Source organism: Secundilactobacillus muriivasis, assembly GCF_054785195.1.
This window is the reverse complement of sequence record NZ_BAABMI010000026.1, coordinates 1-57671: the sequence shown is the minus strand read 5'-3', so window position 1 is coordinate 57671 and position 57671 is coordinate 1. Positions and strand designations below refer to the sequence as shown.

Genomic DNA, 57671 nt, shown 5'->3' with positions numbered 1-57671 from the left:
TGTTGGTCCCATGACTATCACCACGCTGATGCAGCAAACCATCGAACTCGCTAAGGTCGCCAATCGTCGCGCCCTCACTTCCGTTCATTAACTTTAGTTAAGTTTTCAATATCGCTATTCTCATTTAAGTATAGTAAAATGTTTATTGTAGCTTAATTTTAAGTTAATTAACGGAAGGATGACGAGATGAAACGACAACTTAACGCCGGGCAGATTCAAATGATTGCCATCGGCGGGACCATTGGGGTGGGACTCTTCATGGGTTCCGCGTCAACGATCAAGTGGACCGGCCCCTCAGTCCTATTGGCGTACGCCGTCTCCGGATTGGCCCTGTACTTCATTATGCGGGCCTTCGGTGAAATGCTGTACGTTGATCCCGACACCGGTTCGTTTGCGAAATTTGCGTCCGAATATATGCATCCGTTCTTTGGTTACCTCACTGCTTGGAGTAACATCTTTCAGTGGGTCGCCATTGGCATGAGCGAAATGATTGCGATTGGGAACTACGTCAAGTTCTGGTGGCCGGATCTGCCGGGATGGATTCCGGGATTGATTGCCATTGTCACGCTGTGTTTGGCTAACCTCGTTTCTGTGAAGACCTTTGGAAATCTAGAATTTTGGTTCTCACTGATCAAAGTGGTGACCATCGTCTTGATGATCATCGTTGGTCTTGGCTTGATCCTGTTTGGCTTTGGGAATGGCGGTCACGCGATTGGGTTCAGTAACCTCTGGCGTCATGGGGTATTTACCGGTGGTGTGAAGGGCTTTGTGTTTGCGTTATCCATCGTGCTGGCATCCTATCAAGGGATTGAATTTATCGGCATCGCAGTGGGGGAAGCGCATAATCCACAAACCGCACTGGTCCGGGCAATTCGCTCAACGGTTTCTCGAATCCTGATTTTCTACATCGGCGCGATCTTTGTGATTTTGTGTATCTACCCATGGGACAAATTAGGCCAAATTGGCTCACCGTTCGTTGAAACCTTTGCGAAGGTCGGCATCACTGCCGCAGCTACGATCATCAACTTCGTGGTCATCACGGCGGCCTTATCTGGCGCCAACTCCGGTATCTACAGTACTAGCCGAATGATGTACACGTTGGCTAACAATCACCAATTGCCACGCAAGTTTGCGTTGTTGAACCGTCACGGGGTGCCATTGTACGCCATCATGACGATTGCCTTTGGCATCTTCCTTGGGGTCATTTTAAACATGACGCTGCCGCACTTCATTAAGGATGCCAGCGACATCTTCGTTCTGGTTTACAGTTCCAGTGTGCTACCCGGAATGGTGCCGTGGTTCGTGATTTTGATCAGTCAACTCAAGTTCCGCAAGCAACATCCCGATATTATCGCTAGTCATCCGTTTAAGATGCCGCTAGCCCCATTTTCAAACTACATCACCATTGCGTTCCTCTGTGTCACCTTAGTGTTCATGGTCTTAAATCCTGAAACGCGAATTCCAGTCTTCATCGGAATTGCCTTTCTGGCCTTCATTTCCCTAACCTACTGGTTGAACCGGAAACGTTGGGCAGCTGAAAATGATTAATTAAATTGCATTCAAATAGCGTTCAAGCAGCTTATCGTCAGTTGACGGGAGGTGCTTGAGCGCTATTTTTGTGTACTTCAGAAAAAATGGGTGTTAAATAAAGCAAATGGTCATGATGTTGCGTAACTAAAAAACAGCTAACCCCGTTGGAAGGTTAGCTGTTAGTCATCCGTCGAAGGACTCGTAATGATCATTACGCCTTAAGTTTATCATTTAAAAAGTTAGTTGTGCTAAAAAACTATTGTTCACAACTGAAGTTCAATGGTTCAACTAATGACAATTGGAGGAATGATGATATTTCCATAATTTTTATAATTTTCCTTTAATGCGTTGTCGTGGCTTTAAATCAACAGTTTACGCCCTTGATGAATCAAGTTTTTATATATTCTATTTTATTAATCTGTTAGAGTTAATTTATCAATGAAAGGGGTATCATCATGAAAAGTAGATATTTAGTATTAACTGCCGCCACCGCATTAACGATTTGCGGCGCTCCAACGGTCAATGCCAAGACCAAGACCGTCAACTTGAAGGTCACTACGCTAAAATCCGGGACGAAGACGATTTCCGGAAAGGCCACACCCGGCGCGAAAGTTCGAGTGACGCGATATGCTAAAACGTATGCGACGGGGAAGGCAACCAAGCAGGGGACGTTTAAGCTTAAAACCAAGGTTAAGCTCAAAGGTGGCTGGCATTATAAGGTGACAGCTACTAAGAAGGGGTATCAGGCTAAGGTGTTGAAGCGTTATGTTGTTAAGCCTAAGACAGGCGCTAAAACTAACCAGCAAATTACAGTACTACAAAGCCAGATCAATGCATTACAGCAACAATTAACTCAATTGGGTAACGCAAACAATACGAATGTATCGGCACAATCGAGTGATTTAAAGAATCAGATTGCTAGTCTGAAGAATGAATTGGCTGTTGTTCAGGCGAAAGTGGCGCAGAATAAGGCTGGAAATAAATCAAAAAATGAGTCTACTAACGAAAGCGATTCAAATAAAGAAAATAAACCTGTAATACCATTTGACGATAAACCAACTGAGTATTATTTCGATAGTACTGGTAAAGTCTATATCTACCCAGACATGGAGGCAAAGGGACAGGCAGACATCCTCACTATCGGAACAGATTCTGAAGCGGATGCCATAACTACTGTTCAAGTATTCGGACACTTACCAAAACCTGAAAATAACAAGAGTTTACCATCATGGTATGACACTAATTATCCATCATCACGGTTCGGTACAATGCTTATCGAAGCTAACGGTAAAAAGGGTTATGTTCAAATGGATGAGTTAAATAGTCTTGCGGTAGGCGACTCATATTATCGTTTGACTAATCTCCCAGATTATTTAGGAACTGGAACAATGGCACCTACTGAAGTCAAATTCACTCATCCAATTGCTGACAACGCCTCTTGGACTCAAATTACAAAAAACGCTAACCATAATAATCAACTGAACTGGTATTACCATGCTGACACTAAGAGTTGGGATAACGAATGGCATTCTGTAAGTTCTAGTATCGATAAAGGTAATGAAACTGATACTACTGATCCATTTTCAGGTACACCAACCGAATACTATATTGAAAGATCCGGTGATTTTTATTTATTTCCTGATAGACAAGCGCAGGGATACGCTTCAATAATCATGAATTCACCTCGCAACGATGCAGACAGAATTAAGAGTATTAAGGTATTCGAACCGTTACCAACAGTTAAAAATAACGAAGCCTTACCGTACTGGAATGCACATAGCCAATTCAATACAATTCCAGTTGAAATTAATGGCCAACAAGGGTACGTTCCAGATTATGTTGTAAGTCGAATTGCTGTAAATACCAGTTATTATTGCCTTTCAAATCTACCTGATGATGTTGGTTGGGGAACCATCGAACCAAAAGATGTAAGTTTTAAATTTCCACTGGCAAATGATGCTTATTATAAACAATACAGTTTGGACGCTAAGTATGGTGTTACAATTCAATGGCGCTATAATGCCACAACCAAAACTTGGCAAAACATGGATCTTAGCAAATAACGCTTTAAGCAACGCATCAAACAATCAACTGCCTAAAATTTATAGATAGATAATGCTATAATAAGATATCTTGATAAGATTAGGGGATGGATCAAAGATGGGATTGAATAAGCACGTTAAAGCCTTGTTATTGGCAGTCACTGCTTCAACTGGTCTATTGATTGGCGTTAGCACTGCCGGAACTACAACTGCCCATGCGACAACTTGGCACAAGGGTACGCCCGCTGCGTTACGAGGAACTTGGGAAACTAAACCGGTTTCTCAATATAAATTCCGTTATAACTTTATCTTAGGTAAATCAACGTTATCAAGTGGCGGTGGTCCTGGTGATGGGACGCATCTAAAGCAAACTGCTTATCACCACAAGGCCGGTAGCCGTTACTATTACGTTCGCGGACATGAATGGCTGTATACTGCTGGTCATGACTTATACTATTACCGGTTCTACAAAGTTGGTAATAAGTTCAAGGCGACAAACTATTTACACTACTACAATGGCAAATTTATAAAGGGTTACGGTCCTGAAGGCCATCTATACTACAAACAATAACTTGAACAACAAACGACTCAGCTCTCCCCCTCGAGACTGGGTCGTTTTTGCGTGTTCGTACCCACTTTTCAAGAACATTTGACTATCAGAACATACGTTCGTATAATGTATTCAAGAGGTGGTTGGGATGATAAAGGAATCTAGGCAACTAAAGGCCCAATATGATTACTACTTTCTACGTGAATATCGCTTCCGTTATTGGTTATTAGTAGTTGATAATCACTTCTTCGACCAGTACTACTTCTTCCTTGAAAAGCAGAAGCAGGGAACGGCGCTCTTACATTCGCACGAGTTACTAGCGATTCCCAGAGATAAGGCCTTATACGAGCACGTACTAGCCGACTTACAATCATTTTCGGCGTTAACGATCTATTACCGCAACACGCATCAGCTCATTCATCCGACCAGAGACATCACTAACGATCTCATTCACGGCCATGGATAGATTGACATATTAAGTTTAAAGAGGTGATCAGCATGATTCACGAAGTACCTAAAGAAAAATGGTTATACCGTGACCGCGGAATGGTGAAATGGCTGGGCTTTTTCATGTCTGATCACACCAACTTTATGGATCAGGAGCGCGCCAATGAACAAGCGTTAACGCGGTTATCTCAACAACCAGCCGAAACGATTGATTCATTGCTGCAGCAAAGCTGGGAACACACTAAGACCGTCAATTTACAAATTGAGGTTAGCAATCGTCTAACCAACCATCAGGGCATCATCATTGGGTTTGAACGGCCCTTTGTTTTTTTACAGACGGATACCGGCATGCTGACGATTTTATTTAACGCGATTCGCCACGCAGAACTGATCAAGCGAGAAAAGTGGTGGGTGCAAGATGTTTGAAACGCCCTTATCAGATCCTGATTACTTACCCGTTCACGATGTCATGTGCATCGACTGCAAATCGTTCTATGCGTCAACCGAAGCCATCAAACGCGGCGAATTCCCAACCTCCGCCAAAATTGCAGTCCTGTCACGTGAAGAGTCTAGTGGTGGCTTAATCCTAGCAGCGAGTCCCTACAGCAAACAGACCTATGGGGTCAAACTGGGAACGCGTCGCTTCGAACTCAACGACACCATGAACCTTGAACTGGTCGAGCCACATATGCAAGACTACATCAAACTTAACTACCGGATTAACACCATTTACCGCCAGTTCACTGATGACGCGCACTGGTTTCCGTATTCAATCGACGAATCCTTTATCGACGTCAGTGCCAGTCACCGCCTGTTTGGTGATAACCAGGCAATTGCGCGTCAAATTCAGCAACGGGTCTTCAATCAGACGGGGATCATTACCACGATTGGCATTGGTCCTAATCCATTGATGGCGAAACTCGCTTTAGATAACGATGCTAAGCGACAGGCACCTTGGATTGCTGAATGGGGGTATAAGCGCGTACCAGAAACCATTTGGACGATCCCGAAACTTACCGATATGTGGGGTATCGGGGATAAAATTGCGAAGCGGCTGAACGCCATCGGTATTTTTAATGTGAACGAATTGGCGCACGCTGATATCAAGCGCTTAAAGCGTCAATTCGGCGTTCTAGGTGAACAGCTTTACTACCATGCTTGGGGAATCGATTATTCGGATTTGAGTAAAAAATACGTCCCCCGTAGCGATAACAAGGGATACGGCAACTCTCAAATTCTGATGCGTGATTATACGAATCCGCGGGAACTAGAAACGGTGCTCGCCGAAGTTGCCGATCAAGTGGCCACTCGGTTACGCGACCATCACGTCGTCAGTGAACTGGTCAGTTTATCGATTGGCTTTGCAGATACCGATAAAGCCGGTAATTCACGATTCTCGGCCCAAATGCACGTGGAGGCAACCAATGATACTCGCCAGCTCACTGAAGCCATCTGGTACCTCCTATATTCCAAGTGGGATGGCAGTCCAGTGCGCTCGGTTGGGGTACGGTGCGCTAAGGTTTCTCAGCAACGACTGATTCAGTTCTCGTTGTTTGAGGATCCGGCATTGACGTTACATAAGCAGCAACTAGCGATTACCATTGACCGCATTCGTAAAAAGTATGGGTATAAAGCGCTGGTTCGCGCGTCATCGTTGACTGCGGGTGGCACGGCGATTGAACGAAGTGGGTTGGTTGGAGGACATCATGCATAGTTGATGGTATTAGGTCTCGTTTCAAATACACTCACTGGAAATTTCACCCATTATGATAAACTGGATAGGTATGGATCCGGTTAATATTCCAGAAGATTAGAGGCCAACCACCATGAATTTTGAACAATTACTCTACACCGAAGTCCTGTCTCAGCATAACTCGATGCAAAAAGCTGCGGATGCCCTGCATATCAGTAAATCCGGTTTAAGTGGCGCTATCAGTCAGCTAGAAACTGAACTGGGCGTGCGGCTCTTCGACAAATCGACCAGTGGGACCAAACCAACCCCTGAAGGTCGCCAATTGCTATCATCGGTTTCTGATATTTTGCGAGATAAAAATCAACTTGAAAATATCGCTTCGGTCGTTGCTAGCCCTCAAGAGCATCAAAGCTTAGCCATTCAATACATGAACATTATGCTTAGGCCGTTCATGACCACCTTTATTGACGGTTATTCGACCAAGTATCACAATCTGCAATTGAATATCAGCTGTCACGAATTCAACTCGATTGTCCATCGTGTAGCGAACCAAGAGATTGATGCCGGGTTCGTCGCCATTAGTAGTGCTTTAGACGATTCAATTGCTGATTTAGAATTTACACCGGTCAGCACCAGCAAGTTGGTCCTGATGTGTGCGCCAGATAATGAGCTAACGCAGTTAAATCGACCAATCACAATGGCGGACCTGAAAACGCAGAGGTACAGCATGTTCAACGATGAATTTCACGATAGGCTATTTGAACGTCTACAATTTCAGTGCGGGCCACTGCCACTGATTGCCAGAATCGATGACTCTTGGGCGATGGAACAGGTCGTGACAAAATTAAATACGGTTTGCTTTGGTCGCGTCTTTCAAGGTAACCTTTCTAGCACGAACGAACTTTCCAATTTAAGCTGGATCGACGTCAGCAACATTATCGATGATACCTTTGTGCTTGGCTGGTTGACCAATCCCAACCACAAATTATCAGAACAAGCCCGTAGCTTGATCGATGAAATAAGTGCGCAACTAAAAAAGAATGCCTGACTGGCATTCTTTTTCTAGCGCTTCTTTATTTAGTGCCATCATGGGTCACAGCATCAGAAAGCTTAACATCCGTTAACGTCTGTAAGTAATCCGTGCCCGGCATTGCAAAGTAAGGGGTGTTCGCTAGTAACTGAATCAATCCCGGTGTGAGCTTTGATGCATCAACCGATTCTTTGTTGAATTCGAGTAAAATCTCATCAGCATGACCCGTTTTAATTTTTTCAGCAATTTGTGGGTCAATTAAGGTTGCTCGACCAAGGGCTGCAATGTCAACGTAGTTTAAAACATCTTCCATTTTAGCAACCGTATTGAGGCCACCAGCAATCATCAATAGGGCAGGTGCTTTAACACCAGTCCCTAGTAATTGGGCAAAATTCTGGTCCGAATCAGTTGGCGTTTTGGCATAATCATTCGTTGATAGGTGAATGTAGTCAAATTCAAATAATTCAGTCAATTTTTGAACTAGTTGCTGTGATTCGTGCCAAGTGTAGCCAACGTTTTCACCATGAATTTCTTCCGGACTGATCCGGTAACCAACGATAAAGTCATCAGGTGCGTAGGCCTTAACGGTCTTAAAGACCTCGCGAGACACTTCAATCGCAAAATTCATCCGTTTCTCTAAACTACCACCCCAAAAGTCGGTCCGCTGGTTAGAGTAAGCAGAGAAGAATTCCTGAAGCAAGTAGTGGTTAGCCCCGTGAATCTCAATGCCATCAAAGCCACAGTCAATCGCACGCTTTGTAGCGGCCCCAAAATCATGGACGATATCCCAAACTTCGTCTTCAGTTAACTCATGCAGCGGGTAGTCGATCCATGGAAAGTCCATGTCAGTTGGTACCTCAACTCGGCCACCTAACTCGTAACGGTACTGTGCTTCACGTCCAGAATGAACGATTTGCAGAATTGCTTTGTTACCATCTTTCTTTAGGCCATCGGCAATTCGCTTAAAACCGGGTTTGAAATCGTCGTTGTAGATTGCTAACTGCTCACGATCTGGGACCCAAGAACGAGATGGACCACCGTTAGGGCTAACACTGGTGTATTCGACGATGACCATCCCAGCAGACTTGGAACGCGCACTATAGTAATCAATCGTATCCTGAGTGACTTTTTCGTCTGAACCACTATTCGTTAACATTGGTGATTGGGCGATTCGAGTATTGATCGTTGCACCATGGCGAAAAGTAACAGTATCGGTGAGTTTTTTCATGATTGTTGCCTCCTGTATTTAATACATTAAGTGTATCTTTTCACAAGCGGCTTGGGAATATCGAGAAAGCGGTCGGGGTGTTCGGGTTTGGTGAACACCTAAAAAATCAACTAACACCGTAAGCGACAGCCAGTGTCGCTACCAAGTGCTAATCTTAAACCATTAAACTTGATGGAGGTACTTGCCATGCAACCCGTAGACTACATCGTATTAGGTTACTTGTTAGAAGACTTTTCAACTGGAAATAATTATGATCCACACACCCTAGACCCAGAATTAGATTCAAACGTCTTTTTTGACGATGACATTCAAGAACCTAATCTGGTCCGTATCGGTCTGAATCTGACTTTTAGCGATAAAGACGACCCGGATAACTTCTTCAAAATCGTTGTGCTCGTAAGATTAGACATTCCATCTAATAAAGCCATCAAAGTCGACTGGCATTGGTGGAACTTCAAGGACAACGAAACCCTATTTAATAACTTTTATGATATTTGCCGAAATACCGTGAAATACGAAACTCGGATGGATATTGAAGGTGGCTTTGATGTCGAAGATTTTCGCGACGATGTCTACGGTAGCTACATTTAGTTCGCAATGACTGATGACGAAAAGGAGGCCACCTTGAAGCCAAACTCAAAAACAATTCACTCGACTGAATTAACGCACGCCGAAATTGCAGCCTTACCGTTAACCTTAACGGCCCAACAATTCGCAACCTATGTTCACGCTAATCAACACCGCAAGGGAAAGCCTAAGATGCCGTTTGTGACGCACTTGGTTGCCGTGACTGAGTGGCTCAAATTATGGACAGCTAACGACGAAACGCTGATTGCCGTGGGCTGGTTGCATGATACGGTTGAAGATACCGAAACGACGCTGACCGACCTCGAACGTCGCTTTGGATCAGTCATCAGAGACCTAGTCGCCGCTGAAACGGAAAACAAGCTCGGCCACGTTGATGAAGTTGGCACTTGGCGCACCCGAAAGTTGGATCAAATCGCAAGGTTAGCCCACGAAGCTGAGCAAAACTCACGAATTCTCTACGTCGCCTTGGCGGATAAAACCGCTAACATTCAAGAAATGGTCACCGATTATCAGCAAGTCGGTGGGGCACTATGGACCCGCTTCAACAGCAGCCGTGAAGATCAACACTGGTATTACCAGCAATTCGCAACTCTAATCGGTAACTCGGTTATTGGTCACGATCAGCCCGACATTATCCAACCACTAAAAACCGCCTTGGATATTCTTTGGCGGTAGGTACCTCAAACAGCAGTCAATCACCTAATCGTTAGCGAACGATGGGGCGGTTGACTGCTGTTTTGCGACGTCACAAAAAAACAGCCCTCCCGACAAGCGAGACTGGCTGTTTCGATGAGACGATCATGTTAGGGTATTAGCATACCATAGATTTTATTTTTATGTCGGTCAAAATACTCGAACAGTAACTAATTAGTTAATCGTTTCGCTACCGCCACCTGTAATTCTCGCTTAATTCGATAGACTAATGGATGACGACAACCATTGGAAAACATCATCATCCGTTAAATATCCAATAATCGACATATGCCACAAAATGTGTAATGAACTCATTAGTCTTCATCGAGCCAAGCCTCTATCTCATTTGGATCCATTAAGGTTATGGGATTAGTACGCAGTACCATCTCCTAAATTTTAGTGGTAGCTTACTGGACAAACTGTGATTTTAACGCCATTAAATTTTGATAGTCAGCCATTTTATTCACTCCTTGTACGTTATTCACTCTATATTATGTACTAAAACACGTACGTAATCAGCTAATTTAACCGTCATTATTAATCTACACTAAATTAAAAAAAGTTGTCGTTAACATCTTGAAGATGCCTGACCACAACTTTTTGGTTCATGAAGCTTAATAATTCAATTTAGATGGTTCGACTGACAACCAGCACATAGCGCCCAATTTCTGGAATTCCATATAGCTCAAATTGAGCCGACTGTTGCTCCCACAAATTTCGTAAGTGCGTATCCGCTAAAACAGCTCCTTGCGCTTGATCCTGACTAAAGTATTCAGCAATCTCGTCAATTTGGGCCGTTTGCTGAAGGGCATCACTTGTTTGTGACCACGTCTCAGCGGCCTTCATGCCGTACAGTCTAGGGAGTTGACGCCACGTAATCAGGTTGGTTAGGGGCAATTTAATGGTTTGAAGTTGTTTTAGCATGGGCAGGAATCCTTTCTTTGAGCGATTAAAATCTCGTTCGTTTCATTTAGTCATCATTATGACATGAAAATGTAATTAATTTGAGAAGGAAATCGTAATTTTTTGTAAAGAAATTTACATTTGCAACTACTAAAACGCCAACTTACCTCGTTTGTCCGAATTTTTAGAAGGGGAGGACTTCAAATCGCTCAAAATCTCCCGTTACTCGTTGCAACGATTCAACGTTGACCCTAATTTGATCAAATGCCTTACTACTAATCGGTTTAGCAGTTAACTTTAAATCAGCACGCTCAACGTGAAAAACCGGTGTTAATCCGGGAATTTTAACGGCCACCATCGTTGCTGAGTCATCAGTCGTAGCTGGCAGTATGAGTTCTAGTGGCTGATTAGGTGCCAGATACTCGTTTTTAAGCTGACCTGCATGTTCAAAATAAAGTTTAAGCGGTTGAATCGTTTGATAACACTGGCGTTTAATTGCTCGGGGCATCGGGATCACTCCTTAATTTTTTAGCGTCAAAAGTTTATTTTATCAGACTAGCTGGTCAGGCTCAATTAGCAGAATGCGTTTTATTAGGTCTTGGGAATCAAGAAAGCATGCTTACTTAAAATTAAAAAAAGCGGGTACTTAGGCGCAAATCAATTAGATTTTCTGACCGCGATAACCAACTCAAAAAAAACAGCCAACCCCCGTTGGAAGGGTTAGCTGAAAACCGCTGTAGGTTTAATGTAATGATCATTACAACTATAGTGTAACACGAATCACATTAGGGGAGGTGGCATCTGCGTTGGTCATTTTTGTCGATATGCACAGATAAAAATTAAATGACAATCATTTTTATCTAATATTGCGTTTTTGTACAATCGTGCGTTGCTTGGAACGTAATAATTGCCAGCATCCGTAAAAGATTGGGACTAAGTACAGATAAAACGCATAGGGGAGGTAACCCGTAAAACTCGTCCCCAGAATGGCAATGGGGACAAATACCGCAATATTCCACGGAATTACAGGAGCGAGTAACACGGCAGTATTTTCCAACCCCATCGCTAATTCATCATGTTGATTGGGGTAATTGCGTTTTACCAGCGTGTTCGTCATGATGATTGCTACTGATTGGTTGCAGCCAATACCGGCAGTTACCAAACTCGCAAACACGGTAATGCCAAAGCGTTTCGCGGGTGAGCCTTCCGGATGCGCCAGTCGAGTCTGAAGTTGTTTGAAACTATCTAAGTGGTCGAAAATACCCGCAATCGCACACGAGAGAAACACCACGCTAAGCGGATTGACCATTGAAATCATACCACCACCTTGAATCAGTTGGTGCGGTCCCGGATTGAATCCCAGAAACAGTGACGTAAGTAGGGTGCCCAATGCCGTGTGCTGACTAAAGACGCCAATTAAAAGAGCACTCACGATACTGACTAGGATAGATTCGCTGATTGGCCGGCGGAAAACGGATAAAATCAGAATAATCGCTGCCGGTACCAGCATTAGCCACGAAATGTGGAAGTTGTCACGCAACGTTGTCAGTAACGACCGGTTGAGGTGGTTGAGCGGATGCAGGTTACCAAGGATAAAGTAGCCGCCAACGCTAACTAATAATGCGACCCACGACGTTTTAAACATGTTTTTAATGTTGCGAAATAGGTTGGTCATCGATAATGTGGCAACCAAGCTTGCACTGGACGACAGTGGCGAACATCGATCACCAAAGTAGATACCCGCAATAATTGCACCGGCGACCATATCCAGATTAATGGCCCCGCTCTTCGCAATCAGCATCAACGGCAAGCCCACCACGCTGACGGTTCCAAACGAGGTCCCAATCACAAACGAAACCGCCGCACAGACTAAAAACACAATCGGAATAAAGTAGTGCGGGTTGATCAATAAACACGCATCATACACGATGGTCGCAATCGTACCAGAGGACATCCAAATACCAATTGTCGCCCCAATCAACAACAGGGTCTTGATGACGCCCCAAGACGTCTTGGCACCTCGCCAAGAAAATTGCAGAATCTGCCGCCAGGTTAATTCACGGCGCGCAATCAAACTAAAAATTAACCAGCAACCCAGTAACGCGTAGCCCAACGGAATTTGATGTAAGACACAACCAATCAAGATGCCAAATGCAACGATGGTCCCTACAAGTAACATAAACCCACTTCCATTCACAACAATTCAATTAGTCACTATTGTACCGAATTTTCAGAAAAGTGGGGCATTTAATTTAATTGGCTGCATTTTGCGTTGGTAGTCGATGGGTAAGACCGAAGCCAATCAAAATAACGATTGCCGAAATCAGCATCAAAACGAGTAGCACAATGTTCCAGCTTTGAGTCTGCATTTTTAACTGCCCCAACAAACTTGGTCCGATACTTGCCAATAGGTACCCAATCGACTGCACAACCCCGCCGATAATGCCAGCATTCACGGCCGTTTGGGCCACCAACGTCACCAGACTTAACGCCAGCGAGAAAATTGCGGTAGTTGTGATGCCCAGAATAACTGTCGCCAGCTCTAGGATAATCACTGACTGGCCACCAACGAGAAGGCCGCCAATTCCCAATACATAACCCATTAAGAGCATGACCATCACGCGCATCAAGCTTTGCCGATCCTGCCGAAGTTGAGGCAACAAGTACGCTGCCGGCACGCCAATCAACTGAAACAGGCCTTGGCTAATACCAGCAGTAGTTGGCGTTAACTGATGCGCCGTCAAAATGCTGGGTAACCAAGCCGAAACCGTGTAGAACACCAACGATTGACCACCAAAAAAGAGCGCTAGTAACCAGACGGCTGGTTGTTTTAAGAGTTGCCAATCAAAGGTCGCCTTCGACTGGTGAACTAAATGACGAGTGCCTGATTGCTTAGGTGTTAACCACCAACTCACTAACCCGAGCACCGCTGGAACTGATAACCACTGCATCGTGACTTGCCAGCCCCACAAGGTTGCAGCGGGAACGACCAGCATGCTGGCAATGGCAGCACAAACGTTAAAGGTCGATGTGTACAAGCCATTAAGCCGCCCGGTTTCCTGCGGTCGATTTTCCAAAATAATTACCGGTAGTAGCACATTTAACGCCGTGATCGATAAACCAACGAACGCCGTCCCAATTAATAGTAGTGGTTGATTAAGCACCCGCACCCAGTTAGCAACGGCTAACACCGCTAAACTAATAGCAACTAATCGACTGGCCCCAATTCGGGGAACCAGCACACCAATCAACGCCGAAAAGCCACCAAAGCAAAGTAACGGAATCGTGGTCAACAAGCCAATCGTGGTCGAATTGATCCCAACGCCCAGTAATTTAGTCGTAAGGGGCGGCACGCTAATAATCGCCATCCGTAGATTCATCGCAATCAAGACTATGGCTACCGAAAACGGCACCATTTTTTTCATTTTAGCTTTTTGCATTTATTTATAAATCCTTTCCCGGCAATCAATTAACGCCTGGAAAACACCAAAAAGGGGACACTCAACCAGGCGTTCTCGCCTAGTGGTGTCCCCGCTAGTAACATGACCCCGGCGCTAGTCCGTGGCTATCAGATACGTTAGGGATACTGTATCAGAAACGACCATGGGGTGCAAGTATTACTCGCAAACCATCGCTAACCATTTGGCAATCATTAACATTGTATCTTCACTGTCAGGTGAATTGGTGACTGACAGCATAAATTGATCGGCGCTATTAACGACCCGGTCATCCTTCACTTGGTGACCATTAATCATCAAAAAATACAGTGCAGACTGAATTGCAGTTCTTTTATTACCATCAATAAAAACGTGTTTTTTCGTAATCTTTTGTAAGATAAACGCCGCTTTTAACCAAATAGTCGGATAAAGTTCATGACCAAAAACGACTTGCTGTGGTTGGTTTACGATCACTTGTAGTGCCGCTTTCGATTGGACACCGAAAGTGATACCACCGACTTGTTGAACGGCATACTTGTTAATTTCGATAAGCTCGGCCTGGGTTAAATATCTGATTGTCATTGATCTTTTAGCTTCTCCATCAGTGGCTGGAATCGATCCATAAACTCGTGAATATTTTCAACATCCGTCGGTTCAAGTGTCTCTGAAGATACTCGTTTATAGATCAAATTACCATGATCATCAATACTTGGCTCGAAATCAATGCCAACGGGTAGTTTAAAACCGTCAGGAACGGTTAACACGATTGAATTACCAACTTTTCGACTTTTGATTGTCATCGTACCGCCTCCAAATTTTTATGGTATATCTAGAGTATATACAAGTGACGCTGTAATCACAACTAATTAGTTACCATAATACGAAATAAACTAGTTCATTTCATTGTCAAAATCCACATTTCCCTCTATACACCACCTCAATTTTGCGCTACCGTAAAAGCATGCTTAATTTGGGGGACGATTCACTATGACTTGGACACTTGTTAACACGATCATTACCGTTATTTTCGTTTTAAACGTGATTGCGGCGGTAATCACCGTCTTTCGGGAAAAACGCGACATCGCAGCAACTTGGGCGTGGTTGCTAGTTTTAAACTTACTGCCGATCATTGGGTTTTTACTCTACGCCTTTTTCGGTCGAAAGCTCACCCACCGGCAATTACGAAAGATTCAGGTTCAGCCAAACGCTGAGCTAACTGAGACTCTAGCCCGGCAACAGGAACTATTGCCACCGGCAACGGCAGATGATACCCACCGTGAAGCATCGGTCAAAAACATGATCAACCTGTTTCAAAACATTGACCACGCATTTGTGACCACCAATAACCAATCTGAGCTCTTTACGGATGGGCAAAAGTTATTCGCCGACATTCGGCAGGAGATTCGACAGGCGCAGCATAACGTTTACGTTGAGTTCTACACCTTTTACGGCGATGAACTTGGTCGTGAAATGCTGGCGCCACTGATTGAAAAGGCACGCGAGGGCGTTGAAGTACGGGTACTGTACGATTCATGGGGCTCCATGGGCACCAAGCGCGACTTTTTCGAACCGCTACGAGAAGCTGGCGGACTGGCTGAACCCTTCTTGGGCATTCACTCTAACTGGCTAGATTTCCGACTCAACTTCCGAAATCACCGTAAAATCGTGGCAATCGATGGCTGGACCGGCTACATTGGCGGCTTCAACATTGGTGATCAGTACGTTGGCCGGGATAAAAAGTTCGGCTACTGGCGCGATACGCATTTGAAGGTCGAAGGCGACGGCGTTTTGGCGCTGCAACAACAGTTCATCCGCGATTGGGACGCGACCACTACCGATCCAAAGCTCAAGATGGACATTAACCAAACCCACTTTCCTAAGGGCAATAACGGGTTAGGAAAAACCATGATGCAGGTGGTCGCCAGTGGGCCTGATGATGATTTGGAACAGGTTAAACTCGGTTACTTGCGGATGATCAATAGCGCCCGACAACGGCTATACATTCAAACGCCATACCTGATTCCAGATGATAGTGTGCTTAACGCACTGCGCAGTGCCATTCACTCCGGTGTCGATGTGCGCATCATGGTGCCACACATGCCAGACCACGCCTTCGTCTACCGAGCAACGCAGTACTATGCGCGCTTATTAGCGGAAGATGGGGCGAAGATCTACTTCTACCAAAACGGTTTTTTGCACGCCAAAACAATGGTGATCGACGATGCGATTTCCAGTGTCGGCTCAGCCAACATGGACTTCCGTAGTTTCAAACTAAATTTCGAAGCCAACGCTTTCGTTTACGACTTCAAAGTTGCGTCACAGTTACGCACGATTTTTGAAACCGATATCGAAAAGAGTACCTTAGTGACGCCGCAGGACTTCCGTGAGATGTCACGTTGGTTGCGGTTTAAGCAGGCCTTTTCGAGATTGTTGTCGCCGATTTTGTAGCAATCAACCCAGAAAGCATCATCTTAATCATAAAAAACTTGCCCCTCACAGAGCTCAATTTGAGTTTTGTGAGGGGCACGCTTTTTATAAATGATTTATTTTAGGTGTATAGTCCTGTACTATAAATAACATTTTTACATAATTGTTCTTAATTTAGTGTGATTATTAACGAATAACTAAAAAAGAAGTATAATTAGAAGTAAATGACGAACTTTAAGTCAATCAAAGCTCATTTCATAAAGGAGTTCAATATGACCCAAACCTATCAACTTAACCTCGGTCCCATCACCCGAAACTTACCCCTGATCCAACTGACACCTAATTTAACCATTGCGTCATTCGTCCTACTTGGTGACGCGGAGCTAACGCACTATGCAGCCAATGAATTGGCTAAGAAATTAGCTAACGTGTCCTTTGACTACCTCGTTACTATGGAAAGCAAGGGGATTCCGCTAGCTCAAGAACTGAGTTGGTTAACGCATCATAACCGCTATATCGTACTACGCAAGTCGGTTAAAGATTACATGCAACAACCGATTGAACGACCGGTTGAGGCAATCACAACGAGTACGCCGCAAAAACTAGTGTTAGACGGGACGGATGCCCAATTGATCAGGGGAAAACGGGTTATCATCGTTGACGATGTCATCAGCTCTGGTGGGTCTGTCGAGACGGCTAAACAATTAGTAACATCCGCCGGGGCAACAGTGATTCGGCAATTGGCGATTTTGGCAGAAGGTGAGGCAGCTGATCGAGAAGATATTGATTATTTGCAGCAGTTGCCTTTATTTGATGGGAATAACGTCATCTAAAGAATGTTTGGTCAGGTATTTCTCACTATCAACTATCATTCGCAATTGACTTAGTTAACGCCTCAACCATCATTTCTAAATCATCCGCAACCGCAGCCTGCATATAACTATCATAGGCGGGACTACTTTTTTTCAAATGCAGTGTCATCCCATTTTGTTCAGCAATCAGTGTAATAAAAAGTCGCTGTGCGCGTCCATTTCCTTCGCGAAACGGATGAAACATGTTAATATCCAGTAATAGCTGCGCTAAATCATACAATTGTGTTTCTGTTGAATGATATGATTGCTGGTTAAAGTGACTAATTTGGGTGTTCAAGTCTTCAATAGCATAATTAAACCGAGATACCGGGAAAAATTCAGTACTATTTTTATGGAAATTACCGGTTCTAAACTTACCCGCCCAAGAATAGATATCCCCAAACAATCTATAATGAATCACCTTGAGCGACTCAATATCTTTAATGTTAATGGGGTGGTTAATTATCTCTTGATATCTAACCTGAGAAATTCTGGATTCAGCCACAAATAAACGATGTGCATTCGTAATGTTTAGCTTATTAATTAACGTACCGTTATCCTGAAGTGTATCCGTTATCCAACTCATCAGGATTCCTTAAATTCAGCAATAATATTAGCGACAACTTCATCTGCTGACACGCCTTGTTCTAAATGCTGGTACGCATCTTCAACATCTTTTTTAGTAGGTTGATAGCCTTCGTAGATGCTGTTAATAATACTGTCACGAGTGTTCCAGAAATTTTCTTTCGTGCTAAACTGAATCCCCATAATCGTTAGGGTGCTTAAATCAGTTTGGTTTAAAAAGTCACTTTCAACTTGTGACGGGGCTTTATCATAATCGGCCAAATAAGCGTCATTTACGACATCCAAAGAAATCTGATTTAATTTTAAAATTTTAGCAATGACTTTAAAGCTAGAATTGCCAATCGGGCGATCAAGAGCACCCACAATTGTCGTTCTAGGTAACTTCGTTTTTTGAGCTAACTGAGTTGCACTTTGATCTACAATTCCCTGTTGATTTAACACCTGTTTCAACGTCATTTCCATGTCAATCACCTCAATCAATATTATCCCATCATGTCGTTATACGGTCAATAATAACGTTTTAACATCATTAATTTATCTAAAAAGGCAACTCGTGTTTATGAAAATTAATTCATAATGAGTATATTAATTCTAATTAGTCTCATTTTATACGGGGGTAATACAAAACCAAACAACTTGAATTAAATATTCTTGCATTTCAATACTAAAAAATAGGGCAAATCACGCATTCCTTTATGCGTAACTTGCCCTATTTTTAGCTTATAGGATCTGCAATAGTCCCATATACAACAACGTCCCCGTCGCAATCGACAAGAACAGATTACGTTTCCAAAGGTGCACAGCAACCGTTGCGGCACCAGCCAATAATTGTGGCCAGATTTGGGCCCAGGGTAAATCCGGCACTGCCTTGTAACAGTAAATCACCAGTATCGCCAAAATCGCTGGTGGTAAAAAGCGCCCCAATTGTTGAATGTAAACGGGGGTTGGTTTATTGCTCGGAAAGACCAAAAACGGTAAAAAGCGGGTGATCATGGTCCCCACGACCGCCGCCGCAATGGTGAGCACTTGTTCAGTCAACGTCACGCGCAGTCGCTCCTTTCCGTCGGTAATCAATGGTAAACCCGATGATCAGCAATACCATGGTTACCGGAATAAAGTAGGTTTTACCCACAATAATCAGCGCAATGATGGACAGTCCCAAGCCCATGTAGGCACTAGTATGATTCTTTTCAGCCAAAAATTGATTCAAGAAGAGCACGATAAACAGAGCGGTCATCACAAAACCTAATCCGGGAAGCTTCATGGTGATCAAACCGCCTAACACGCCGCCAAGCGTGGCGCCTGCGACCCAGTAACACTGATTCAACAAGGTCACGAAAAACATGTACCAGCCATGGTCAATATCCTTGGCCGGCTTGGTAGCATAGTTGATGGCAAACGATTCGTCACACATGCCAAAAATAATGTAAAACTTTTTCCAACCCAATCCTCGATAACGATCCAGCATTGAAATCCCGTAAAACAGGTGTCGCGCATTGATCACCAACGTCAACAACAGCGCACTCCACGGATCAAACGGCTGCAGTAGCAAGCTCGCAATCACAAACTCCACTGAACCAGCATAAATCGTCAACGCCATCAGACAGGGGTACCAAAAGCTAAACCCACCTTCGTGCATGTAAATCCCATATGTAAGCCCCAAAAATAAAAACCCGGTCATAATCGGCACAGTTTGGGGAAAGGCCGCTTTGAAAGCCGGCGCAATTACTGGTTTCATCCAATCACCTCAATTTTTAATCTAAAATCCAGTTTACCGGGACTTAAGCATACAATCAATGTTAAAATTGTATGGATTATAATTAGATGGTGATTAGGGTGACTATTTAAGCATGAGAAACCGTCTTTAGCACCACCAAGCATCCTTGCTCCAGAAGTTAAGTGAGCTACTAAAAAACGAGTTAAATCCAAGGGGCGCAACAACGTTCACTTCTGATGCAACGCGAACCAATTAAGCTTAATTGTTCAAAAAAAGACCAACCTCACCTGATGAGTGAAGTTGGCCTCATTTAAGCGCCGTTCATATCTAACGTCATTTGATTAAGCCCGGTGCAATTTAATTCGAAGGGCTGGTTGTGTGATCCACAACATCAAGAAGTTGACCATCAGTAATGCCGCGGTTGAGATGAACACGACGTTGTAGCCGAACAAACCGGCTAACGACCCGCCAAGTAGGGAACCAAACATGTTGCCTAATGCTTGGAAGGATTGATTCCAGCTAAAGATCGCTGAAGTTGCTGTCACTGGCGAATTCTTAGTTAACAACGTCTGAATCGTTGGGAAGAGTGCGCCATCTGAAATCCCAATCATAAAGCGTAGGAAGCCCAAGACCCAGATGCTGGTGACAAAGCCCTGGGGAATGTACATGATCATCGCAAATAAGTACCCGACCATCAGCACCTTACTAGAGCCGTTGGAGTCCCCGTAAGCACCCAGTCGTGGGGCAGCCATGATGTTTGAGATCCCGGGTAGCGCAGCAATGATTCCAGCAACGAACGCCACGGGACCGGCATTGTGCATCAACTGTTTGACGTACAAACTGATGATTGGGGCAATCGAGGTGTTCCCCAGTTGAACAAACATCGTCGAAAACAGCAGGACGATAATCAACCGAGGATTCTTAAACTGGCTCAACAGCCCACCTAGCATGTGGCCCTGACTAGTCGCCGCTTTGTCGCGCTTAACTGGCACGAAGTATTCCGTTACGAGGGTCGCAGACAAGATGCCGGCAATCACCAACAACGTTGCCGTAATAAAGAAGGTGTCGCGAATCGAAAAGAGTTCCGCCAACGTCCCACCGATAATCGGGCCCATCAGCATCCCGGAAGTGGAACCGGTAACTAGGGTCCCTAGAGCTTGGCCACTATGGTTTCGCGGCGTCTGTGACGCAATCAGCGCTTGTGCATTGGAAATATAACCCGAAAAGAGGCCTTGTAATGCCCGCAGTGCCAGTAATTGCCAAACATTTGACACTAAGCCCATTAAAAACATGGCAACGGCCATCCCAAATGACGCCCGGATCAACATGATCTTACGGCCTTTTCGATCAGCCAAAGCACCCCAGAGTGGTGATACAATTGCGGTCACCAGGAACGTTGCCGCATAAACCAGACCACTATAAAAGGAAACTTGCGCTTTTGTAAAATGACCTAATTCGCTGACGTACAACGACATAAAGGGCATGATCTCACTAAACGCGATCCCGGCAATAAACGTACACCCCCAGAGAATCGTTAAATTTCGTTTCCAGGGGCTTTTTTCTCGATGTGCTTCATCCATGGTTCTGTCTCTCTCCTTATACTTAACTCACTTACTTTTATCAGATCAAACCGCACACAAATACGCCCTAGGAAAGCAGCGTACGGGGCAACTCAATCAGTTTAAATAATGGCTGGTATCACAAAAAATAAATGTAAGCCTTTTCTTAAATTAACTATTGTAAATTTAATTTACAAATGGTAATAATAGGCTTATTACCTACAAAAAGCAAGTGAGTGAGCAGAATGGTCCAAAAACGAAATTTATCTGCGACTAAAATTAAAGCGGTCGCAACTGACATGATCAATCGATCCGGTGCAGAGCAACTCAGTTTCAGCCGGGTCGCGGATGCGCTTGGGGTTAAGCCGCAAGCCATGTATGCGTATTTTAAAAGTAAGGAAGCCCTTCGCGCGGAGCTGATCGTTGATTTCTTAGACGGCATCACCGCTAAGATCAAGACCGAACTTGCAGGGGTGGCTGGTAAAGATGCCCTGCGCATCTTTGGTGAGCAACTTTACCAGTTGTTACTAGCCCAGCCGGAAATGACCCGGTTAGCGTTTGGTGGCGTTGATTATCAGCACCAGTCGGATGCTTATGAGCACCTGAAAGACTTAATCGGCCTCCTCAAACGACTGGTAGCACCGTTTTCGCAAGACGAGACGGAAATCCTAAACGATTCACGCTTGTTTCGGGCGTTTATCTTTGGCTACGTTCAAAACGAACTGTGGGGGTTATTTCAACGGTCATCCGTACCAGCCGAAACCAGTTTTCAGGTCTCATTAAACCAAGTGATCACGCTGATCACCGCAACCCATACCGAAACGAAAAGTAGTGATTTAGATGCCGATTAACTCATTTGAAGACTATCCCTTAACCTGGCAGCCGGATCGTAGTCAGCTGAGTCGCCCCGTTTATCGCGCATTGCTGAAGCAGTTAGTCGACGCGATCAATAACGGCACGTTATTGCCGGGAACCAAGCTGCCTTCCCAAAGAGAATTGGCCGACTACCTTGATTTAAACTTCACCACCATTACCCGAGTCTACAAACTCAGCCAAGAACAGGGCCTCACGTACGGCATTACGGGTAAGGGAACCTTCATCGCACAAAATGCCAGTGCCAAGGTCACCATCTCACTAAACCGGCAACCGGAGTTAACTGAACTGGGCTTTTTGGCATCCTTTGAGTCAACTAACCAGCTGATGGAGAAAGTCACGCAACAGGTGCTCCACGAGGCGCATTTAGCCCGTTTGCTGACGTATGCGGAACCAACTGGCACGTTGACCCATAAACGCGTCGCCCTAACTTATTTAAAGCGGGTTGGCGTTTCTGCGTCACTCGACCAGTTAGTGGTGACTTCTGGTGGCCAAAATGCGTTGGCGTTGATCATTTTTGGGTTATTTGAACCCGGTGACCGGTTGGCTGTTGATTCATTTACGTACACCAATCTGATTGAAGTTGCTAAAATGCACCATTTGCAGTTGGTTCCCGTTGCCAGCGACAGTGAGGGACTATCGGCGGATGCGTTAGCAGAAATTTGTGCAACTCAGACCATCAAGGGCATCTATCTGATTCCTGATTTCAGCAATCCACGAGGTTTGACGTACACAGAGGCACGTCGACGACAGTTAGCTGAGATTATTCGTCAGTATCAACTGATTCTCATCGAAGACGACTATCAAAGCTTCATGACCATCAATCAGGCAAAATCGTTACCCAAACTTAGCCAACTAGTTCCCGAGCAAGCCCTATACGTCTGCAGTATGTCTAAGCCGCTATCATCTGGCTTGCGAGTCGCGTACTTAGTTGCGGGCGAACGGTATCAACAGGCGCTTCAACGCGCGCTGTTCAACATTAACGTTAAAACCAGTGCGTTAGACGTTGAGGTAATCACGCAGGCCTTGCTCTCCGGCGTAGCCTACCAGATGATTGGCCAAAAGCAACGGCTCGTCAAACTCGCCAATCAGCAATTTGACCAAGTCTTTCACGAACCAGCGCCCGCAACTCTTGGCTTATTCCGCTGGCTACCGATTAACGATTGTGGCTTATCTGGGGATGCGCTTGAACAGCGTTTTCGAGATATGGGCATCAGTGTCTTTCACTCCGACCGGTTCTTAGTTGGACCGCGACCAGCGCAGACTTATTTGCGAATCTCGTTGGCTTCTGAGCCGATGCCAAAACTAACGGCGGGATTGGTGCGGTTGAAGGAATTGCTGGTAGCTTGGGGGTTGTGGGAACCCGTTGAAACACGGACACAACGATAACCCCAAATTTTAAAAGCTGACTCTTATTAAGTTGAGTGAGCTTTTTTGATCACGCCGCAAAACAAACTATTTGACTTAGACCATACTCTAAGTTTTAAACTAATCCCATTAACTAGAAAGCAGGCGACACACTATGGCAACAACTTTCAAATTTGACAATGACCTCACCGTTAACCGTTTGGGCTACGGGACCATGCAACTCCCAGGCAAAGGCGTCTGGGGACCATCGACCGATGCGCAAAATGCGGTAGACGTCATCACGACCGCTATCGACCACGGCGTCAACTTTGTCGATACAGCGGATGCTTATGGGCCACTATTTGCTAACGAGTATCTTAAACAAGCGCTTCAAGCCCGGCCTGATAGTCACGTGATGGTGGCAACGAAAGTCGGTTTTACTCGCCAAGGGCCAAACATTTGGACTGAACTTGGTAATCCAGCTTACCTGCGCCAACAAGTTGAACTTAACTTATGGACGCTTGGCTTAGACCACCTCGACCTATTACAGCTGCACCGAATCGATCCTAACTTCTCAATTGAAGATCAGGTCGGTGAACTGGCTAAGATGCAACAAGAGGGCAAAATCAAGCATATTGGGCTAAGTCAGGTCAGCGTTGACGAACTCAAGGCGGCTCAAAAGATCACGCCAATCGTTTCCGTTCAAAACCGCTACAATTTAATTGACCGGGCGGATGAAGACGTCCTCAACTATGCGGATGCTAACCATATCGCCTTTATTCCGTGGTTCCCACTGGCAACAGGGCAGTTAACCGAAGGGGATACCTTATCCACCATTGCGGCTAAATACAATGCTAGTCCCGCTCAAATCGCGTTAGCTTGGTTACTCAAACGCTCAGACGTTATCCTACCAATTCCTGGTACGGCTTCTACTGACCATGTTGTTCAAAATATTGCTGCACAGGAAATTACCTTATCCGACGCTGATTTTGAAACGTTAAATCAATTGAAAGCTTAATTTGCTTATCTAACAGGCCGCCATCAACGATCCTAATTATCGTTGATGGCGGCCTGTTAGCGTTTATGAGTAATTTAATTGCATTGATTTTTATAAACCGCTTACATAGTTTGGTATAATGAGCTTAATTACCCATTGGAGGCACACAACTATGACGGATGCACAACATAACGGGGATCTATACCTGCCATCCGATCCCGAGATTTTGAAGCAACAGAATCACTATCTGGATTTACTCTACGATTTTAATCAAACTCGCCCAACCGAATTGGATCGACGTCAATCTCTGCTAAAAGAATTATTTGGTGACATTGGCGAAGGTTGTTATATCGAACCACCATTTCACGCCAACTGGGGTGGGCATCACGTTCACTTCGGTAATCATATCTATGCCAACTTTAACTTTACTGCAGTCGATGACACGCACATTTATATTGGTGATCATACTATGATTGGCCCCAACGTGACGATTGCAACGGCTGGACATCCGATTCTCCCTGAACTGCGTGAAAAGGAGTATCAATATAATTTACCCGTCCACATCGGTACAAATTGTTGGTTAGGCGCTGGCGTGATTATCTTGCCGGGCATCACCCTTGGCGATAACGTGGTCGTGGGGGCGGGAAGCGTTGTCACAAAAGACTTGCCCGATAACGTGGTTGCAGTGGGTAATCCCTGCAAGGTTCTTCGAGAAGTCAGTGAGCGTGACCGCAAGATGTACACCCATGGTCGGGCCATTGACTGGCAAAAATTAAGTGAATAAGCAATATGTAAAAAATGCGACTAGCAAATTCCGATGATTCCGGACTTACTAGTCGCATTTTAGGTTAAGGTTAGTTGTTTAAATCACGTTCAAAACTCCGCCGGTTAACCGTTACCCGATAAGTTTCTTCAATTGTTTTGATAAAACTACTTTGCTGGTCCGGATCCGCTGATTCGAGTACTTGTTCCTGCATCCGCTGCATCTTATGCAGTAACTTGATCGCTGCTACGTAGGAGCTGATCAAGACAAGTGTTGACCCCAACCAAGCTAATGGGCTAGCGAGACACGCCCCAAAGTACTGGAAGTAACGGGCTAAAACAATTGCCGCAAACGACCGCATGACCAGTTCGGCCACGCCCGCTAAAGTCGGGACTAAACTTTGACCCAATCCTTGAAGGGTATACCGCACAATAAATAGAATTGCTAAAATCCAATAGGAGCTACCCACCACGTTAAAGTAGGTCTGACTCAACGCCAAAGCCCGCATATCCTGGTGACCGATAAATAACATAACGAGTTGTTGACCAAACACGATAATCAAGACCCCGACTAAAACGCTAAAGCTAATTGAAGCCGTTAACGCTTGGCGAACACCCTTAATGATGCGTTCAAACTTCGCAGCTCCAATGTTTTGCGCCGTATAAGTCGCCATGGTGATGCCAAACGACATCATTGGTAAAATCGCTAATTGATCGATCTTAGAAGCAGCCGTTGTTGCTGCAACGGCGTGTTCACCCAAACTGTTTAGAGCTGATTGGAGCACAATCGAACCGATCGCAATAATTGATGTTTGAAACGCCATGGGTAAGCCATACCGGGCATGGTTCGTAAACTCCGCTTTAACCCGTTTTAAATCTTCAAGGCCAAAGTGGAGCACTGGCACCCGCTTAGCAATATAAATCACACACAGCGCACTCGCAAACACCTGTGAGAGCACAGTAGCCCAGCCGGCACCGGCAACGCCCCAATGAAATTTAATAATGAACAATAGCTCTAAAATAACGTTGACCACGGTCCCAATAATTAAAAAGTACAGCGGCGTCCGTGAATCACCCAGTGCTCGAATTTCATTTGAGAGCATGTTAAAGGCGACAGACGCAAAAATACCGGTAAAAATAACCGAAATAAACCGCTTTGCATCAGCGTAAATGCTAGCCGGGGTACTCATCAGGTTCATGATTGGATCTAGAAAAATTAAGCTTAGCGCGGTTAGCACAATGGTGACTAACAAACTAAAAATAATACTCGTTGCGAAGCTTTGCCGAATGCCCTTATAATCCTTGGCACCCCAGCGCTGTGCCGTAACAATTGAAAAACCGGCCGTTAACCCATTGGCACACCCAATAATCAAAAAGTTTAAACTACTCGTCGAACCCACTGCCGCAAGTGGTTTCACCCCGAGCGTCTGACCCACGATCAGCACGTCCGAAAAGTTATATAGTTGTTGAAACAAATTACCAATAAAGAGCGGCATCGTAAACATTAAAATTAACGTCAACGGTTTCCCTTGAGTCAAATCCCGCATCGTCCAATATCCCCAGCTTTCTAAATCAAATGCGTCTCACAATTTCGTATACCATAGTTAGTATACTGATTTGATTCCAAAAAGAAAGGGGGCGTGGCTAAATATTGTGATGTAAGGGCTTTTTAGTGGTTAGGAGGTTCAAATTGCAATAAATCGTTGTAGGCTTGTTCAAATTGGTTAACAATCTCAGTTGGGTTGCCCAGCACCGCTAATTCGTCTTTGGTGATTGCTCGCCCAAAACGATATGGGCCTTCTTGGTTTTCGTCTGAGTGATCAACAGACGGATAATTGGTTCGATCACCAAATGCCGTTAATGCTTTTCGATAAGGCACGTGAAAACCATATCGAAGCTTTTCATTGTTAATCTCAAAAAAATAAAGGGTGTAATAGTCTGGCACAACCTGTAGCTCACAGCCTGGACACTGATTAACGACTGCCTGATTCGTTGCATAATAAGTCATGACCGAATCACCCCAATCACGGTAATACTCACGATACTCATCAAAATGGTGGGAACAAAGCGTTAATTTACGTTTATCGGGCTGGTCAGGCGTATAGACACCTACAGAGACAAACTCAGTGTCCCGGTATCTAAAAAGTAATCGTAATGCCAGATCTTTATAGCGATAATAATCGACTTGCTGGTCTAATTTAGCTAAATGGTTAATGTGGTGCGTCCAAAACGCCAGATTCAATAATAGATACGCTAACGTTCCCGGTTCACCCAGATGAGCTTGTGCGAGTTTATACGCTGCTCGAAATTCGGCCTGTTGTTCTCGATGAAGCTGTCGGCGTTGACGTTCACGTTCTGTCGCCAATCGCTGTTTTTCCTGATGGGTAGCTGACTTTAAGCGAAAGTACCGGCCATAGGCGATTGCGTCTGGAATTTGTGCCTGATGAGCCAATAAATTTAAATAGTCAAAGTAATCATAGTAAGGCACCATTAAAACTTTGCCATACGCCGTCACTTCGGCAGTCCGACTAATGGTGAGGTAGCCACCAGCGACTAAGCTTGCACGTTGAGTAGCCGTTAAGCGTTCAAAAAGCGTTTTTAAATCAGCCACAGACGCATCTAGATACTGGGTGACCACATCTACCAGTTCCGAAACCGCATGCCGTTGAAAGTAGGTGGCGAGGTGCTCTGTTAACAGGTGCTTGGTTGCGTGTGCAGGAACTTCAATTTGGTGTTGTTTGCACAATGATAATAAAGGGGAAATGGGGAGGTCACCTAGGATTCGATTGAGGTGTTGTTTGACCAAGGTTCGGCGATTAGGGTGGACGGGGAAGGGTTTTGGCGGCACTGGTTGTTTCCGGGGCACGGGAATCATCCTTTCGAAATAAACTTAATAGGGAGCACGCATTAACTGATTAAGTTAAGTTTAGCAAAAGGGCGTTCTCAAAGAAAGAACATACGTTCCAAATCCGTAAAGTCGGTTCAACTGGTTACTTTCGTTATAAATCAGACAATCGCGCAGTAGTTATCATCAAAGTAACTGTGCAACATTAAAATGGGTGTGTTCATTAATCAATAATCAATAAAATAGAGGTTTTATTAAGTTTACTATTTAAATGATGAGTATTAGACCCCCTCGCGTCAAAATAACTCCCCCGAAGCAGCTTTTAGCTATGAGGGGAGTTTAATTCATACGACTTATCATCAAGATTACCGACGATTAACTTAGAAACTATTAAACCAACTATAGACGTGAAATATGGTTTTAACTGAACTGATAAGCCGCAATTGTCATCATAAATTGATTTAAACTACGCTTATGAATATCCGATCGCATCTAAGTGCATGATACCGTGGAATAAGGCGTACTAATCATATACCTTGATAGTTAACAAACAACGTGAATGTGGTTGCATTAATAATTCTTTTATCGACAATCAACAATGATTCAAGCTGCAACTCAACTTCGAACTAGCAACCGCTAAGCGTTAAGCGTTAAAATCGTCGTTAACTTTCGATTGAATAAGCGGCGCCGATAACTACAGTCATCTCAAATTATTTCGCATTTCAATAGAACGTCTCCAGCACTAACTTGATAGACTCACTAAACAGTTATAACGTTAGCAACTATCCGAATCCAGTTATATACATCAAATCAGCATTGAAAACTACCCAATCGAAACAAATACGATCATTAAGGCCAGCAAAACACCGGTATATCAACGTTTAAAGCATTAGCTACCTCTAAAACGCATTCTAAGCTCATTTCAGATTAATTGACGGGTAACTGATCAACTGATGACGGAGAATCCAACTGCGATTGAGCAATTTTTGACGATAATTCGATCAGACGGCAAAAACGGTAATCAATCAGCAATAACTAGCAATTTATGCTGATTAAGAACTTTGGGGTCTTGGTTGAAGAATAGTTGCTAATTAAAAACTTCAACATGAACTCACTTAAACTGATCAGACTCGAACTCGTAGTTAATTGATTACCAATTAATTAAATTAAACATCTAGATGTAGCTGCATAAATCGTTAACTATAAATTCAATGCAAACAACATCAACAAGACTAAGAAAGGGAAGTTCAATTTAAGCCAATAAACTGATTCTTTCTTCTACTTTACATAATATATATTATTCAAAGTAGTGATTCAGATTAAAAATACACACCTCATCACGATTTCTTCAAATCCAAAATAAAAAACACCGATTTCAACATCAGTGTTTTAAATACGCTTTATTTATTTACCGTTAATCGACTAACTTGCTCTCGGTTATTTTTCAGACTCAGTTTCCGATGGCTTCTCAAACTTGTTATTAAACCAGATTGCTAATAAGCCGCTTACTGAACCAACGATGCCAATTAACATCATGATAACGCGCATGATACCCGCATACTTTAAAAATGCGACGTACGTTAACGACAGCAACATCCCGGCACCCAGAATGTTCACGAACGTTAACACGATTTTTTCTGTTGAATTACCTCTAGATAGATACGTTGCAATAGCATAGACACCTAAGTAACTCACAACGTTGATTGCGACGTGGTACGACAGGTTTTGCTTACTGATTGCTGATAATAATGATACCAAACACAAACAGACTGCGGTAATCCAGGATGCAATAATGGTCTTTTTGTACAACACCAACAACTCCTCAATAATGATTTACAACTCCCATTATTCGTTAGTTGAAGTGCTTTTGCAACCGTCTAGCACTAAAAAGCCGTTTATCTTTCAGTTTCTGAGCCATCAAACAATTCTAAATACTGACCATATCCAGACGACTGAAGCTCAGCCACCGGCACAAACCGCATAGCGGCCGAATTCATGCAATATCGCTGGCCACCAGTAGCTTTAGGCCCATCCGAAAAGACGTGACCTAGATGCGAATTGGCCTGATTAGAGCGAACTTCCTGCCGAAGCATCCCATGTGATTGATCCAGTTGTTCGGTAACCGCAGCGGGCTGAATGGGCTTCGTGAAGGATGGCCAACCACAACCAGCATCGTATTTATCTAACGAACTAAATAATGGTTCGCCGCTGACAACGTCAACATAGATTCCGGGTTCATTAAACTGATCATATTCACCGGTATACGGGGCTTCTGTTGCTGCGTGTTGTGTAACTTCATAGGCCGTTTTTGATAGTCGTTGTCTTAATTCGGCATCCGTTTCGTTCATTTTTACCAACTCCTTGATTTTTCAAGTAATATTCAATTGCACACAATTTAATTAACTTAAGTGTAACAGGTTCTCGTCAAATAAGCGATTAATCCAACCTACAACAACTAAAAAAGTAGCCAGCATCCGCGCTAACTACTTCCTACACAATTTCTATTTTAATTTCGCAATCAATCGCGCAACGTTCTCCGCCGTTCGACTAAGATTTTGGGGACCATTAGCGAGTGCATCCGCCAACGTCGTCACCCCAGGCACAATTGAGAACACGGCATCAATCACGTTATCCTCATATAGTGATTCGATTCCCTGGCCAACGTTCCCAGCAACAACGACAACGGGTGCGTTTGGTGCAACAGCTTTGGTTGCTTGAGCGACCCCGTATGGCGTTTTACCGAATTTGGTCTGAAAATCGATGCCACCTTCACCGGTAAAGACTAAATCAGCACCCTGTGCTTTTTCCTTTAACCCGGCGTATTCGATAACGATTTCAATGCCTTTGCGCATCTCAGACTTCGTAAAGGCAAGTAGCCCAGCGCCAAGGCCCCCCGCTGCCCCAGCACCTGGATAAGTTGCCAGATCAATGCCCAACGTTTCTTGAATTACAGCAGCATAGTGGGTTAAGTTAGCGTCCAATTGAACAACCATGGCCGAAGTTGCGCCCTTTTGCGGTCCAAATACGGCAGACGCCCCATCTGGCCCAACTAACGGGTTCGTTACGTCAGATGCAATTAAGATTTGGGTGTCTGCAATTCGTGGATCGACTTGGCTAAGGTCAATGCGCGTTAACTGATCTAACGCCCCACCCCCTGGTGCTAATTCGGTTCCAGTCGCATCTAGTAGCTGAACGCCTAACGCTTGGGCCATCCCGGCACCACCATCATTCGTGGCACTCCCACCGATACCAAGAATCAGTTGCGTTACGCCACGGTTCAAAGCGGCAATCATCAGTTCGCCAGTGCCGTAAGTTGTCGTAATCAATGGGTTATGGGTGTGCTCATCAACGTACTGAATACCACTCGCTGCAGCCATTTCAATGACCGCCGTTTGACCGTCCCCTAATATGCCATAGACCCCATCAACTGATGTGCCTAAAGGCCCCGTTACCGTTTCGTGGATCAGTTGCCCATCCGTTGCATCAACCAGTGACTGAACGGTACCTTCACCGCCATCCGCCATGGGGACTTTCACAATCTCAGCGTCTGGAAAAATAGGTTGAATTCCAGTTTCAATGGCATCCGCTGCTTCTTTGGCCGTCATACCACCCTTGAAAGAATCCGGTGCGACTACGATCTTCATTCAAATATCCTCCCTTTATCTATCGGTGACCGACTGCATTTAACAGTCCTACCGTCAAAATCGATACTCTAATTATACCGCGCAACTAGCCTAAGAAGCCTAGCATAATTGTTGCAACCGCACAGCAGGTCAACCCAACGAGTGATTCGTAAAGAATACACTTTGACCGTTCGGCGATATCCATGTGCATCGCGTTCGCCGTTACGTGGAAGTAGTTCCCGTGTGGCAGGTGGTCGATCACAACGCCACCGGTATGCACCATGGCCGCGGCGGCTAATGGTGCTACGCCGAAGCCGAGAATGGCCTTGCCAAACGAGCCGGTTGCTAAAATAACCCCGGTCGAAGTTGATGCAGCAGCGGCGCCCATTAAGATCCCAGCAATTGGCGCTAATAACGTGCCTGAAACGTGAGCCGCTTTGATTAAAGCGATAACCTGCTCAGGCAAACTTGAGTTGGTGATCAAGCCACCGATCGCACCGGCGCCTAATAAGATCAAGACAACGTCCGTCATGCGACTCATCCCAGCCTTGGCGTATTCTCTTAGCTTACCGCCCTGCTTCATGGCGATTGCACCAATGATTGCCGCAATCGGTAACACGTACATGGCATCTAAGTTCAACTTCGTTAATGCCGTAATATTGAGCACTGAGCCAATCGGATTAAGTAACAATAAGACGATTGCAACGACTGGCGTTACTAAGGAACTCCCCAAACTAGGTAAGTTCTCAACGTCAACCGCATCCGCCGTTAAGTTCTCAAGGTCTTCGTCTAACACCTGTGAGCCCTTATTCTTTAGCAACGTCGCCAAGATAACGGCCATAGCTAATCCAAATAACGCAGGAATGAAGTCAGCAATCATGACTTGACTCAGTTCCACGTTGAACCCCTTGGCAGCCGCAATCGTGTTGGGGTTTGGTGAAATAATGTTCCCGGCTTTACCACCACCAGAAAGCGCTACCAAAAGTGCTAACTTTGAAATGTGCATCCGCTTCCCGGCTTCTAGTGCAATTGGGGCCACAATCAAAACGGCAACGGGAATGAAGACCCCAACTGCAGTAATCACCATCGTGGCTAATGCCAATGCAAAAATCGCTAACCGGTCCCCTAGCTTCGTGACGATCGTTCGTGCCAACGTCTCTGCTGATCCGGACTCCATCATGACCCCAGCCAGCATCCCGGCTGCCAGCACCCGCAAAATCGTCCCGACCACGCTTTGTGACCCGGCAATGAGAATGTTAATCGTTTGAAGTAAGTTCGCCCCACCGAGTAATGACCCGATGATTGCCCCTAATAGTAGTGAGTACACTGGGTTTAACTTTTTAAGAATTAAGATAATGGCTAATGCCAACCCAATCAGTGCGGCCCACCATGACACAACGACCGTTCCTGCCATACAAATCGACTCCCTCTTGTTTAGATTGTTCAAGCTTGCACCAATTATATAACGTTGTATTTTAACTTTCAACCGTTAATTAATATATCATTAAAATAATTATCAGCTTTTATTAAAATGCTAACCGCTTTAAGTTTATATAACACCTAATTCATGATTGGATTTATCCGATTTAGTCATTTTAAAACATCATAATAACCCGTTTTCTATTACCTCATCTTTACACTAAATTGCGCTGGTACATCAAAAAAAGCACTTCTCAAGGATAATCCTCAAAAAGTGCCCCGTTTTAAAATCGATTTAGGTTAATAGTCAAACAAATGTGGTCGCCCGTAATAGTAACCTTGGCGAAACGGCAATTCCAACTGATCTAACAATTGCTCATCATCCGCATTTTCAATGCCCTCAACGATCAACCGTAAATTATACTGCTCCGCTACCTGACGCCAGAATTGCAAGGCCGGTTGAATCTCCTTGGCCCGTTGTTCAGTCCGAAAATTTTGCATCGCAAACTTCAGCTCACTGGCGAGTGGCAGTAACGACTTGATTTGCGCGTACCGGTTGTCACCCGTACTCACATCGTCCAGACTAAACTGGATGCCATGCTCAGCGAACGCGACAATCTGGTCTTGAAGTTGCGACAAACTGATATCCTGATCACTAGGTTCTTCCGTCACTTCGACAACCAAGGTCACGGGATAAATGGCATGTTGGACTTGAATCAACGCCGCCGCCATTTCAGCGTTCACGAATTGAGTCCGGTTTAAATTGAACGACACTGACCCAATTTTGAGTGCTAATTGCTGTGCAACCTGAGCCAGTAACCGAGTTTGAATGGCAACCGGAATCGTTGCAAAATGCTGTGGTAGGATCCAACGATCGTCTTCATACTTGCGAATCAGCATTTCATAGCCGATCAGTGACCGAGTATCTTGATTAAGTTGGGGTTGGATAAAGTAGCGATACATGACAGGCCTTCTCACACGTTTGATTAGTTTTGCTAATTCTAGTATAACATCAATCTATAAATCATTGGTGAGTTAATCAGACAAATGTGGCTTACCATAGTAATAGCCCTGACGATACGGAATCTCCAATTGATCCAACAACTGGTCATCTTCAATCGTTTCAATGCCTTCCACAACAAATCGCAATTTGTACTGATCGGCAATTTTTTGCCAATGAACTAGCTGTTCTGGAATCTCGGCTGCCCGACCCTCACGCCGAAAATTTTGCATCGCAAATTTAATTTCGTGCACCAGCGGTAAAAACGACTCAACGTTGGCCAGCGTATTATTTCCACTACCAACATCATCAAGACTGATTTGAATACCATGTTGATCGTAATAGCTAACTTCAGCGGCCACCTGCGCTTTGGAAATGCCCTTATCCGTTGGTTCTTCGGTCACTTCAACAATCAGCCGCACCGGATACAACGCCAACTGAACCTTCGCTAACGCATCCGCCATTTCCGGGTTTATAAACTGTGTTCGATTCAGATTAAAGGACACGGAGCTGATCTTAAGCGCCAATTTGCCAGCAGTTTGCTGAAGCAGTACCGCTTGAACGTCCACTAAGATCGCATTAAAGTCTTCCGGTAAGATCCAGTGCTGATCATCAAACTTACGAATCAGGAACTCATACCCGAATAACGACTTGGTAAACTTATTAAGTTGGGGTTGGATAAAGTAACGGTACATTGCACAGACCTCTTTAGCGGTAGTTTTAAACCGAGCTTTCAATTATTACATGTTATAACATCTATATTACATTTTACTAGGATAGTCAAATAATTGCTAGCGGTAATCAACCAATATCCGCCTTTTTCGTGCCTTTTTTCAGTTAGTAACCACAGAATACCGCTTTTTTCATAAGTGCTTTCAATCTAGAGCCAGCTTTACTTGAACGCTAAACAAAAAAGAGCGCTACACCTCCACCGAGGTTATAGCACTCTTTTTAATTTAACGCGTTCATTCAGTTGTGACTAAGCACCAAATGCCGTTTGCAATGGTGGAACAACTTGCTTCTTACGTGAAACCACGCCAGGCAAGTTAGCTTTGTCGTCCTTCAACGTGGTGTTAAAGGCCTTTTCAACAACGTCCTTAGGTTCGCCGTAGACGAATAATTCGGAGTTGCTATCAAGCACGTTGGTTGCCAAAACTAAGAATAAGTCGTAGCCTTCCTTAGCGGCTTCGTCAGCCATCGCTTGCTTGATGCCAGCTTCACGACTGATAACGTCGTTTAAGTCAACCGTGTTGATTTGGTCGATGCGAACGTTCTTGCCAGCCATGGTAAATGACTTAGCATCAGCAGCTACTAATTCAGCATCGCTCTTAGCAGCTAAGTTAGTCCCAGCCTTCAGCATTTCGATACCGTATGATTGGTAGTCCACGTCAGCGATTTCAGCTAAGGCTTTAACGGCTTCGCGGTCCTTATCAGTCGTAGTTGGTGATTGTAACAACAACGTATCTGAGATAATAGCAGATAACATCAAACCAGCCAATTGCGCAGGAATCTCAACCTTGTTTTCAGCAAACATGTTGGTCAAGATCGTGCTGGTACAGCCAACTGGTTCGGCCCGGTAGTACAAAGGTGCTGCCGTGTTAAAATCAGCGATCCGGTGATGGTCAACCACGTGTGTCACTTGAACGTCGGCGATATCATCGGCGCTTTGTTGAGGTTCGTTGTGATCGACTAACATCACAGCATCCACTTCGTTAGCAACCGTCTTAACGATCCGTGGTGTTGGTTCGTTAAAGTGGTTTAAAACAAAGTTGGTTTCCATGTTAGGTTCGCCAAGCGCAACGGCTTCAGTGTCGTAACCTAACTTTGATTGTAAGTAGGCGTAAGCCTTAGCCGCCACGATGGCGTCGGTATCAGGACTTTTGTGCCCAAAAACGAGTTCCTTTGACATAAATTGATCGCTCCTCAAAATAATAAAATACGAACACTCTTATTCTACTATGATTTTACTTATTTTGCTGAATTTCTTGCAACCGAGCAAGATAATCCTTGGTCTTCAAATATTGATCAAACTGAGCTAAGAAATGACCGATGCGGGGAATCCGATCCTTACCTGAGCGGAAGACAAAGGCTAATTCAAACCGAATGTTAGGTTCAAACCGCGCCGTCCAAGTGTTTTCTTGTGGGCCTTGGCCAACCACGAATGAGTTTGGCAATGCCGTGTAAGCACCGGTCTGCGTTGAGAACCGTAACAGTTGTTGTGGTGTCGTAAACTGTGACACACTCACTGGTAAGTCAACCATGGCGTTCTTGTAAGCTTCACGCATCACGTGGTTCAAGTAGTAGTTGGTTGGGTACGTCGTCCAAGGACGACTTGGTGTATCCGCAAACTTGATCCGCTTCTTCTTGCTGAGCTTTTCGTCGTGGTGAATGAATAACAGGTCATCACTAATGATCCGCTTTGATTCATACGGCTTCCAGTTTTTGATTGATTCATCAGGTAAGTACATGATGGCCAAGTCAATCTGGTTGTTTTCCAACTTGTCCCAAATTTCTTTTCGAGTCAGCATGTGAAGGGTAATCTTCACATCTGGGTTTTCTCGGTAAGATTGAATGGTAAAGTCTTCAAACACGCTGTCTTCAACGGATGCTAAGATCCCAACGTTGATATCACCTTGCGTTGCGCTAGTGGATTGTTGAATCTCATCGGCTGCATCGTTTAACACGTCATAAATCTTATGGGTCGCATCAAGCATCGTGTACCCAGCATCCGTCAGACGCAGTTTTTTACCAACGGAGTAAAACAGGCGGGCGCCAACGGTCCGTTCAAGTTTCTTAATTTGTTGGGTCAAAGCTGGTTGCGTGATGCCTAAAATTTGAGCAGCTTGCGTATAGTTCATTGTTTCGGATAATTGTAAAAAGTAAGTGAGCGTTTTCGATGAAAAGATGCTTTCTTGCTTGCTTTTCATGGGGGAAGCCTCCTAAATGATTGGTTGTCTTTGAAAGTTTATTTATCAAAGCTATAATAACCATCTTTGAGCAAATACGCAATTATTGTAATCTAAAAATAACGGATTACTAATAAAATTTAAGACAATGTTAAAATAGTGGGTTTTAATCGCAGGATTTCTGGTACACCTTCGGATTCTGTGTCAATCACAAATGAGCCGTTGGAGTAGCGGTTATTGAGCGGGTGCTCCGCTGGTAAAATATCGTGCATTCGCCGACGATCGGTAATAACTTCCAAAGCGGCCGTTGCATCCGCTAATTTAATAAAGTCAACGACTTCGTGTGGTTTGGACTTCAAAGCATGCAATACCTGAACCCCTTTACGCGCACGAGTGGTGACTGAGATTTCCTTAGCCGCCATCTTCTTGAAGGCACCGCGTTGGGTAATCAAGCTGACCGTGTCCGCATCCGTTACCAGTTGCAGATCAACGACTTGATCACCATCACCAAGGTTCATTGACCGAACCCCAGTAGTTCGCGCACCGTTAACTGGCACTTCCGCTAAATCGTACCGAAGCGCTAAGCCCAGTTTTGACATCAACAGAATCGATGTCTCCTCTGGTTTGGCTAGATACGTGACGTCAACCACGTGAGCCTCTGGATGCTTGAGCTTTTCGTAAACGATCGCCCGGCTCTTGTACGTCCGACCAGGTAAGAGCGACTTAAACTCGGTTCGCTTCACGTACCCGTCATCGGTCGCAATTAAGAATTCACCCGGTGCTTTGAGATCTTCAAAGGCGTAGGTGGCAATGATCTGTTCATCATCGGCCAACCCAATTGTTTGCGAAATGTGTTCACCAGTTTCCTTCCAGCGCGCATCCGTAATTTCATGCACTGGTCGGTAGATCAAGTTCCCCTTGTTCGTAAACATGTAGAGGTGGTTTAACGTACTCAATTTTTCAGTGAAGATTGGGTAATCGTCTTCTTTAAGTCCATTATCTTCAGGATCAGAAGCGTTATACGACCGCACCCCGCTACGTTTCAGATAGCCATCCCGACTGACTAAAACAACCACGTCTTCATCAGGTACCATGACTTCGGTTGAAATGGTCAATGGTGTAATTTCAGCCTGAATCTCAGTTCGGCGATCGTTACGGTAGGTCTTGTTGATCTCCCGTAATTCCTGACGTAGCACTTTATTCAGTTCCTTTGGGTCCGCTAAGATCCGTTGGTAACTGTCAATCGCCTTGGCGAGTTCAGCGGCTTCAGCTTCTAACGCCGTCACGTCAGTATTGGTCAACCGGTATAGTTGCAAGGCCACAATAGCGTCAGCTTGGGCTTCAGAGAAATCGTAAGCTGACATCAAGTTGTCGCGGGCGTCTTTGCGGTTTTTGCTGGCACGGATGGTTTTGATGACTTCATCGAGGATTGATAAAGCCTTGATCAACCCTTCAACGATGTGCTGGCGCTTCAACGCCTTATCCAAGTCGAACTTGGTCCGACGAGCGATCACGTCTTGTTGGTGTTCCAAGTAAGCACTCAGAATCGTCTTCAACGACACGTGTTCTGGTCGCCGGTGGTTAATGGCCACCATGTTGAAGTTGTAAGTCACCTGTAGGTCGGTGTTTTTAAACAGGTAGTTCAAAATCCCGTGAGCATCAACATCGCGCTTCAACTCGATTGCAATCGACAAGCCATCCCGGTCAGATTCATCCCGGACTTCGGAGATGCCATCCACTTTTTTAAGTAGTCGAAGTTCATCGATTCGTTTAACTAACGCGGCCTTGTTAACTTCGTATGGAATTTCACTGACGCGAATCAGTGATTTATTCCCACGTAGGGTTTCAATGGCCGTTCGTGACCGCACAACGACCCGGCCACGACCAGTTTCGTAGGCCTTCTTGATGCCATCAAGACCTTGAAGGATGCCACCAGTTGGAAAATCAGGGCCCTTAACAAATTGCATTAATTGGTCTAAGTCGGCATTTGGGTGTCCCAACAGGTAAATCAACGCATCGATCACTTCACCTAAGTTGTGCGGTGGAATGTCCGTTGCGTAACCGGCCGAGATCCCGGTCGCCCCGTTCACCAGTAAGTTGGGAAACTTCGCTGGCAAGACGGTTGGTTCGTATTCAGTATCATCGAAGTTTAACACCATATCAACGGTGTCTTTATCAATGTCTTTTAACATCTCACCGGCAATTTTACTTAACCGGGCTTCGGTATACCGCATGGCAGCAGGCGGATCACCGTCCATTGAGCCGTTGTTCCCGTGCATCTCAACCAATGGTTCACGAACTTTCCAGTCCTGACTCATCCGATTGAGGGCTTCGTAAATTGAGCTATCCCCATGGGGGTGGAAGTTACCCATAACATTCCCCACAGCCTTAGCTGACTTTCTAAAGGGTTTGTCGTAGGTGTTGCCATCCTTGTTCATGGCAAATAAGATTCGCCGTTGAACGGGTTTTAAGCCGTCACGGATGTCCGGTAACGCCCGTTCTTGAATAATTGACTTTGAGTAACGGCCGAACCGGTCACTCATGACTTCTTCTAAAGTCAGTTCTTGTATCTTTGTTCCCGCCACTTAAAACGCTCCTTTCACAGTGAAGATTGCTTATTGCGCCGTCGTGGTATCGTGAGCGGCATTGGCTAAGTTACTATCCAAGATGCTACCCTCTTCTTCCATGGTAAACGCCACGTTTTCTTCGATCCATTTCCGCCGTGGTTCAACTTTGTCACCCATCAGCGTGGTCACTCGGCGTTCTGCCAAAGCGGCGTCATCAATGCGAACTCGAACCAATGTCCGTGCATCGGGATCCATCGTGGTTTCCCACAACTGTTCGGCGTCCATTTCACCAAGCCCCTTGAACCGTTGAAGTTTATACCCCTTTAGGCCCTTGGTCCGCTTGGCTAATTCATCATCCGTCCAGGCGTAATCTTCAGTTTGCTTTTTACCAGCACCCTTTTGGATCATGTACAGCGGTGGTAGGGCAATGTACACTCGACCAGCATCGATCATTGGCCGCATGTATTTGTAGAAGAACGTCAACAACAGGGTTTGAATGTGGGCACCATCATCATCAGCATCGGTCATGATAATAATCTTGTCGTAGTTAGCGTCCGCAATGTTAAAGTCCGCCCCAACGCCAGCACCAATCGTGTAGATCATGGTGTTGAGCTCTTCATTTTTCATGACGTCTTCAAGTTTCGCCTTTTCGGTGTTCAGGACTTTCCCACGTAATGGCAGAATCGCCTGAAATTTCCGATTCCGGCCCTGTTTAGCAGAGCCACCGGCAGAATCCCCTTCGACAAGGAAGAGTTCGTTCTTATCGGCGTTTTTTGACTGGGCTGGCGTCAACTTACCAGACAGTAAGCGTTCCTTTCGCTTGTGCTTCTTACCAGACCGGCTTTCATCCCGCGCTTTCCGGGCGGCTTCTCTGGCAGAGCGAGCGCGTAACGATTTGTGAATCAGCATTTGAGCAAATTCACCGTTTTCCATCAAGTAGTAACCCAACTGTTCGTTCAACACGCTATCAACGTCAGTCCGAGCTTCAGGCGTTCCCAGCTTTTCTTTAGTTTGACCTTCAAACTGAAGCAGTTCTTCAGGCACGCGTAACGAAATAACCGCTGCCAGTCCTTCACGAACGTCAGCACCTTCAAGATTTTTATCTTTATCCTTCAACAACCCAACTTTACGGGCATACTCGTTGAAGGCCTTCGTCCAGGCACTCTTCATCCCAGATTCGTGCGTCCCACCGTCCTTGGTCCGAACGTTGTTCACGAAAGAGAGAATGGTTTCAGAGTAACCATCGTTATACTGCGCCGCAACTTCCACTTCAACACCATCTTTGGTGCCATCGAAGTACATCACGTCCCCTAAGGTTTCTTTGTCTTCGTTTAAGTATGAGACAAATTCCTTGATGCCGTCTTCGAAGTGGTAAACTTCTTCGCGTTCTTGATCATGACGCTTATCCGTCAACGTGATCTTAACGCCCTTCAACAAAAAGGCTGATTCCCGAAGCCGTTCCGCTAAGGTGTTGAAGTTATACACCGTGGTCGTAAAGATGCTTGAGTCGGGCTTAAAATGCAGCTTGGTCCCAGTTGGTTTTCGAGTGTTGCCTTTTTTCACCAGCGTGGTGATTGGGTGACCGCCATCTTTAAACTGTTGCTCGTAAAGTTGACCGTCCCGAACAATCGTCACAGTTAGCTCTGACGACAGGGCGTTAACGACACTGGCCCCAACCCCGTGCAAACCACCAGAGGTTTTATAACCACCTTGGCCAAATTTACCACCGGCGTGCAAGACCGTTAAGATCACTTCAGGGGTTGGCTTACCCGAAGCGTGCATCCCCACTGGCATGCCCCGACCATGGTCGGTTACGGTAATACTGTTATCCGCTTCGATCACCACGTTGATTTCGTCCCCGAAACCGGCTAACGCTTCATCCACGGCGTTATCCACGATTTCGTAAACCAAGTGATGCAAACCCCGGCCATCGGTGGAACCGATGTACATTCCGGGGCGCTTTCTAACGGCTTCAAGGCCTTCTAAGACCTGAATAGACGACGCGTCATACGTTGCTTTTTTACTCGCCACTAAAAAGACTCCTTTCAACTCATTCATTTTGGATCAGTGCGATTTTGTGATTCCTTTAAAAATTCAATGTTAAGTCCCATGAAACATGCTAAAATATTAGCCAGTGACTTGTCATCATGCACAATTGGAGGAATAGATCTTGAAACTAGCGCTATTTTTAATCCTCGCCTACCTCTTAGGCGCAATTCCTAACGGTGTCTGGGTCGGTAAACGATTCTTTCACACCGATATTCGAACGGCTGGTTCGGGCAACATTGGCACGACCAACACGTTTCGGGTGCTGGGACCAGTAGCTGGGACCACCGTTCTTGTTTTGGACATCGCTAAAGGCTCGGTTGCAACCTTATTACCAACCTGGTTTCATCTTTCTACGGGTCTCGGAACGGCAACGCCGCTCTTATTCGGGTTAATGGCCGTTCTTGGTCATACCGTATCGATCTTCGACCATTTTAAAGGTGGGAAAGCCGTTGCAACCAGCGCGGGGATGTTACTCGCTTACAATCCCTTACTCTTCGTCATTGCGGCATCATGTTTTGTCAGCCTTATCTATTTAACCAGTATGGTGAGCCTGGCGTCAATGATTTCTTTTACAATCATCGTGATTATGTGCATCCTGTTTCACGATGTCTACCTCACGATCGTTGCTGTTTGCCTCACCATTTTCGTTTTTTATCGACACCGAACCAATATTAGCCGCATCAAAGCTGGAACCGAAAATATGGTTTCGTTTGGCCTCGGCTACCGGCATCGTCAACGACAACAACAGAAGTAGACCATTTAAGGGTCTAACAAAAGTGGAGCCATGTCAAACGACATCGCTCCTTTTTTGTTTGATTTTAATCAAAGATTTAGTACTTTCACCTAAAAGAACCGAATTTGGTAGTTTGCAGTGAACTGTTGCTGTGGCTGTAGGGTTTGGATACCGAGTTTGTGGCTAAAGTCACCATCACTCTCAAGGCTATCCGCAATCCCCCACCAAGGCTCGATACAAACGAATGGCGCTTGTTTAGGATATGGTGACCAGATACCAACATATGGTGCGTCTTCAACCGTGAGCGCGACACCATGGTCGTTTAACGGCGTGCTAAGCATCAGGGTCGTCTCCACGTGGTCAAGGTCTAAGATCAGTGCGTCTTGATCAAACAAATCGTGGTCTAACGTTAATGGTGTGGTTAAATTCAACATTTTTTCGTGTTGGTGGTCATTGTATGGTCCAACTAATGGTACTTGTGGGTAAACTTTCTTAGGCGCAACAGTTAAGTGGTAATCAGAAAAGTCACCTTCAGCCGGATTCAATGGCACGTTAAACGCCGGGTGCCCGCCGATTGAAAACGGCATGGTCTGGTCGTTAGGATTCGTCACCTGATAAGCTACGGATAACGTATGGGCATCTAACGTAAAGGAAATCTGTAGGTCAAATTCAAACGGATACTTCGCTAATGTTTCGTCAGAAGCCTGTAACTGAAAAACCGCATGAGTGTCATCGTGGTCCAATACCCGAAATTTTTGATCCCGCGCAAATCCATGCTGCGTCATCTGGTAGGTTTCACCATTCAGTTGATACTGATCATCCTTCAAACGACCAACAATTGGGAACAACACTGGTGCGTGACGACCCCAAAACTTCGGATCCGCTTGCCAGATGTATTCCAAGCCATCTTCTGGTGCGGCAACACTCGTTAGTTCGGCACCGCTTTCATTCAATTTTACCCGTAAATCGGCATTCTTCAATTCAATCACTGCGCAATTCCTCCCGTAGCTTTCGTTGTTAGAATTAGTATAGACCTTTGTTTTGCGTGGCGTCAACTAAGATTGTGATGAGTGCGCTATCGTTTGTGTCCAGCGTAAGCATGATGAGTTTGTGAAGTGCAGTGATTCTGGTTTTGGATAGTGGGAGGATGCCGCAGGAGGCTCCGGCGCTATGCGAGGCTGGAACGCAGTGGCCAGATAGGCTTCCAAGCTTCGCTGGGTCGCGGGCCTACGAGCTAGGAATGGAAGAAAACCACTTCCATGCCGGATTTCTCCGGACCCGCGTATGACTAAGGCACTCGCGACCCGAACCCCACGGGGCACGATTGCCAAAGTCATACCGACACTGCTGAGCCTCGCGCGCCTCCGCCTCTCGCTACATGGTGCGCTGTTGGCAACCAAAACTGCTGACTGTCACATTATGAAGTTGCCGAAACTGTGTAATAGCGACGTTGAATGGTAACTCAACAACCGTAATAAACGATTATGGTCAATGCTCAGCAACAGCAATGAATCAACGATTGCATGATACTAAAATCTGGCGGTTGTCAACGGCGGTCGTTGCAATTCCGTGGTCAACCGCACAATTAAGCACTTGAGATGATCTGCAATGGCGCCGAATTGCGCCAATGTAAGATTTCGGTATGTCTTTAGACCCAGTTGAGCACGTGAAACGTGCGAAACAAAAACCCACCTGCTATGCGGGTGGAAAACAAAATGGTTATACAAAAATCCCCCAATCGTCTTAGAATGAAGGAGTCGAAGCCAACATTGCAGATGAAAGGGGAAAGTTATATGGCGAATAAGCTCAACAGTCTCGCGCACACCAAATGGCTGTGCAAGTACCATATCGTATTCACACCAAAGTATAGAAGAAAAATCATATACAATCAATATCGGGGACGAAGTTAAGACTCGCACGGGTTTTGGCGAGGCTTAACTTCGAGGTTTGAGACCGCCCTTTGGCTCAGGCCGGCCAGCGCAGCTAACCGCTTACCGGAATCGACAGTTCAAGCAAATCATCGCATTTCACAAACTGACAACAACGATGCTTACGCTGGACACAATTCGACAGTAAAAAAGAGACTGAACGTTTCAGCCTCTTTTTGCAGTGCATAGTCAACCACCCCCGACTAAAAGTCAGGGGCTTGTGAGCCAAAACCACTTTGACGGTTGTTTCTCTGGTTTCGAACCACAATTTGCGTAGATACGGATAACGCGCTTAGTCACCCATCGGCTACTAAGTGGAGGTCATCTAATTACCAACGCCGTTTAGGTTCCCAGGTTGCCATAGGAACCGCCTTGCTTCAGGCTGATTTGAGCTTCTTGAGTCCTTTATCTAACACATTTTGCGCAGCGTTCCAATCACGAATATGGTCTGTTTGGCAACTAGGGCATTGCCACTTTCGCTGTGCTAGAGTCAACTTTTTCGTACCTTCAGTGCCCATTACAAACGCACATTCAGAACAAGCCTGCGTTGTATTACGTGGATCAACGGTCACAAAAGTAGTGCCATATAAGTTTGCTTTATAAGTCAGCATCCCTAAAAAGGTGCGCCAGCCAACATCACTGATACTCATTGCTAAAGCGTGGTTCTTCAACAAGTTCTTACTCCGTAACTCTTCGGCAACCACTAGATCGTGACTTTTAATCAGTGTGGTGGAGAGTTGATGAAGGAATTGGTGTCGTTGCGTCCGCACTTTATCATGCAACTGAGCAACTAGGCGCCGTTGTTTTTGATAATTTTTGCTGGTCTTCAATGAGCGATGTTCTCGTTTAGCTCGGCGTGCTCGACGAGAGAGGGTGCGCTGTTCCTTGGCTAACCGTTTTTTACTGTTTCGATAGTGCCGTGGATTAGCGACCGTCTGTCCGTTACTATCGGTTAAGAAATTTTCGAGGTTCAAATCGATGCCTACTGACCCCGGGTGCGATTCCTGATAGGTCACGAATGGCCAGTCAGAAGCTAACTGCATCGCTAAATAGAATCGGTCCGAAGCATCTTTCATAATCGTGACCGTCCCGATTCGAGTGTCTAATAAGCGCTTCAAAAGGCGTTTGTGAGAACCTCGAATTCGCAGCTTACCCAGTTTAGGAACGATTAGCTGGTTAGTATTGATAAAACGAACGGTCCCATTAGTCAATTTAGCTACTGTTTGACCCGGATACTGACAGTTCGTTTGATATTGCCAAACCGCGCTCTTACGATGAAACTTTGGTACACCGGCATGATGGACTTTCAAAAACTGCTGCCAAGCTTTTTGGTAGTTCTGAATGGCATTGGCTTTAGCTAAACTATCAATCCGGGAATCCGCTAAAAAACTGAAATGATTCGTAAGTTCACGAGCGTTACGCCGTTTTTCAAGTTGCGCCAAACGCGTTTGAATCGTATCAATGGGCAAACCAACGCGTTTTAGTTGATGAATTTCCTGATTGATACCCACCATTTGATTGTAAATGAACCGACTGGCATCTGAATTAACTTTGATGATTTGTTTTTGTTTATCACTGGGATAGATACGCACTTTTAGGCCGTAATGATACGCCAATTTACTCATTGATTTCACGTTTTTTCACCCCCAATCTGGTATAAATTGAGTATATCAAGAATTAGCAATAAATAATATTATTTATTACTTTTAAGGTATAATTTATTTTCAAGGTGAATGAAATGCGAAACCACTCATTTCTAGAACTTTTTCAACCAATTGATTCGATTGATACTAATAACATTATATTTTGTTCAAAAAAACCGCGACGCTTTCAGCGACGCGGCGGCCTATCCATCCCCTGACTAAAGTCACGGGATTTCCGGCATAATTTTATTAAAGAATATACCGTGACAGATCCTTGTTCTTAACAATGTTGCCGATCTTGTCATTCACGTAGTTTTCGGTAATGGTGATGTCGCCCATTTGCATGTCAGGCCCTTCAAACAATAGGTCTTCCAGCAACTTTTCAAGGACGGTGTGTAACCGACGAGCACCAATGTTTTGGTTTTCGTGGTTGAGTTGGTAAGCCAATTCAGCAATGCGGTTGATGGCTTCGATGGTGAAGGTGACCTTCACGTTATCGGTGCCAATCAAAGCGATGTATTGTTTGATCAAGGCATTGTTAGGTTCCGTTAAGATCTTAACGAAGTCTTCTTGACTGAGTTCGTCCAATTCGACCCGAATCGGGAACCGACCTTGGAGTTCAGCAATCAAATCACTTGGCTTGCTTTCCGCAAAGGCGCCGGCTGCGATAAACAAGATGTGGTCCGTGTTAATTGGACCGTACTTGGTTTGAACCTGAGTGCCTTCAACGATTGGTAAGATATCACGTTGAACCCCTTCACGGGAAACTTCGCCGCTGTTTTGCTTTGATTTAGACGTGATCTTATCAATTTCGTCAATGAAGATGATCCCAGTATCTTGTGCCCGTTGGATGGCATCGTGGTTGATGTCACCGTCGTTCACCAGTTTCTCGGATTCTTCTTGGATCAAGATCTCACGTGCTTCTGACACGGACATGTTACGCTTGACCCGCTTCTTAGGCATCATTTGACCTAAAGTATCACTCAAGTCAATGCCCATTTGGTTCATCATTGGGTTGTTACCCGCAGTGGCTTGTTGGGGATCGTCCATTTCGATTTCAACTTCGTGGTTTTCTAATAACCCCTTGGCCAATTGATCAGAAACTGACATCCGTTCGTTCTTGATCTCATCCGTGACTTCTTCGGTTGGTTGTTGTGCCGCAGCCGGCATCTTGCCCTGTTGCATCTCAGAAAACATGTTCATCAAGTTCGAAAAGTCAGCTTGTTGGTTTTGCTTAGGTTGCTTGCCTGGTACCAACAACTTCACTAACCGGTTGTTGGCCCGTTTAGTGGCTTCAGCCCGCACCGTTTCAAACTGCGCATCTTTTTCCATCTTGATGGAAACGTCAACTAGGCTCCGAACCATTGATTCAACGTCGCCACCAACGTACCCAACTTCGGTAAACTTCGTGGCTTCAACTTTAACAAATGGCGCCTTAACGATCTTAGCTAACCGCCGAGCAAGTTCAGTTTTCCCAACCCCAGTCGGTCCAATCATCAGCATGTTCTTAGGCGTAATTTCATCTTGCATGTCCTGTGATAACTGCATCCGTCGGTAACGGTTCCGTAAGGCGATCGAGATCGACTTCTTGGCAGCCCCTTGGCCGATAACGTACTGGTCAAGCAAACTCACAATTTCGCGTGGTGTTTTTGTAATTGGGTCCAATCAGATCCCTACTTTCTGTGTGTTTAGATTTTTTAGTTCGACTCTAAGGTCGCTAAAAGGCCTCAGAGATAATGTTGTGGTTGGTAAAGATATCGATACTGCCGGCAATGTCGATGGCATTTTCAGCAATTTCTTTAGCCGTCATATCCGGTGCATGGTGGTGCATCGCCGTAGCAGCAGCTAAGGCAAAGTTACCACCAGAACCGATGGCTAAGATATCGTCATCGGGTGCGATGACTTCACCGGAACCAGAGACCAGCAACATGTCTTTTTCGTTCATCACGATCAATAACGCTTCAAGTTTCTGGAGGTTTTGATCTGAACGCCAGTCCTGAGCTAATTCAACCGCGGCGCGTTCCAAGTTACCGCTAAATTCACTCAAGCGCGTTTCAAATTTTTCTTCTAGGTTAAAAGCATCTGCCACACTGCCGGCGAACCCAACGACAACTTGGTCGTTATAGATTCGGCGAACTTTGTGGGCAGTGCCCTTCATGATGACCTTTTCACCCATGGTGACCTGGCCATCACCCGCCATAGCGTTTTGGCCGTTGTGCCGGACCGCGACGATGGTGGTTGCTTCAAATTTAACTGGCATGGTATAACCCCCTACTTTCTGATAGTCATTCAATCGTGTGTGGCGCGTGGAAAAAAGCGCCGGTAATCTCGTTGAAGCTGGGACTTGGTAACGTGAGTGTAAATCTGGGTGGTTGATAAACTACTGTGGCCCAGTAATTCCTGAACGGTTCGTAAGTCAGCCCCATGATTTAACAAGTGGGTCGCAAACGTGTGTCGCAACATGTGCGGATGAATGTCACCTGTGAGGTGGCTTCGATCGATCACTTGATTGAGCACATATTCGACGCCGGTTGGGGTGATGGGATCACCATAGTGGTTCACAAACACCGTAGAATGCGTCTTTTGGTATTTAGCCATTAACGGCGCTCGGCCGTCAGTCAAATACCGTTGGAGCGCATCCTTGGCATAGTGGCCAAAGGGAACGTAACGCTCCTTATTGCCCTTACCATGAACCAGCATGAGCTGTCCGCTGTAATCCACATCGTCAAGTTGAAGCCCACAGCACTCACTTACCCGCATCCCGGTCGCATAGAGCACTTCTAGAATTGCCGAATCGCGTAACGCTAACTGTGGGTCAGCGTTGGCAGCGGTGGCGTCAAACAACGCCGTCATTTCCTTTTCATAAAAGAAACGTGGCAATGGACTGGGCCGCTTCTTTAACGTGACGTACGCAAATGGGTTTTGGGTGACGTTACCTTCTCGCATCTGAAACTCATAGAAGGTGCGTAAACTCGAAATCTTGCGCGCAATTGTGGTTCGTGCTTTATGCGTGTCATAGAGGTGGCTTAAGTAAACCTGAACGTCAAGCTTCGTCACGGCCAGCAGATCGGTTTGATCGCCAGTTTCAGTTAAAAATTGCTGAAACTGTTTCAAATCTTCTCGATATGCCGTCACCGTTTCGGGTGAATACTGACGTTCACTTTCCAGATAAGTCATGAATAACGCAACTGAATCTGGCATCTACCTCGCCTCCATGAAAGTAATTTAACAGAGTTTAAGACCAACTTCAATCCCTAAAGGTCAAAATTGGTCAAACTTAAACTCTTCTTTAATTATTTTTGAACGGGTTCGTCGTAGTCCCCGTTTGGACAAACGACTTGAACGCCACCCTTGATCTTCTTTTCAACCAAGTAGTGCCCATCCTTTGGACAATCACGGCCGACTGGCTTATCCCATGAGACAAAGTCACAGTCTGGGTAGCGTGAGCAACCGTAGAAAATCCGGTTCTTTTTGGATTTGCGTTCAATCACTTGACCCTGTTTACACTTCGGACAAACAACGCCGATCTCTTTAACGATTGGTTTCGTGTTCCGGCAATCTGGGAACCGCGAACAAGCGTAGAACTTGCCGTAACGGCCCATCTTGATCACCATTGGTGCCCCACAGATATCACAGTCAAAGCCTGCAGGTTCATCACGAATCTGGATTTTTTCGATCGTGTCTTGGGCGTGGGTCACTTCTTTAGAGAATGGTTGGTAGAAGTCATCGATGACTTTGACCCAATCTTGCTGACCTTCTTCGATGCCATCCAATTCCTTTTCCAAACCCGCTGTAAAGCCAACGTTCACGATGTCTGGGAAGTAATCTTGAATGATTTGGTTAACGATATCACCCAGTTCAGTGGGTTCAAATCGCCGACCGACTAACTTAACGTAGTAGCGCCGTTGAATCGTATCGAGGGTTGGCGCATAGGTTGATGGCCGGCCCACACCGTTTTCTTCCAACGCTTTGATCAAGTTGGCTTCACTGTAACGTGCCGGTGGCTGCGTAAAGTGTTGGGCCGGATCAGTTTTGTTGAGTTTCAACTGGTCGCCTTCTTGGATGTCAGGTAACAGGTTATCCTTTTCCTTACCGTCCTTGTAGAGCTTCAAGAACCCGTCAAACTTCAACTTGGAACCGTTGGCTTTGAACGTAACACCGTTTTGTTCGATGGTGACTGCCATGGTATCCATTACGGCGGATGTCATCTGACTAGCCATAAAGCGGTTCCAAACCAACTGATAGAGCTTAAACTGATCATTGGTCAGATATTCCTTTAAATCGGCTGGTGTCCGGTAAACGGAGGTTGGCCGAATGGCTTCATGGGCATCTTGCGCGCCTTCTGGCAACTTACCCTTGATGGGTTTCGTGGCGGCGTATTCTTCACCGTATTTTTCATGAATAAATTGGGAAGCTTCGTGCTTGGCAATCGTTGAGATCCGGGTCGAGTCGGTCCGCATATAGGTAATGAGCCCTTGGCTACCTTCCTTACCGATGTTGATCCCTTCGTATAACTGTTGGGCAGCCATCATGGTTTTCCGGGTTCGGAAATTCAACTTCCGGTTCGCCTCTTGTTGCATGGCACTCGTTGTAAATGGTGGTTGTGGTGAACGCCGACGTTCTTTCTTAGTGACCTTCGTCACATCAAAATCGCCATCACGGTCAAGTTCGCCAAGAATCTTTTGAACTTCATCATTGTTAGGCAGGGCGTGTTTCTTACCGTTTAAGCCGTAGAAACTGGCTGCAAACTTCGAGCGTTGGTGTTTAAATTCAGAGTCGATCGTCCAGTATTCTTCTGGCACGAAACTCTTAATTTCGTTTTCGCGGTCAATGATTAACTTCAAGGCGATTGATTGTACCCGCCCGGCACTTAAACCTTTTTTGACCTTTTTCCACAACAATGGTGAAATTGAGTAACCCACTAACCGGTCCAAAATTCGCCGAGCTTGTTGGGCGTCCACGAGATCCATATCAATGCTGCGGGGTTGCTTAAAGGCATCCTTAACCGCATCCTTGGTAATTTCGTTAAAGACCACCCGGTTCTTATCCGTTGGGTCAAGGTTTAATAAGTGTGACAAATGCCAAGCGATTGATTCACCTTCACGGTCCGGATCGGCTGCGAGATACACTTTCTTGGCCTTTTTGGCCTCAGAACGCAGGTCTTTGATCACATCACCCTTCCCACGGATGGAAATGTAGTGTGGTTCATAATTATTTTCAAAATCAATGCCCATCTTACTCTTTGGTAAGTCGCGAACATGGCCCAGGCTCGCCATGACTTTGTAGGTTCGCCCCAGGTACTTTTCAATTGTTTTTGCTTTAGCTGGTGATTCCACGATCACCAGTTTTTTTTGTGGTTTGCGTTTTTTAGTCGCTTTCTTCGTTGATGTTGCCATCCAATTACTCCTTTAAACCGCTTATTCATGTAGACGTGAAACGGAACAATGAAATCTTTCACATCATATTTCATAAAAATTGGATTGTCAACAAAAAAACTAACAAAAAACTACTATATAATATCTCGTTCCGGTGTCGTTTTTAAATTGGCTTACCCGTTTTCACCGCCAATTCTGGTAATTCTTCAAGCACATGAATCGCCGTTAACACGGGCTTTGCGCCGGCCAGAATTAATTCGTTACAGCCAACGGAGAGTGGGTCATCTACCCGGCCCGGCAACGCTAAAACATTTCGGTTATTTTGCAGAGCCAGATTGGCGGTGATGAGGCTACCACTTCTCGATTTAGCCTGAACAACGAGTAACGCTTGCACTAACCCAGCGATGATTCGGTTTCGTTCAACGAAGTGGTGCGGTTTACCTACAGCACCTAAGCCGTACTCGCTAATAACCAGCTCATGTTCAGCCATGTAGGTCTGCAGTCGTCGATTCTCACCTGGATAAACCTGATCCAACCCAGTGCCAATGACGCCAATGGAACGGCCACCAGATTTTAACGTTACTCGGTGACCTAATGAGTCAACACCTCGGGCTAGACCAGAGACCACAACCACCTGCTGACTGATCAGTGGTGGGATCAGTTGTTCCAGTGCCCGTTGTGCGTACCCATTACCATCACGCGCCCCAATCACGGCTAATAACCTCTCCGCCCGTAATAGTGAAATATCGCCCTGATAAAACAGCACAATTGGTGGGAGGTATCCCTCTCGCAATTGTGCTGGATAAGCCTGATCTAAAATGGTGACAAATGACAGCCGAGCAACGTGTTGTTGCACCCGTTCACTCAACTGTTGACTCACAAAGTGCGCACAAAACCGCACCCGGTGCCGGTCCGTCAGTTCTGCAATCGTGGCAAGCTGATTGGGCAAGAGGTGTTTAGCCTGATTGGGGTGCGCTTGAAGCCAGTTATAAATGCGATTTTCGCCACGGATGCCAATCCCATCCGCTAATCGAAGTCGTAGTAAGAGTCGTCGTAAATTCACGTTGATCACGCCTTTTCGTTAGGATTTTTTCCTAACTACGCGATCAACTTACAAATAGCTCGTGACTGGTGAAAATGTTTTTCGGTGAATGGCGGATGGGCCCTGATCAGCTAGTCCAGCCAAGTGGGCTTTCGTGCCGTAACCGGCGTTGTGGGCGAAATCATAGCCGGGATATAATCGGTCATAACTTTGCATCAGATGATCCCGGAAGATTTTGGCAACGATGCTGGCGGCACCGATACTGACACTCTTCGCATCACCGTGAATCAGCTTTAACTGGGGAATGTCAGAATCAATCTGCATGGCATCAATCAGCAACTGATCTGGCTTGACCGTTAATTGACTGACGGCTGATAGCATCGCAACCCGCGTGGCTTGATAGATGTTAAGCCGGTCGATTTGGCGATTGTCTGCAATGCCAATGCCGACACTTACCACCTGACTTAAAATCTGCGGATAAAGTTGTTCGCGTTGGTGATCCGTTAACTGCTTGGAATCGTTAACCTCGTAGACATCAAAATCCGCTGGCAGCACGATTGCACAGCTCACCACTGGTCCCGCTAGCGGTCCACGACCCACTTCATCAATACCAGCAATCCACTGCGCGCCACGTTGCCGTGCTTCGTTTTCATAAAAAAAGCGCTCTTGAAACGCGCGTTTTTCATTAGCGATTTGAGCAAGGTGGTGCTGGGTCTTTTGAATCAACGCCTGAACCCCTTTTCGAGGATCAGCCGCAAATTGGTCGAACAGCGGGTCGTTTTCATCCGTCACTTGTTGAAATTGGGTCTTTAACGTTTGAATCGACACCGCTTTAGTCATCTTCAACCGCTCCCATCCGGTTTAAGGTGTACCGACCCAGCTTGCCCTTTCGGATATCTTGGATCAACCGGTCACTGGCGCGGTCGTAGTCGTCTTTCATGCCAAATTGCTTAGTCAGCTTCAATAACAAATCGACATCGCTAAGTTCTTGATCAGCCTCACTTAGCTTATACCGGTCGACTAACGTGTCTGGGTAGTAGGTCCGGAAGAAATTCAGCGCGTATAACCCCACATCATCACTAGCAAATCGCTGTTCTTTGATGGCCCCAGTCAAGGCTAACTCTTGACCAGTTTGCTCATCGTCAAATTTAGGCCATAAAATACCGGGAGTATCTAGTAACGATAACTTAGATGATGACCGGAGCCATTGCTGCCCCTTAGTCACCCCTGGGGTATCACCAACTTGGGCCACTCGTTTATTGACTAACCGGTTAAGTAAGGTCGATTTACCAACGTTAGGAATCCCCACCGTGATGGCCCGAATTGGCCGTTCTTTAAGTCCTTTTTGCGCTTCAACACTCAGTTTTTCTGCCAGTAGTGATTGGGAAATTTTCGTAACGGTCTTGGTTGTGATATTAGCTTTAGAATCCACCGCAATTGCGGGTAAGCCCTTTGCTTTGAACGCCTTGATCCAGTTTTGGGTCTGTTCCGGATCTGCCAAATCACTCTTGGTGAGAATCATCAAATGAGGCTTGTCCTTGATGAGTCGTTCAATTTCAGGATTGCGGGACGCACTTGGAATCCGTGCGTCAACCAGTTCGAACACGATATCAACTAAGTGTAAATTTTCTTCTAATTGCCGGATGGCCTTGGCCATGTGGCCGGGGAACCATTGAATTGTTGCCATTGTTTGTAACTCCTTTGCTATACCGAGGTTGCCTTCCCCGGTGTTCTTTAATTTAAGTCGTCTGATAGATTGATTTTGTAAATAAATCTAGTCATCATATTAACTGAAGTTTCTTGAATTTATTTTGATGAGACAGCACCATTTTCACATTAAATCCAACTATAAATAAGTCTAAAACCGTAATGGTGTCCAATTAACTTGTCCATTCTACCATTTTTTAACTCGTTCAGATAGTCGTGCCTGTCTACAATAAACAAATGCCCGTCAACATTTCAGTTGAGGGGCATTTTAGAAATCAGGTGTTATTTGGTGCCAAGGATCGCAGCATCATAGACATCTTCGTTAGTATAAGTCGCGGAAACCCCGATGATATTATAATCTGGGTTTAATAAGATATCGCGATGGCCCCAGTCACTAGTACCATCGTAATAAATGTATTCTGCGACATCATTATCAGCAGCGTCTTTGGACGTTGGTTGATCAACATTGATCGTCGAAGGCATGCTGTAGGCAATGATTTCAGAATGGGCTGTTGAAACATTTAGTTGCTTGGCGTATTTGGCAAAAATACTTTGCCCATCCGAATCGTAGTGAGTGAAATTTTGAACGATATCACGAGCACGTTTGTCGCTAATTTGAGTAAGCTGTGCATTTAATGTCAGCGGTTGTAACCCACGTTGAGTTCGCTCCTGATTGACCTTAGCAACAAATTCGGTCACATAGTCTTGATTGGAAAATTTAAATGCTGTGTCGTGGTTACCAGTGTTCCAACTGTCAGAAACATTAACTGGCGTCTTAGGCTTTGAATTGGCGCCAGATTGAGCGGGCGTCTTGTATGACACTTTTTTCAACCAACCACGCCATACCCAGCCCGTGTGACCTGAATCGGTTTTGAACTTATAATAGACCGACTTTTTACCGTTTACAGTGACGTGCGAAGCGTAGTAGCCCGTAACCTAAGTGCCATAGGTGCCAAGCTTAGCACTGGTTTTATGATTAATTTCCCCGTTACTGTAAATAACAGCTTTCTTATTAACGACTCTGTAGTCACTATCCTTGATGTTTTGGTAGTACCGGAACTTGGTTTTTGCCGAAGCATCGATAGCATTTGTGGTGATGCTTATACCGGCAATACCAGCGGATGCAACGATAATAGCGCTCACTTTAGTTAATTTTGACATGCTAAATCCCCCTGTGAGTTACGCCGATGTTTTTTGTTTAAAATCGATACAACTGTGCCCCTACTTAAAAATTGCTTATTCATTTATAAACATCCCCCCTTTAATCATTACCCATCATTATATCAATAATTACGGTCAATCTCGCTACCTGCTTGTAGAATTGTTTCGCCAAAATAAACGTTCCTTTTAGAACAAAGCAAAAAAGGTCCGATAAACGGACCTTTGATTAACTACTAGCAGTTAGTGATAATCTTGAAAAGAAAGTGTCTAATCAAAGCTTTCAACGATTCTCAAACAGCACAGTTCATCCGTCAATCAAGCATTTCCTGCTGGCGTATAAAAGAGCTTTTGCTTACTGCCAACCGAGTAACTGAGCGCTGCATTGGTAGCCGCAGCCTGCGCCCCATTGAAGTGAACCATTAACCGATAACGGTAATTTCCCTTATTGCTGATTTTTTTATCGGGTAATTTCAGCATGTTATGCTTGGCATAAATGTACGTTGTCTGACCTTTAGCTGCAGATTTGGTAACTTTAGTGGACGAAGTAGGTTTAGTCGTTGCTTGATCATTCTTAAAGTATTCGACATAACCATCACTGGTAAACCGAATGGTGGTGTTTTGATCCTGACGCCCCTGATCGGTAACGTTGGTTTTGGGCTGCCGCATCACTGGCAGTTGATCCATTGCGACCGATTTAACGGCTTTCAGATTATGGTTAACCCGCACCTTCAAGTATTTTGCGGTTGTTGCGTGTCTGATTTGGTAACGTAACGTGCTCAATTCAACGGTCGCATATTTCTGACCATTCTTCTTAGAAAAGTAGATCACATAAACGCGGGTATTAGCCGGAATGGTTACTCGACCAACTGTTGTCGTTTTTGTGACGAGTTGATAATGACTCGTAGTAGTGGTATTAGTTGCGGCGTTAGCGGTCCCCATCAAACCAGTAAGTCCTAGCGCTAACGTCAATCCAGTCACCGTGATTCTTTTTAAGTTCATTGCGATCCCCCCTTTATTAAGTAGCGTACCCCTCCGGAAAAAATTATCAACTATTTTCAATGAAAAAGGACTTCAATGAGTAGACCCGTTTCTGGATCTGCTTATTGAAGTCCTTTTTTGCACGTATTTGATTAGTTACTCAGATACGTTGCACTTAATCCTGCGCCTGATAGAGCACCCAAGCGTCATCAAAAATGGTCATCGATGGTAAATATGGGGCGTTTTCCTCCAGGTATTTGGATAATTCATCAAAGTGGGTTTCTTGCTTGGGAAACCCTTGGTCGTAAAAAGCGTTGTTCGCAAATTCCGCCACGGGTTCATAGTCTTCTGGGTTGCGTTGAGTCATTAAAAATTGGTAAAAGCTTTGTCGCATATCAACACTCCTTTACGGTTACGACTTGGTCTTAGGGACAAGCACTTTAAATTCGAAGTGGCCGTCACCCGACATATCGATTTGTTGGGCGCGATACTGAACGCCGTTGGTCCGGAAGCGGTGCAGATCCATCGTAATGGTTTTTTGCTTCACATCTAGGTCCACCCACTTCGGCAGATTGTACTGAGCCTTAATATAACTCATAACGGCCTTAACGGGAATACTTAATTCACCAACGGCTAATTTTTTCGCTTTAAGTTGAACGTTGCCGTTCGCTAAAACCTTTGGCGTTAATGATAACCCAAAATTGACTGGTAAGCCTAGTAATTTGGTTTGGCCGGTCAAAACCGCATCATCGTTAACTTCAAATTGGTAAGTGACTTTTTGCTTACTCTCGGTCTGGTACTGATCCAAGTAGTAGGCCGCCATCGCGTTTAACTGTTTCTTATTCAGGGTGACGTTAAAGCTGGCCGCTGACGTTGGCGTGCTGGTGGCTGGTTTAACTTGCTCCGAACCGGCCCGCAGCATTTGGATAGCTAAGTAGCCAAACCCAATGATCAAAATTGCTGCCAGTGTAATAAACGCCCATTTCCACGGATTAACGCCCCGTTTTTTAGGCGTTTGTTGTCTTGTTGGTGTTGTCAAAATACCCCTCCATTACTCATTAATTGCGCGTTGACCAGTTCACGTGCTGGCCGATTGCCTGTTTCAACTGCTTTGCCATGATTGTATAGCCCTGCTTATTCGGGTGAAAATGATCATGGGACGATAAATAATCGTTCTTTTCATCGCTAGTTTGATCCTGCAGTAGTTTTTCTACTTCCGCCGGATCAACGTATTGCTGGTTGGTTTTTTTAGTTTCGCGTTTCAATTTCGCTTGAGCGGATGCTGATTGGTACTGACCGTAACTCAGTTGCTGATTAATCGTCACAAAGTGCGTCCCGTTGACCTGACTGGCCACTTTTTGGTTCACCTGATTCCACTGATCAACCGCATCCGTAATCATCGTGGCCGTTGAAAAGTAAACGTAAACCGGGTTGTA

At 45.2% G+C, this 57671-nt stretch carries 56 protein-coding genes and 1 pseudogene (1 of these 57 running past the window's edge); 18 read left to right on the top strand and 39 right to left on the bottom strand.

Annotated features, from left to right (window positions below; all coding sequences use genetic code 11):
* The 8 genes from ACYVR3_RS06815 to ACYVR3_RS06780 form a co-directional block, all read left to right on the top strand.
* Positions 1-91 carry the 3' end of a bifunctional 5,10-methylenetetrahydrofolate dehydrogenase/5,10-methenyltetrahydrofolate cyclohydrolase gene (locus ACYVR3_RS06815; RefSeq protein WP_461243609.1) on the top strand. It extends 779 nt beyond the left edge of the window, so 91 of the gene's 870 nt are visible here — the last part of the coding sequence; its start codon lies off the left edge, out of view; its stop codon occupies positions 89-91.
* A 95-nt stretch (positions 92-186) separates the two neighbouring features.
* Entirely contained in the window at positions 187-1548 is a 1362-nt protein-coding gene (locus tag ACYVR3_RS06810) for an amino acid permease (RefSeq protein WP_461243608.1), read from the top strand.
* 437 nt (positions 1549-1985) lie between these two features.
* A complete protein-coding gene (locus ACYVR3_RS06805; protein ID WP_461243607.1) occupies positions 1986-3593 on the top strand; it encodes a FlxA-like family protein in 1608 nt (535 codons plus the stop codon).
* 97 nt (positions 3594-3690) lie between these two features.
* Positions 3691-4143: a hypothetical protein gene (locus ACYVR3_RS06800; RefSeq protein WP_461243606.1), complete on the top strand. Its 453-nt coding sequence runs from the start codon at positions 3691-3693 to the stop codon at positions 4141-4143.
* A 127-nt stretch (positions 4144-4270) separates the two neighbouring features.
* Entirely contained in the window at positions 4271-4588 is a 318-nt protein-coding gene (locus tag ACYVR3_RS06795) for a hypothetical protein (protein ID WP_461243605.1), read from the top strand.
* Positions 4589-4620: 32 nt separating this feature from the next.
* The gene (locus ACYVR3_RS06790) at positions 4621-4995 is read left to right on the top strand and encodes a hypothetical protein (RefSeq protein WP_461243604.1); all 375 of its coding nucleotides are present in this window, start codon (positions 4621-4623) and stop codon (positions 4993-4995) included.
* Positions 4988-6283 (top strand): Y-family DNA polymerase, encoded by a 1296-nt coding sequence (locus ACYVR3_RS06785; RefSeq protein WP_461243603.1) that lies wholly within the window; start codon positions 4988-4990, stop codon positions 6281-6283. The genes ACYVR3_RS06790 and ACYVR3_RS06785 overlap by 8 nt, the downstream gene beginning before the upstream one ends.
* A 112-nt stretch (positions 6284-6395) precedes the next feature.
* Positions 6396-7310: a LysR family transcriptional regulator gene (locus ACYVR3_RS06780; protein WP_461243602.1), complete on the top strand. Its 915-nt coding sequence runs from the start codon at positions 6396-6398 to the stop codon at positions 7308-7310.
* Between the two features lie 25 nt (positions 7311-7335).
* On the opposite strand, the gene ACYVR3_RS06775 is transcribed toward ACYVR3_RS06780, so the two are convergent.
* Complete coding sequence (locus ACYVR3_RS06775) at positions 7336-8520, bottom strand: oxidoreductase (protein ID WP_461243601.1); 1185 nt, start codon at positions 8518-8520, stop codon at positions 7336-7338.
* Between the two features lie 186 nt (positions 8521-8706).
* On the opposite strand from ACYVR3_RS06775, the gene ACYVR3_RS06770 reads away from it, so the two are divergent.
* Together ACYVR3_RS06770 and ACYVR3_RS06765 are read left to right on the top strand one after the other, a co-directional pair.
* Positions 8707-9111, top strand: coding sequence for a hypothetical protein (locus ACYVR3_RS06770; RefSeq protein ID WP_461243600.1), 405 nt, complete (start codon positions 8707-8709; stop codon positions 9109-9111).
* Between the two features lie 33 nt (positions 9112-9144).
* Complete coding sequence (locus ACYVR3_RS06765) at positions 9145-9783, top strand: HD domain-containing protein (protein ID WP_461243599.1); 639 nt, start codon at positions 9145-9147, stop codon at positions 9781-9783.
* Between the two features lie 645 nt (positions 9784-10428).
* On the opposite strand, the gene ACYVR3_RS06760 is transcribed toward ACYVR3_RS06765, so the two are convergent.
* From ACYVR3_RS06760 to ACYVR3_RS06735, 6 genes are all read right to left on the bottom strand, one after another.
* The gene (locus ACYVR3_RS06760; protein WP_461243598.1) at positions 10429-10725 is read right to left on the bottom strand and encodes a hypothetical protein; all 297 of its coding nucleotides are present in this window, start codon (positions 10723-10725) and stop codon (positions 10429-10431) included.
* A gap of 163 nt (positions 10726-10888) precedes the next feature.
* The gene (locus tag ACYVR3_RS06755) at positions 10889-11212 is read right to left on the bottom strand and encodes a hypothetical protein (protein ID WP_461243597.1); all 324 of its coding nucleotides are present in this window, start codon (positions 11210-11212) and stop codon (positions 10889-10891) included.
* A gap of 348 nt (positions 11213-11560) precedes the next feature.
* On the bottom strand, positions 11561-12883 hold the full coding sequence (locus ACYVR3_RS06750) for a Na+/H+ antiporter NhaC family protein (RefSeq protein WP_461243596.1): 1323 nt from the start codon (positions 12881-12883) through the stop codon (positions 11561-11563).
* A gap of 73 nt (positions 12884-12956) precedes the next feature.
* Positions 12957-14144, bottom strand: a complete 1188-nt coding sequence (locus tag ACYVR3_RS06745; RefSeq protein WP_300563175.1) for an MFS transporter — start codon at positions 14142-14144, stop codon at positions 12957-12959.
* 177 nt (positions 14145-14321) lie between these two features.
* Positions 14322-14723 carry a type II toxin-antitoxin system death-on-curing family toxin gene (locus ACYVR3_RS06740; protein ID WP_461243595.1) on the bottom strand — a complete coding sequence of 134 codons (402 nt, stop codon included), beginning with the start codon at positions 14721-14723 and terminating at the stop codon, positions 14322-14324.
* Positions 14720-14941, bottom strand: a complete 222-nt coding sequence (locus ACYVR3_RS06735) for a hypothetical protein (protein ID WP_461243594.1) — start codon at positions 14939-14941, stop codon at positions 14720-14722. Before ACYVR3_RS06735 ends, ACYVR3_RS06740 begins: the two co-directional genes overlap by 4 nt.
* Positions 14942-15128: 187 nt before the next feature.
* Here ACYVR3_RS06735 and cls point away from each other — a divergent pair, with 187 nt between their 5' ends.
* Both cls and ACYVR3_RS06725 read left to right on the top strand, forming a co-directional pair.
* The gene (gene cls, locus ACYVR3_RS06730) at positions 15129-16589 is read left to right on the top strand and encodes a cardiolipin synthase (protein ID WP_461243593.1); all 1461 of its coding nucleotides are present in this window, start codon (positions 15129-15131) and stop codon (positions 16587-16589) included.
* A gap of 251 nt (positions 16590-16840) precedes the next feature.
* Positions 16841-17401, top strand: a complete 561-nt coding sequence (locus ACYVR3_RS06725; RefSeq protein ID WP_461243592.1) for a phosphoribosyltransferase family protein — start codon at positions 16841-16843, stop codon at positions 17399-17401.
* Positions 17402-17429: 28 nt separating this feature from the next.
* Here the strand turns inward: ACYVR3_RS06725 and ACYVR3_RS06720 are convergent, their stop codons facing one another.
* The 5 genes from ACYVR3_RS06720 to ACYVR3_RS06700 all read right to left on the bottom strand — a co-directional run bounded on the left by ACYVR3_RS06720 (position 17430) and on the right by ACYVR3_RS06700 (position 21301).
* Complete coding sequence (locus ACYVR3_RS06720) at positions 17430-18005, bottom strand: Fic/DOC family protein (protein ID WP_461243591.1); 576 nt, start codon at positions 18003-18005, stop codon at positions 17430-17432.
* Positions 18005-18466, bottom strand: a complete 462-nt coding sequence (locus ACYVR3_RS06715) for a winged helix-turn-helix domain-containing protein (protein ID WP_461243590.1) — start codon at positions 18464-18466, stop codon at positions 18005-18007. The genes ACYVR3_RS06720 and ACYVR3_RS06715 overlap by 1 nt, the downstream gene beginning before the upstream one ends.
* Before the next feature lie 258 nt (positions 18467-18724).
* A complete protein-coding gene (locus ACYVR3_RS06710) occupies positions 18725-19048 on the bottom strand; it encodes a branched-chain amino acid transporter permease (RefSeq protein WP_461243589.1) in 324 nt (107 codons plus the stop codon).
* Positions 19035-19742 (bottom strand): AzlC family ABC transporter permease, encoded by a 708-nt coding sequence (locus ACYVR3_RS06705; protein WP_461243588.1) that lies wholly within the window; start codon positions 19740-19742, stop codon positions 19035-19037. Before ACYVR3_RS06705 ends, ACYVR3_RS06710 begins: the two co-directional genes overlap by 14 nt.
* Positions 19743-20062: 320 nt before the next feature.
* The gene (locus tag ACYVR3_RS06700) at positions 20063-21301 is read right to left on the bottom strand and encodes an MFS transporter (RefSeq protein ID WP_057152287.1); all 1239 of its coding nucleotides are present in this window, start codon (positions 21299-21301) and stop codon (positions 20063-20065) included.
* Between the two features lie 224 nt (positions 21302-21525).
* Between ACYVR3_RS06700 and ACYVR3_RS06695 the strand changes: the two genes are divergently transcribed.
* The 4 genes from ACYVR3_RS06695 to ACYVR3_RS06680 all read left to right on the top strand — a co-directional run bounded on the left by ACYVR3_RS06695 (position 21526) and on the right by ACYVR3_RS06680 (position 25281).
* Positions 21526-22131, top strand: coding sequence for a TetR/AcrR family transcriptional regulator (locus ACYVR3_RS06695; protein ID WP_461243587.1), 606 nt, complete (start codon positions 21526-21528; stop codon positions 22129-22131).
* A complete protein-coding gene (locus ACYVR3_RS06690) occupies positions 22121-23542 on the top strand; it encodes an aminotransferase-like domain-containing protein (RefSeq protein WP_461243586.1) in 1422 nt (473 codons plus the stop codon). Before ACYVR3_RS06695 ends, ACYVR3_RS06690 begins: the two co-directional genes overlap by 11 nt.
* Before the next feature lie 133 nt (positions 23543-23675).
* On the top strand, positions 23676-24518 hold the full coding sequence (locus tag ACYVR3_RS06685; RefSeq protein ID WP_461243585.1) for an aldo/keto reductase: 843 nt from the start codon (positions 23676-23678) through the stop codon (positions 24516-24518).
* A 151-nt stretch (positions 24519-24669) separates the two neighbouring features.
* Entirely contained in the window at positions 24670-25281 is a 612-nt protein-coding gene (locus ACYVR3_RS06680) for a sugar O-acetyltransferase (RefSeq protein ID WP_461243584.1), read from the top strand.
* A 70-nt stretch (positions 25282-25351) separates the two neighbouring features.
* Here ACYVR3_RS06680 and ACYVR3_RS06675 read toward each other — a convergent pair whose 3' ends face one another.
* The 12 genes from ACYVR3_RS06675 to parE all read right to left on the bottom strand — a co-directional run bounded on the left by ACYVR3_RS06675 (position 25352) and on the right by parE (position 41650).
* On the bottom strand, positions 25352-26806 hold the full coding sequence (locus tag ACYVR3_RS06675; RefSeq protein WP_461243583.1) for an MATE family efflux transporter: 1455 nt from the start codon (positions 26804-26806) through the stop codon (positions 25352-25354).
* 122 nt (positions 26807-26928) lie between these two features.
* Positions 26929-28125: a hypothetical protein gene (locus ACYVR3_RS06670; protein ID WP_461243582.1), complete on the bottom strand. Its 1197-nt coding sequence runs from the start codon at positions 28123-28125 to the stop codon at positions 26929-26931.
* 1416 nt (positions 28126-29541) lie between these two features.
* Positions 29542-29913, bottom strand: coding sequence for a hypothetical protein (locus tag ACYVR3_RS06665; RefSeq protein WP_461243581.1), 372 nt, complete (start codon positions 29911-29913; stop codon positions 29542-29544).
* A gap of 86 nt (positions 29914-29999) precedes the next feature.
* Positions 30000-30452, bottom strand: a complete 453-nt coding sequence (gene msrB / locus ACYVR3_RS06660; RefSeq protein ID WP_461243580.1) for a peptide-methionine (R)-S-oxide reductase MsrB — start codon at positions 30450-30452, stop codon at positions 30000-30002.
* A 153-nt stretch (positions 30453-30605) separates the two neighbouring features.
* Positions 30606-31748, bottom strand: coding sequence for a glycerate kinase (locus ACYVR3_RS06655; protein WP_461243579.1), 1143 nt, complete (start codon positions 31746-31748; stop codon positions 30606-30608).
* Between the two features lie 85 nt (positions 31749-31833).
* Positions 31834-33141 carry a GntP family permease gene (locus ACYVR3_RS06650; protein ID WP_461243578.1) on the bottom strand — a complete coding sequence of 436 codons (1308 nt, stop codon included), beginning with the start codon at positions 33139-33141 and terminating at the stop codon, positions 31834-31836.
* 305 nt (positions 33142-33446) lie between these two features.
* Positions 33447-34109 (bottom strand): EAL domain-containing protein, encoded by a 663-nt coding sequence (locus ACYVR3_RS06645; RefSeq protein WP_461243577.1) that lies wholly within the window; start codon positions 34107-34109, stop codon positions 33447-33449.
* A 72-nt stretch (positions 34110-34181) separates the two neighbouring features.
* Positions 34182-34841 carry an EAL domain-containing protein gene (locus ACYVR3_RS06640; protein WP_461243576.1) on the bottom strand — a complete coding sequence of 220 codons (660 nt, stop codon included), beginning with the start codon at positions 34839-34841 and terminating at the stop codon, positions 34182-34184.
* Positions 34842-35125: 284 nt separating this feature from the next.
* On the bottom strand, positions 35126-36055 hold the full coding sequence (locus ACYVR3_RS06635) for a manganese-dependent inorganic pyrophosphatase (RefSeq protein WP_057152291.1): 930 nt from the start codon (positions 36053-36055) through the stop codon (positions 35126-35128).
* A 55-nt stretch (positions 36056-36110) separates the two neighbouring features.
* Entirely contained in the window at positions 36111-37073 is a 963-nt protein-coding gene (locus ACYVR3_RS06630; RefSeq protein WP_057152292.1) for a LysR family transcriptional regulator, read from the bottom strand.
* Between the two features lie 119 nt (positions 37074-37192).
* Complete coding sequence (gene parC / locus ACYVR3_RS06625) at positions 37193-39595, bottom strand: DNA topoisomerase IV subunit A (RefSeq protein ID WP_057152300.1); 2403 nt, start codon at positions 39593-39595, stop codon at positions 37193-37195.
* 72 nt (positions 39596-39667) lie between these two features.
* Complete coding sequence (parE, locus tag ACYVR3_RS06620) at positions 39668-41650, bottom strand: DNA topoisomerase IV subunit B (RefSeq protein WP_461243575.1); 1983 nt, start codon at positions 41648-41650, stop codon at positions 39668-39670.
* Between the two features lie 139 nt (positions 41651-41789).
* Between parE and plsY the strand changes: the two genes are divergently transcribed.
* On the top strand, positions 41790-42422 hold the full coding sequence (plsY, locus tag ACYVR3_RS06615; RefSeq protein WP_082404944.1) for a glycerol-3-phosphate 1-O-acyltransferase PlsY: 633 nt from the start codon (positions 41790-41792) through the stop codon (positions 42420-42422).
* Between the two features lie 89 nt (positions 42423-42511).
* Here plsY and ACYVR3_RS06610 read toward each other — a convergent pair whose 3' ends face one another.
* Positions 42512-43390: an aldose 1-epimerase family protein gene (locus ACYVR3_RS06610; protein WP_461243574.1), complete on the bottom strand. Its 879-nt coding sequence runs from the start codon at positions 43388-43390 to the stop codon at positions 42512-42514.
* A gap of 804 nt (positions 43391-44194) precedes the next feature.
* Here ACYVR3_RS06610 and ACYVR3_RS06605 point away from each other — a divergent pair.
* A pseudogene (locus ACYVR3_RS06605) lies at positions 44195-44299 on the top strand (transposase); the annotation flags it as partial.
* Positions 44300-44706: 407 nt separating this feature from the next.
* Here ACYVR3_RS06605 and ACYVR3_RS06600 read toward each other — a convergent pair.
* The 14 genes from ACYVR3_RS06600 to ACYVR3_RS06535 all read right to left on the bottom strand — a co-directional run.
* Entirely contained in the window at positions 44707-45963 is a 1257-nt protein-coding gene (locus ACYVR3_RS06600) for an RNA-guided endonuclease InsQ/TnpB family protein (protein WP_461243573.1), read from the bottom strand.
* Positions 45964-46221: 258 nt separating this feature from the next.
* A complete protein-coding gene (hslU, locus tag ACYVR3_RS06595) occupies positions 46222-47637 on the bottom strand; it encodes an ATP-dependent protease ATPase subunit HslU (RefSeq protein WP_461243572.1) in 1416 nt (471 codons plus the stop codon).
* 52 nt (positions 47638-47689) lie between these two features.
* The gene (gene hslV / locus ACYVR3_RS06590) at positions 47690-48232 is read right to left on the bottom strand and encodes an ATP-dependent protease subunit HslV (RefSeq protein ID WP_054735534.1); all 543 of its coding nucleotides are present in this window, start codon (positions 48230-48232) and stop codon (positions 47690-47692) included.
* A gap of 29 nt (positions 48233-48261) precedes the next feature.
* On the bottom strand, positions 48262-49173 hold the full coding sequence (gene xerC / locus ACYVR3_RS06585) for a tyrosine recombinase XerC (RefSeq protein ID WP_461243571.1): 912 nt from the start codon (positions 49171-49173) through the stop codon (positions 48262-48264).
* Between the two features lie 92 nt (positions 49174-49265).
* Entirely contained in the window at positions 49266-51368 is a 2103-nt protein-coding gene (topA, locus tag ACYVR3_RS06580; protein ID WP_057152224.1) for a type I DNA topoisomerase, read from the bottom strand.
* 142 nt (positions 51369-51510) lie between these two features.
* Positions 51511-52410: a DNA-processing protein DprA gene (dprA, locus tag ACYVR3_RS06575; protein WP_461243570.1), complete on the bottom strand. Its 900-nt coding sequence runs from the start codon at positions 52408-52410 to the stop codon at positions 51511-51513.
* Between the two features lie 48 nt (positions 52411-52458).
* Complete coding sequence (locus tag ACYVR3_RS06570; protein ID WP_461243569.1) at positions 52459-53229, bottom strand: ribonuclease HII; 771 nt, start codon at positions 53227-53229, stop codon at positions 52459-52461.
* Positions 53222-54076, bottom strand: a complete 855-nt coding sequence (ylqF, locus tag ACYVR3_RS06565) for a ribosome biogenesis GTPase YlqF (protein WP_461243568.1) — start codon at positions 54074-54076, stop codon at positions 53222-53224. Before ylqF ends, ACYVR3_RS06570 begins: the two co-directional genes overlap by 8 nt.
* A gap of 302 nt (positions 54077-54378) precedes the next feature.
* The gene (locus ACYVR3_RS06560; protein ID WP_461243613.1) at positions 54379-54918 is read right to left on the bottom strand and encodes a CAP domain-containing protein; all 540 of its coding nucleotides are present in this window, start codon (positions 54916-54918) and stop codon (positions 54379-54381) included.
* A gap of 114 nt (positions 54919-55032) precedes the next feature.
* On the bottom strand, positions 55033-55257 hold the full coding sequence (locus tag ACYVR3_RS06555; RefSeq protein WP_461243567.1) for a hypothetical protein: 225 nt from the start codon (positions 55255-55257) through the stop codon (positions 55033-55035).
* Positions 55258-55572: 315 nt separating this feature from the next.
* Positions 55573-56256, bottom strand: coding sequence for a hypothetical protein (locus tag ACYVR3_RS06550; RefSeq protein WP_461243566.1), 684 nt, complete (start codon positions 56254-56256; stop codon positions 55573-55575).
* Between the two features lie 154 nt (positions 56257-56410).
* Positions 56411-56629 carry a YozE family protein gene (locus ACYVR3_RS06545; protein ID WP_054735571.1) on the bottom strand — a complete coding sequence of 73 codons (219 nt, stop codon included), beginning with the start codon at positions 56627-56629 and terminating at the stop codon, positions 56411-56413.
* Between the two features lie 18 nt (positions 56630-56647).
* Positions 56648-57274, bottom strand: a complete 627-nt coding sequence (locus ACYVR3_RS06540; protein ID WP_461243565.1) for a YpmS family protein — start codon at positions 57272-57274, stop codon at positions 56648-56650.
* A gap of 19 nt (positions 57275-57293) precedes the next feature.
* Positions 57294-57671 (bottom strand): SGNH/GDSL hydrolase family protein (locus ACYVR3_RS06535; protein ID WP_461243564.1); only part of this gene is annotated, 378 nt, incomplete at its 5' end.

Coding starts and splice junctions, on each gene's coding strand:
- topA (WP_057152224.1), bottom strand. CDS start 51,368: ATGGCAACATCAACGAAGAAAGCGACTAAAAAACGCAAACCACAAAAA.
- hslV (WP_054735534.1), bottom strand. CDS start 48,232: ATGCCAGTTAAATTTGAAGCAACCACCATCGTCGCGGTCCGGCACAAC.
- ACYVR3_RS06700 (WP_057152287.1), bottom strand. CDS start 21,301: ATGGATGAAGCACATCGAGAAAAAAGCCCCTGGAAACGAAATTTAACG.
- parC (WP_057152300.1), bottom strand. CDS start 39,595: ATGAGTGACCGGTTCGGCCGTTACTCAAAGTCAATTATTCAAGAACGG.
- ylqF (WP_461243568.1), bottom strand. CDS start 54,076: ATGGCAACAATTCAATGGTTCCCCGGCCACATGGCCAAGGCCATCCGG.
- ACYVR3_RS06760 (WP_461243598.1), bottom strand. CDS start 10,725: ATGCTAAAACAACTTCAAACCATTAAATTGCCCCTAACCAACCTGATT.
- ACYVR3_RS06675 (WP_461243583.1), bottom strand. CDS start 26,806: ATGCGGGATTTGACTCAAGGGAAACCGTTGACGTTAATTTTAATGTTT.
- ACYVR3_RS06690 (WP_461243586.1), top strand. CDS start 22,121: ATGCCGATTAACTCATTTGAAGACTATCCCTTAACCTGGCAGCCGGAT.
- ACYVR3_RS06770 (WP_461243600.1), top strand. CDS start 8,707: ATGCAACCCGTAGACTACATCGTATTAGGTTACTTGTTAGAAGACTTT.
- ACYVR3_RS06800 (WP_461243606.1), top strand. CDS start 3,691: ATGGGATTGAATAAGCACGTTAAAGCCTTGTTATTGGCAGTCACTGCT.
- ACYVR3_RS06555 (WP_461243567.1), bottom strand. CDS start 55,257: ATGTCAAAATTAACTAAAGTGAGCGCTATTATCGTTGCATCCGCTGGT.
- ACYVR3_RS06570 (WP_461243569.1), bottom strand. CDS start 53,229: ATGACTAAAGCGGTGTCGATTCAAACGTTAAAGACCCAATTTCAACAA.
- ACYVR3_RS06790 (WP_461243604.1), top strand. CDS start 4,621: ATGATTCACGAAGTACCTAAAGAAAAATGGTTATACCGTGACCGCGGA.
- ACYVR3_RS06640 (WP_461243576.1), bottom strand. CDS start 34,841: ATGTACCGTTACTTTATCCAACCCCAACTTAATAAGTTTACCAAGTCG.
- ACYVR3_RS06725 (WP_461243592.1), top strand. CDS start 16,841: ATGACCCAAACCTATCAACTTAACCTCGGTCCCATCACCCGAAACTTA.
- ACYVR3_RS06630 (WP_057152292.1), bottom strand. CDS start 37,073: ATGAAAAGCAAGCAAGAAAGCATCTTTTCATCGAAAACGCTCACTTAC.
- ACYVR3_RS06720 (WP_461243591.1), bottom strand. CDS start 18,005: ATGAGTTGGATAACGGATACACTTCAGGATAACGGTACGTTAATTAAT.
- ACYVR3_RS06705 (WP_461243588.1), bottom strand. CDS start 19,742: ATGAAACCAGTAATTGCGCCGGCTTTCAAAGCGGCCTTTCCCCAAACT.
- ACYVR3_RS06645 (WP_461243577.1), bottom strand. CDS start 34,109: ATGTATCGCTACTTTATCCAACCCCAACTTAATCAAGATACTCGGTCA.
- ACYVR3_RS06810 (WP_461243608.1), top strand. CDS start 187: ATGAAACGACAACTTAACGCCGGGCAGATTCAAATGATTGCCATCGGC.
- ACYVR3_RS06715 (WP_461243590.1), bottom strand. CDS start 18,466: ATGGAAATGACGTTGAAACAGGTGTTAAATCAACAGGGAATTGTAGAT.
- ACYVR3_RS06685 (WP_461243585.1), top strand. CDS start 23,676: ATGGCAACAACTTTCAAATTTGACAATGACCTCACCGTTAACCGTTTG.
- ACYVR3_RS06795 (WP_461243605.1), top strand. CDS start 4,271: ATGATAAAGGAATCTAGGCAACTAAAGGCCCAATATGATTACTACTTT.
- cls (WP_461243593.1), top strand. CDS start 15,129: ATGACTTGGACACTTGTTAACACGATCATTACCGTTATTTTCGTTTTA.
- ACYVR3_RS06655 (WP_461243579.1), bottom strand. CDS start 31,748: ATGAAGATCGTAGTCGCACCGGATTCTTTCAAGGGTGGTATGACGGCC.
- ACYVR3_RS06780 (WP_461243602.1), top strand. CDS start 6,396: ATGAATTTTGAACAATTACTCTACACCGAAGTCCTGTCTCAGCATAAC.
- ACYVR3_RS06745 (WP_300563175.1), bottom strand. CDS start 14,144: ATGCAAAAAGCTAAAATGAAAAAAATGGTGCCGTTTTCGGTAGCCATA.
- ACYVR3_RS06695 (WP_461243587.1), top strand. CDS start 21,526: ATGGTCCAAAAACGAAATTTATCTGCGACTAAAATTAAAGCGGTCGCA.
- ACYVR3_RS06785 (WP_461243603.1), top strand. CDS start 4,988: ATGTTTGAAACGCCCTTATCAGATCCTGATTACTTACCCGTTCACGAT.
- xerC (WP_461243571.1), bottom strand. CDS start 49,173: ATGCCAGATTCAGTTGCGTTATTCATGACTTATCTGGAAAGTGAACGT.
- ACYVR3_RS06740 (WP_461243595.1), bottom strand. CDS start 14,723: ATGACAATCAGATATTTAACCCAGGCCGAGCTTATCGAAATTAACAAG.
- ACYVR3_RS06550 (WP_461243566.1), bottom strand. CDS start 56,256: ATGAACTTAAAAAGAATCACGGTGACTGGATTGACGTTAGCGCTAGGA.
- ACYVR3_RS06545 (WP_054735571.1), bottom strand. CDS start 56,629: ATGCGACAAAGCTTTTACCAATTTTTAATGACTCAACGCAACCCAGAA.
- ACYVR3_RS06755 (WP_461243597.1), bottom strand. CDS start 11,212: ATGCCCCGAGCAATTAAACGCCAGTGTTATCAAACGATTCAACCGCTT.
- ACYVR3_RS06635 (WP_057152291.1), bottom strand. CDS start 36,055: ATGTCAAAGGAACTCGTTTTTGGGCACAAAAGTCCTGATACCGACGCC.
- ACYVR3_RS06750 (WP_461243596.1), bottom strand. CDS start 12,883: ATGTTACTTGTAGGGACCATCGTTGCATTTGGCATCTTGATTGGTTGT.
- ACYVR3_RS06680 (WP_461243584.1), top strand. CDS start 24,670: ATGACGGATGCACAACATAACGGGGATCTATACCTGCCATCCGATCCC.
- msrB (WP_461243580.1), bottom strand. CDS start 30,452: ATGAACGAAACGGATGCCGAATTAAGACAACGACTATCAAAAACGGCC.
- ACYVR3_RS06650 (WP_461243578.1), bottom strand. CDS start 33,141: ATGGCAGGAACGGTCGTTGTGTCATGGTGGGCCGCACTGATTGGGTTG.
- ACYVR3_RS06805 (WP_461243607.1), top strand. CDS start 1,986: ATGAAAAGTAGATATTTAGTATTAACTGCCGCCACCGCATTAACGATT.
- ACYVR3_RS06735 (WP_461243594.1), bottom strand. CDS start 14,941: ATGACAATCAAAAGTCGAAAAGTTGGTAATTCAATCGTGTTAACCGTT.
- ACYVR3_RS06775 (WP_461243601.1), bottom strand. CDS start 8,520: ATGAAAAAACTCACCGATACTGTTACTTTTCGCCATGGTGCAACGATC.